54 protein-coding genes and 1 pseudogene (2 of these 55 cut by a window edge) are annotated in these 56,199 nt (G+C 65.7%); 31 read left to right on the forward strand and 24 right to left on the reverse strand.

Annotated elements, in window-relative coordinates; all coding sequences use genetic code 11:
• Positions 1-2,147: the 5' portion of a PQQ-binding-like beta-propeller repeat protein gene (locus ABT375_RS21775; protein ID WP_416465900.1), read on the reverse strand. The gene continues 34 nt to the left of window position 1, outside the view; 2,147 of the gene's 2,181 nt are visible here — the first part of the coding sequence; the start codon lies at positions 2,145-2,147; the stop codon falls past the left edge of the window.
• Between the two features lie 5 nt (positions 2,148-2,152).
• Positions 2,153-3,067: an NAD(P)H-binding protein gene (locus ABT375_RS21780; RefSeq protein WP_261936998.1), complete on the reverse strand. Its 915-nt coding sequence runs from the start codon at positions 3,065-3,067 to the stop codon at positions 2,153-2,155.
• A 97-nt stretch (positions 3,068-3,164) separates the two neighbouring features.
• Between ABT375_RS21780 and ABT375_RS21785 the strand changes: the two genes are divergently transcribed.
• Entirely contained in the window at positions 3,165-3,662 is a 498-nt protein-coding gene (locus ABT375_RS21785; RefSeq protein ID WP_261936999.1) for a nuclear transport factor 2 family protein, read from the forward strand.
• Positions 3,663-3,784: 122 nt separating this feature from the next.
• Here the strand turns inward: ABT375_RS21785 and ABT375_RS21790 are convergent, their stop codons facing one another.
• The 4 genes from ABT375_RS21790 to ABT375_RS21805 are packed head-to-tail and all read right to left on the reverse strand — an operon-like array spanning position 3,785 to position 6,999.
• Positions 3,785-4,291 (reverse strand): hypothetical protein, encoded by a 507-nt coding sequence (locus tag ABT375_RS21790; RefSeq protein WP_416465246.1) that lies wholly within the window; start codon positions 4,289-4,291, stop codon positions 3,785-3,787.
• Positions 4,288-4,683, reverse strand: coding sequence for a c-type cytochrome (locus tag ABT375_RS21795; RefSeq protein ID WP_416465248.1), 396 nt, complete (start codon positions 4,681-4,683; stop codon positions 4,288-4,290). Before ABT375_RS21795 ends, ABT375_RS21790 begins: the two co-directional genes overlap by 4 nt.
• Positions 4,683-6,215 (reverse strand): FAD-binding oxidoreductase, encoded by a 1,533-nt coding sequence (locus ABT375_RS21800; RefSeq protein ID WP_416465250.1) that lies wholly within the window; start codon positions 6,213-6,215, stop codon positions 4,683-4,685. The genes ABT375_RS21795 and ABT375_RS21800 overlap by 1 nt, the downstream gene beginning before the upstream one ends.
• Positions 6,216-6,243: 28 nt before the next feature.
• Complete coding sequence (locus tag ABT375_RS21805; RefSeq protein WP_224550608.1) at positions 6,244-6,999, reverse strand: SDR family NAD(P)-dependent oxidoreductase; 756 nt, start codon at positions 6,997-6,999, stop codon at positions 6,244-6,246.
• A gap of 166 nt (positions 7,000-7,165) precedes the next feature.
• On the opposite strand from ABT375_RS21805, the gene ABT375_RS21810 reads away from it, so the two are divergent.
• A complete protein-coding gene (locus ABT375_RS21810; RefSeq protein ID WP_416465252.1) occupies positions 7,166-8,002 on the forward strand; it encodes a p-hydroxycinnamoyl CoA hydratase/lyase in 837 nt (278 codons plus the stop codon).
• Positions 8,003-8,013: 11 nt separating this feature from the next.
• Here ABT375_RS21810 and ABT375_RS21815 read toward each other — a convergent pair whose 3' ends face one another.
• From ABT375_RS21815 to ABT375_RS21835, 5 genes are all read right to left on the reverse strand, one after another.
• Positions 8,014-9,426: an efflux transporter outer membrane subunit gene (locus ABT375_RS21815; protein ID WP_416465254.1), complete on the reverse strand. Its 1,413-nt coding sequence runs from the start codon at positions 9,424-9,426 to the stop codon at positions 8,014-8,016.
• A gap of 11 nt (positions 9,427-9,437) precedes the next feature.
• Positions 9,438-12,620, reverse strand: a complete 3,183-nt coding sequence (locus ABT375_RS21820) for an efflux RND transporter permease subunit (protein WP_416465256.1) — start codon at positions 12,618-12,620, stop codon at positions 9,438-9,440.
• Positions 12,621-12,710: 90 nt separating this feature from the next.
• The gene (locus ABT375_RS21825; RefSeq protein ID WP_416465258.1) at positions 12,711-13,982 is read right to left on the reverse strand and encodes an efflux RND transporter periplasmic adaptor subunit; all 1,272 of its coding nucleotides are present in this window, start codon (positions 13,980-13,982) and stop codon (positions 12,711-12,713) included.
• Entirely contained in the window at positions 13,979-14,380 is a 402-nt protein-coding gene (locus ABT375_RS21830) for a hypothetical protein (RefSeq protein ID WP_416465260.1), read from the reverse strand. The genes ABT375_RS21825 and ABT375_RS21830 overlap by 4 nt, the downstream gene beginning before the upstream one ends.
• A gap of 348 nt (positions 14,381-14,728) precedes the next feature.
• Positions 14,729-15,340, reverse strand: coding sequence for a TetR/AcrR family transcriptional regulator (locus ABT375_RS21835; RefSeq protein WP_224550602.1), 612 nt, complete (start codon positions 15,338-15,340; stop codon positions 14,729-14,731).
• Between the two features lie 135 nt (positions 15,341-15,475).
• Here ABT375_RS21835 and ABT375_RS21840 point away from each other — a divergent pair, with 135 nt between their 5' ends.
• The 4 genes from ABT375_RS21840 (at position 15,476) to ABT375_RS21855 (ending at position 18,449) form a co-directional block, all read left to right on the forward strand.
• Complete coding sequence (locus ABT375_RS21840) at positions 15,476-16,600, forward strand: cobalamin-independent methionine synthase II family protein (RefSeq protein WP_416465262.1); 1,125 nt, start codon at positions 15,476-15,478, stop codon at positions 16,598-16,600.
• 8 nt (positions 16,601-16,608) lie between these two features.
• The gene (locus tag ABT375_RS21845; protein WP_416465264.1) at positions 16,609-16,998 is read left to right on the forward strand and encodes a nuclear transport factor 2 family protein; all 390 of its coding nucleotides are present in this window, start codon (positions 16,609-16,611) and stop codon (positions 16,996-16,998) included.
• A gap of 18 nt (positions 16,999-17,016) precedes the next feature.
• Positions 17,017-17,778 (forward strand): IclR family transcriptional regulator, encoded by a 762-nt coding sequence (locus tag ABT375_RS21850; protein ID WP_261937008.1) that lies wholly within the window; start codon positions 17,017-17,019, stop codon positions 17,776-17,778.
• Between the two features lie 401 nt (positions 17,779-18,179).
• On the forward strand, positions 18,180-18,449 hold the full coding sequence (locus ABT375_RS21855; RefSeq protein WP_261937009.1) for a hypothetical protein: 270 nt from the start codon (positions 18,180-18,182) through the stop codon (positions 18,447-18,449).
• A gap of 118 nt (positions 18,450-18,567) precedes the next feature.
• On the opposite strand, the gene desA is transcribed toward ABT375_RS21855, so the two are convergent.
• The 3 genes from desA to ABT375_RS21870 all read right to left on the reverse strand — a co-directional run bounded on the left by desA (position 18,568) and on the right by ABT375_RS21870 (position 22,154).
• Positions 18,568-19,968: a syringate O-demethylase gene (gene desA / locus ABT375_RS21860; protein WP_416465266.1), complete on the reverse strand. Its 1,401-nt coding sequence runs from the start codon at positions 19,966-19,968 to the stop codon at positions 18,568-18,570.
• On the reverse strand, positions 19,969-20,739 hold the full coding sequence (locus ABT375_RS21865) for an alpha/beta fold hydrolase (protein ID WP_416465268.1): 771 nt from the start codon (positions 20,737-20,739) through the stop codon (positions 19,969-19,971).
• Positions 20,740-20,813: 74 nt separating this feature from the next.
• Entirely contained in the window at positions 20,814-22,154 is a 1,341-nt protein-coding gene (locus ABT375_RS21870; protein ID WP_416465270.1) for an MFS transporter, read from the reverse strand.
• A gap of 191 nt (positions 22,155-22,345) precedes the next feature.
• Here ABT375_RS21870 and ABT375_RS21875 point away from each other — a divergent pair, with 191 nt between their 5' ends.
• On the forward strand, positions 22,346-23,560 hold the full coding sequence (locus ABT375_RS21875; RefSeq protein WP_416465272.1) for a multidrug effflux MFS transporter: 1,215 nt from the start codon (positions 22,346-22,348) through the stop codon (positions 23,558-23,560).
• A 99-nt stretch (positions 23,561-23,659) separates the two neighbouring features.
• Here ABT375_RS21875 and ABT375_RS21880 read toward each other — a convergent pair.
• The 3 genes and pseudogenes from ABT375_RS21880 to ABT375_RS21890 form a co-directional block, all read right to left on the reverse strand.
• A pseudogene (locus ABT375_RS21880) lies at positions 23,660-23,746 on the reverse strand (cytosolic protein); the annotation flags it as partial.
• 65 nt (positions 23,747-23,811) lie between these two features.
• A complete protein-coding gene (gene fghA / locus ABT375_RS21885) occupies positions 23,812-24,663 on the reverse strand; it encodes an S-formylglutathione hydrolase (RefSeq protein ID WP_416465274.1) in 852 nt (283 codons plus the stop codon).
• Entirely contained in the window at positions 24,663-25,775 is a 1,113-nt protein-coding gene (locus tag ABT375_RS21890; RefSeq protein ID WP_224550862.1) for an S-(hydroxymethyl)glutathione dehydrogenase/class III alcohol dehydrogenase, read from the reverse strand. Before ABT375_RS21890 ends, fghA begins: the two co-directional genes overlap by 1 nt.
• 165 nt (positions 25,776-25,940) lie before the next feature.
• On the opposite strand from ABT375_RS21890, the gene ABT375_RS21895 reads away from it, so the two are divergent.
• On the forward strand, positions 25,941-26,828 hold the full coding sequence (locus ABT375_RS21895) for a LysR family transcriptional regulator (protein ID WP_416465277.1): 888 nt from the start codon (positions 25,941-25,943) through the stop codon (positions 26,826-26,828).
• Between the two features lie 4 nt (positions 26,829-26,832).
• Here ABT375_RS21895 and ABT375_RS21900 read toward each other — a convergent pair whose 3' ends face one another.
• Together ABT375_RS21900 and ABT375_RS21905 are read right to left on the reverse strand one after the other, a co-directional pair.
• A complete protein-coding gene (locus ABT375_RS21900; protein ID WP_416465279.1) occupies positions 26,833-27,393 on the reverse strand; it encodes a MarR family winged helix-turn-helix transcriptional regulator in 561 nt (186 codons plus the stop codon).
• A 61-nt stretch (positions 27,394-27,454) separates the two neighbouring features.
• The gene (locus ABT375_RS21905) at positions 27,455-27,850 is read right to left on the reverse strand and encodes a nuclear transport factor 2 family protein (RefSeq protein ID WP_261937015.1); all 396 of its coding nucleotides are present in this window, start codon (positions 27,848-27,850) and stop codon (positions 27,455-27,457) included.
• A 122-nt stretch (positions 27,851-27,972) separates the two neighbouring features.
• Between ABT375_RS21905 and ABT375_RS21910 the strand changes: the two genes are divergently transcribed.
• From ABT375_RS21910 to ABT375_RS21920, 3 genes are read left to right on the forward strand one after another with little or no spacing between them, the layout of a single operon-like run.
• Positions 27,973-28,362: an ester cyclase gene (locus ABT375_RS21910; protein WP_416465281.1), complete on the forward strand. Its 390-nt coding sequence runs from the start codon at positions 27,973-27,975 to the stop codon at positions 28,360-28,362.
• A 14-nt stretch (positions 28,363-28,376) separates the two neighbouring features.
• A complete protein-coding gene (locus ABT375_RS21915) occupies positions 28,377-29,126 on the forward strand; it encodes an SDR family oxidoreductase (RefSeq protein ID WP_416465283.1) in 750 nt (249 codons plus the stop codon).
• Between the two features lie 33 nt (positions 29,127-29,159).
• On the forward strand, positions 29,160-29,663 hold the full coding sequence (locus ABT375_RS21920) for a DUF3237 domain-containing protein (protein ID WP_416465285.1): 504 nt from the start codon (positions 29,160-29,162) through the stop codon (positions 29,661-29,663).
• Between the two features lie 85 nt (positions 29,664-29,748).
• On the opposite strand, the gene ABT375_RS21925 is transcribed toward ABT375_RS21920, so the two are convergent.
• Complete coding sequence (locus ABT375_RS21925; RefSeq protein ID WP_416465902.1) at positions 29,749-31,878, reverse strand: acetate--CoA ligase family protein; 2,130 nt, start codon at positions 31,876-31,878, stop codon at positions 29,749-29,751.
• Positions 31,879-31,999: 121 nt separating this feature from the next.
• The gene (locus ABT375_RS21930; protein WP_224550867.1) at positions 32,000-32,446 is read right to left on the reverse strand and encodes a MarR family winged helix-turn-helix transcriptional regulator; all 447 of its coding nucleotides are present in this window, start codon (positions 32,444-32,446) and stop codon (positions 32,000-32,002) included.
• A 132-nt stretch (positions 32,447-32,578) separates the two neighbouring features.
• On the opposite strand from ABT375_RS21930, the gene ABT375_RS21935 reads away from it, so the two are divergent.
• The 18 genes from ABT375_RS21935 (at position 32,579) to ABT375_RS22020 (ending at position 52,656) form a co-directional block, all read left to right on the forward strand.
• Entirely contained in the window at positions 32,579-33,997 is a 1,419-nt protein-coding gene (locus ABT375_RS21935) for an aldehyde dehydrogenase family protein (protein ID WP_416465287.1), read from the forward strand.
• A 242-nt stretch (positions 33,998-34,239) separates the two neighbouring features.
• Positions 34,240-34,929: a DUF4198 domain-containing protein gene (locus ABT375_RS21940; RefSeq protein ID WP_416465904.1), complete on the forward strand. Its 690-nt coding sequence runs from the start codon at positions 34,240-34,242 to the stop codon at positions 34,927-34,929.
• 24 nt (positions 34,930-34,953) lie between these two features.
• Positions 34,954-35,349: a hypothetical protein gene (locus ABT375_RS21945; RefSeq protein ID WP_224550870.1), complete on the forward strand. Its 396-nt coding sequence runs from the start codon at positions 34,954-34,956 to the stop codon at positions 35,347-35,349.
• 4 nt (positions 35,350-35,353) lie between these two features.
• Entirely contained in the window at positions 35,354-36,082 is a 729-nt protein-coding gene (locus ABT375_RS21950; protein ID WP_416465289.1) for a HupE/UreJ family protein, read from the forward strand.
• Between the two features lies 1 nt (position 36,083).
• Positions 36,084-36,695 carry a hypothetical protein gene (locus ABT375_RS21955; RefSeq protein ID WP_224550872.1) on the forward strand — a complete coding sequence of 204 codons (612 nt, stop codon included), beginning with the start codon at positions 36,084-36,086 and terminating at the stop codon, positions 36,693-36,695.
• Positions 36,696-36,718: 23 nt separating this feature from the next.
• Positions 36,719-37,933, forward strand: a complete 1,215-nt coding sequence (locus ABT375_RS21960; RefSeq protein WP_261937020.1) for a DUF1624 domain-containing protein — start codon at positions 36,719-36,721, stop codon at positions 37,931-37,933.
• Positions 37,934-38,262: 329 nt separating this feature from the next.
• Complete coding sequence (locus ABT375_RS21965) at positions 38,263-40,434, forward strand: TonB-dependent siderophore receptor (RefSeq protein WP_416465292.1); 2,172 nt, start codon at positions 38,263-38,265, stop codon at positions 40,432-40,434.
• A gap of 108 nt (positions 40,435-40,542) precedes the next feature.
• Positions 40,543-41,583 (forward strand): PepSY-associated TM helix domain-containing protein, encoded by a 1,041-nt coding sequence (locus ABT375_RS21970; RefSeq protein ID WP_416465294.1) that lies wholly within the window; start codon positions 40,543-40,545, stop codon positions 41,581-41,583.
• On the forward strand, positions 41,580-42,506 hold the full coding sequence (locus tag ABT375_RS21975) for a 2-hydroxyacid dehydrogenase (RefSeq protein ID WP_416465296.1): 927 nt from the start codon (positions 41,580-41,582) through the stop codon (positions 42,504-42,506). Before ABT375_RS21970 ends, ABT375_RS21975 begins: the two co-directional genes overlap by 4 nt.
• A gap of 238 nt (positions 42,507-42,744) precedes the next feature.
• Positions 42,745-43,413 (forward strand): haloacid dehalogenase type II, encoded by a 669-nt coding sequence (locus ABT375_RS21980; RefSeq protein WP_224550877.1) that lies wholly within the window; start codon positions 42,745-42,747, stop codon positions 43,411-43,413.
• 7 nt (positions 43,414-43,420) lie between these two features.
• On the forward strand, positions 43,421-44,704 hold the full coding sequence (locus ABT375_RS21985) for an NAD(P)/FAD-dependent oxidoreductase (protein WP_416465298.1): 1,284 nt from the start codon (positions 43,421-43,423) through the stop codon (positions 44,702-44,704).
• Positions 44,704-46,245: an ABC transporter substrate-binding protein gene (locus ABT375_RS21990; RefSeq protein ID WP_416465300.1), complete on the forward strand. Its 1,542-nt coding sequence runs from the start codon at positions 44,704-44,706 to the stop codon at positions 46,243-46,245. The genes ABT375_RS21985 and ABT375_RS21990 overlap by 1 nt, the downstream gene beginning before the upstream one ends.
• 26 nt (positions 46,246-46,271) lie before the next feature.
• Entirely contained in the window at positions 46,272-47,225 is a 954-nt protein-coding gene (locus tag ABT375_RS21995; protein WP_416465906.1) for an ABC transporter permease, read from the forward strand.
• The gene (locus ABT375_RS22000; RefSeq protein ID WP_224550881.1) at positions 47,222-48,049 is read left to right on the forward strand and encodes an ABC transporter permease; all 828 of its coding nucleotides are present in this window, start codon (positions 47,222-47,224) and stop codon (positions 48,047-48,049) included. Before ABT375_RS21995 ends, ABT375_RS22000 begins: the two co-directional genes overlap by 4 nt.
• Positions 48,046-49,869, forward strand: a complete 1,824-nt coding sequence (locus tag ABT375_RS22005; RefSeq protein WP_416465302.1) for an ABC transporter ATP-binding protein — start codon at positions 48,046-48,048, stop codon at positions 49,867-49,869. Before ABT375_RS22000 ends, ABT375_RS22005 begins: the two co-directional genes overlap by 4 nt.
• Positions 49,866-50,171 (forward strand): (2Fe-2S)-binding protein, encoded by a 306-nt coding sequence (locus tag ABT375_RS22010; protein WP_416465304.1) that lies wholly within the window; start codon positions 49,866-49,868, stop codon positions 50,169-50,171. The genes ABT375_RS22005 and ABT375_RS22010 overlap by 4 nt, the downstream gene beginning before the upstream one ends.
• Positions 50,153-51,526 carry an FAD-dependent oxidoreductase gene (locus ABT375_RS22015; protein WP_416465306.1) on the forward strand — a complete coding sequence of 458 codons (1,374 nt, stop codon included), beginning with the start codon at positions 50,153-50,155 and terminating at the stop codon, positions 51,524-51,526. Before ABT375_RS22010 ends, ABT375_RS22015 begins: the two co-directional genes overlap by 19 nt.
• Positions 51,523-52,656, forward strand: coding sequence for an NAD(P)/FAD-dependent oxidoreductase (locus tag ABT375_RS22020; protein WP_416465307.1), 1,134 nt, complete (start codon positions 51,523-51,525; stop codon positions 52,654-52,656). The genes ABT375_RS22015 and ABT375_RS22020 overlap by 4 nt, the downstream gene beginning before the upstream one ends.
• Positions 52,657-52,665: 9 nt before the next feature.
• Here ABT375_RS22020 and ABT375_RS22025 read toward each other — a convergent pair whose 3' ends face one another.
• The 3 genes from ABT375_RS22025 to ABT375_RS22035 all read right to left on the reverse strand — a co-directional run bounded on the left by ABT375_RS22025 (position 52,666) and on the right by ABT375_RS22035 (position 54,775).
• Positions 52,666-52,953: a type II toxin-antitoxin system RelE/ParE family toxin gene (locus ABT375_RS22025; RefSeq protein ID WP_224550886.1), complete on the reverse strand. Its 288-nt coding sequence runs from the start codon at positions 52,951-52,953 to the stop codon at positions 52,666-52,668.
• On the reverse strand, positions 52,950-53,237 hold the full coding sequence (locus tag ABT375_RS22030) for a CopG family ribbon-helix-helix protein (protein WP_261937031.1): 288 nt from the start codon (positions 53,235-53,237) through the stop codon (positions 52,950-52,952). The genes ABT375_RS22025 and ABT375_RS22030 overlap by 4 nt, the downstream gene beginning before the upstream one ends.
• A gap of 65 nt (positions 53,238-53,302) precedes the next feature.
• Complete coding sequence (locus ABT375_RS22035; protein WP_416465310.1) at positions 53,303-54,775, reverse strand: aldehyde dehydrogenase family protein; 1,473 nt, start codon at positions 54,773-54,775, stop codon at positions 53,303-53,305.
• Between the two features lie 204 nt (positions 54,776-54,979).
• Here ABT375_RS22035 and ABT375_RS22040 point away from each other — a divergent pair, with 204 nt between their 5' ends.
• Both ABT375_RS22040 and ABT375_RS22045 read left to right on the forward strand, forming a co-directional pair.
• A complete protein-coding gene (locus ABT375_RS22040; RefSeq protein WP_416465312.1) occupies positions 54,980-55,852 on the forward strand; it encodes a GNAT family N-acetyltransferase in 873 nt (290 codons plus the stop codon).
• Positions 55,849-56,199, forward strand: partial view of an NAD-dependent succinate-semialdehyde dehydrogenase gene (locus tag ABT375_RS22045; RefSeq protein ID WP_416465314.1) — the beginning only. Its footprint extends 1,113 nt past the window's final position; the window shows 351 of its 1,464 coding nt (coding positions 1-351); the start codon lies at positions 55,849-55,851; the stop codon falls past the right edge of the window. Before ABT375_RS22040 ends, ABT375_RS22045 begins: the two co-directional genes overlap by 4 nt.

A 56,199-nucleotide genomic window follows, 5' to 3' on the forward strand; every position in this document is an offset into this window, starting at 1 on the left:
TCGAGCGGCTTGCCGGCGGCTTTCAGCTTCAACTCGCGCTCCCGCAACGGCCCCTGTTCGGCGATCAGCCAGGCATGGATGGCATCGGCATCCTCGACGCCCAGCAGGTCGTCCCAGCGTGGCATCCCGCCCGGCAGCAACAGTCCTTCCCGCACGATCTGATTGAACATGTCATGCGTGCCTGGCTGCATCCGCCGCAGGTCGGGCGCAGTCGAGCGTAGCTGGTTGCTGTGGCAGATGGCGCAATTCTGGAAAAACAGCCCCTGCCCCTTGGCGATCATCGCTGGCGTCACGCCGGGCTTTTGCGCGGGGGGTGCGGAGGCCACCTCCACGGGTGTTAGCGGCGTTGGCTGCGCCACCGGTCCGCCGTCCAGCTTGAACACCAGGATGCGGTTGGCATTGCCGTTGCGATAGGCGGCGGAATAGCGCGGCACATAGCCCCAGCCGCCGCCGCCGAAGCCAGCCGCGACCGCGATATATTGCACGCCCTTCACGCGATAGGTCATGGGCGCGGCCATGATCGAAGTGCCGGTGTCGATTGCCTTGATGAGCTTGCCGTTGTCGGCGTCGCGGACCATCAACTTGCCGCCGATCGTGCCGTGGACGATGAGGCCGGACGCGGTGGAGAGCATACCCATCCGGTCCTGCCACCCTTCGGTCGGCACCGCCCAGCGGGCCTTGCCGGTCAGCGGGTCGATCGCGCGCAATTCCGACGAATAAGGCTTGTCCTTCACCCACTGCATTTCGGGCAGCTTTTCCACCTGTTCACGGATCGCGGGCGGCAGGGTCGGCAGCACGGCCTGCAATTGCGGGGTGAAGATGAGCGTCGTCTGGACATTGAGCGCCTTGGGCCGCCGCGCTTCCGCCGGGGTGCCGGGGGGCACGGTGAACATCAGGTTCCCCATGTCCAGCACAGAGGCATAATAGCTTTTGCGCTCCGCATCATAGGCGGCCGGATACCAGTTGCGCGCGCCCGCCGATGCCGGGAAGACGATACGCGGGCCGTTCCAGAAATCGGTGCGGTCCGGCGTCATCTGCGGCACGCCATCCTTGTCGAATCCCCTGGTCCAGTTGGTCCGCACGAGTGGATTGACGCGCAGCGGCTTGCCGGTTTCGCGATCCAGCACGAACAGATAGCCGTTCTTGGGCGAATGGAGGATGACCGGTCGAACCTGCCCGTCCACTTCCATCTCCGTCAGCACCATCGGCTGGGTGGCGGTGAAGTCCCAGCTATCGCCGGGCGTTTCCTGATAATGCCACTTCACCGCGCCGCTTTTGGCGTCCAGCGCGACGATCGAGGAGAGATAGAGGTTGGTCCCACCCTTGGGCGATCGGGTCGCGATCGAATAGGGGCCGCCATTGCCGACGCCGATATAGACGGTGCCGAACTTGGGATCATAGTTGATCGCATCCCAGACGGTGCCGCCGCCGCCGATATCCCAGCGGCTGTTGGGGTCCCAGGTCTTGAGCGCGGCGTCGAGCGCCTTGTCCTCTTGCGGTCCCTTGGCCGGATCATGGGGTACGGTGTAGAAACGCCAGGCCTGCGTGCCGTCGGCGATGCGATAGGCGGTGACATAGCCGCGCGTGTCATATTCCGCGCCGGCATTGCCGAGGATGACGAGGTCGCCGGCCACTTCGGGCGCGCCGGTGCTGGTATAGCCCCGGCTGTGATCGACCACCGTGTCGGTCTTCCAGAGGATCTTGCCGGTCTTCGCGTCGAGCGCGTAGAGCATCCCGTCAAGCGCGCCGACCATGACCTTGCCATTGGCCACAGCGACACCGCGATTGGCCTGATCGCAACAGGTCGACCGATTGGACTGCATGTCGACCTCCGGCTCGAAGGTCCAGAGCGGCTGGCCGCTCGCGGCGTCGAGCGCATAGACGCGGCCGAGATTGCCGCTGGTGTACATCACCCCATCGACCACCACAGGCGTCGCTTCCTGCACGCGGTTGGTGTTGAGGTCATAGGACCAGGCGAGGCCGAGCCGCCCCGCATTGCCCTTGTCGATATCGGTCAGGCGCGAATGATGGCTGCCCCAGACGTCGCCGCCGGTATAGGGCCAGTCGTCGCCCGCCCCGCTGTCACCCGTCGTTCCACCGCCCGCGCATCCTGCGAGCGCCAGCAACGCCGCCAGCGCGGCCATCATCTTCTTCACAGCGGCCAGCCTTCCTTGTGCGCCAGCATCACGTCGCGCAGGCTTTTCGGCTTGCGACCGGTGATCTTTTCCACCCAGTCGGTCTTTTCCGCGAAATAGCCTTCGCGGATCGACTGGCCGAATGTCACCATGTCGTCGCTCGACCAGGGGATCGGCCCGTCGGGCACGATGTCGGAGGCATGGCGCGGCGCACCCAGCCCATCGAAATAGGCGAACATCGCCTCGTCATCGACGGCTTCGACCACGATCGGCTTGCCGGCGAGTTCGCTCGCCAGCGCCATCGCCTGCGGGATGGTGATGAGGTCGGGACCGGTCAGCACATAGGCCTGATTCTCGTGGCCCGGCTGGGTCAGCACGCCCACGGCGGTCGCGACGCAATCGTCGCGGCTGACGAAAGCGACCGGGCCATCACCGCAATTGTCGGGCTTTCCGCCCATCATCAGTGCGGGGATGGTCATCGGCCCGGCGATCGCCTCGGCATATTGGCTGTCGCGCAAATGGGTCCAGGCGGCGCCGGAGCCTTCGATAATCTCCTCGGTCGCGCGATGGTCGTTCTTGACGATCGCGGGATTGCCGGGCTGATCGGCGGCGATGATCGAGGTGTAGACGATGTGCCGGACGCCAGCCGCGACCGCCGCTTCCACCGCATGGCGATGCTGGCCGACGCGGGTGCCGACGCGCGCGGTGCTGATCAGCAGCATCTTTTCGCCCCCCGCCATCGCGGCGGGAAGGGTGGCGGGATCGTCGAAATCGGCGAAGCGGACGTCGGCGCCTTTTGCTGCCAGATCGGCCAGCCTGGCCGGGGTGCGGGTCAGCAATATCGCATCCTGCGGCGCGACCTTTTCCAGCAGCAATTCCGCCGCCGCCCGCCCGAACGAACCCGAAGCGCCTGAAATGATGATCTTCCCCATGCGTCCTCTCGCTTGCATGATCTGTCGTCTTGTTGCAGATAATCGTAACGAATGTTATTATTGCGTCAAGCCATAGAAACTAAGGAGAGTGACTATCATGCCTTCCCTTCCGATCGAGGACCGGATTGCGCTGCAAGACCTGATCGCCGCCTATAGCTGGGCGCTCGACACGGGTGACGTCGATGGGCTGGTCGCCTGCTTCACCCCGGACGCGCGCATGGTGGAGGAGGTATTTGACGATCCCGACATCTGGGAGGGCCATGAAGGGATTCGCGGCATCGCCGAACATTATCGCAATGCGCCGGGCTTTCCGGGGCGCCAGCATCATGTGACGCAGGTTCAATATACCGCACAGGACGACGGCAGTTGCAAGATGCGCGGCTTCGCCTTCGTGACCGAGTGCGAGGGCGAGCCGCCCTATCTGTTGCGCTTTGCCGGCTGGTATGACGACCATGCGGTGAAGGGCGCCGACGGCCAGTGGCGCTTCCATCGCCGTACCGTGCGGCTTTGGGATGGCGAAGTGCTGAAGAATTTTCCCGGTCGCGGGGAATGGGTGCCGCGCAAGCGGCCGGACTCGCTGATTATCCGGCGGTAACACCAGCCGTTCGTTTCGAGCGTGTCGAGAAATGGGAGCGCAGTTCTGGCCGCTTCTCGACCTTGGCCTGTCCTGAGCGCCTGCCTTGTCAGACAGTCGAAGGGCTCGAAGCGAACGGATGTTTAAGGTCTAACCATCACCCAACTGAACGCGGGCATCATCTCGCTGGCGGGCGCGACGGCGCATTGGCCGATCTTGTCCAGCGCCAGTTCGGCAAAGGCTTCGGGCCAGTGGGCTTGGGAAAGGTGTGCCAGCTTGGCGACGGTGGCGCCGTCCGCCTCGCAGTTGGCTACCATAGAAGCATGGCCATGCCGCACCAGCGCCACGCGCCGATAGCCTGCCTCTGCCGCGATCTCGCCGACCAGGAGTTCGTCGCTGCGCCGGGTGACAGCGAAGATCGCCGTGGGCGAAGTCGCCAGCAAAGCCCGCATCTGCCGCACGCGATCGCCGTCGAGCGTCACGGCCTGGCCGCCCAATGACTGAGCGCGGGCAGCGAAGCGGCGGCCGGCCATCAGTTGCGCGTCGTGCAGGAGGAGCGGCAAGGTGGTCGCCTCCGTCCGTCCGCCGATCACCGCCGTCGAGGCCACCGCTGCGCTTGCCAGAAAGCTCCTTCGAGACAGGCCGCTCATGGCTTCGCCCCCTTGGCCAGATGCTCGGCGATCTGCTGCAACTCGGCGTCGCTCACTTCGCCCCGCGGGATGGCGGGCATGTTGCCGATGCCCGTCCGCGCCGCCTGTACCACATAGTCGATGGTCAGATCGGTGCGCTTTTCCAGCAAGGGCTGGTCGGTGCGGCGCGCCAGAAGCCCCGTCCCCATGCCACCGGGTCCATGGCACATGGCGCATTTCGCCAGATAGAGTTTCTCGCCCGATCCCGCGGCAGGCCGCGACGACAGGGTTTCGGGCGCGGGCAAGGGCGGCGGCCCCTTCGACGCCTGCGTCGGCGTTTCGCTCGCCCGGCCGCAGGCGGCGCCTGCCAATATCAGCGCGGCACCCGCCAGCGCGATCATGCCCCGGCGCATCAGCCCTCCCCTCCCGTGCGATTGCTGGGCCAGATGCCGCTCTTCCCCGGTGCGATCACACCCTTGGGATCGAGTGCATCCTTCACCCTGCGGTTGAGCTGCCCCAGCGCACCTCTGTTAAAATCATAGGTGCCCGCGACTGCGTCCATATAGTCGAGATGGGTGCGATATTCGCCATAGCCCTGGGCCTTGGCGTCGACGATCAGATGTTTGAGGAAGGGGTCGACCCGGCCCATCAGGTCTGGATCGTCCTTGTTGATGAGCACGGCGTTGACGTTGATGAGGTGGCGCTCGCCAAAGGCGAAGCTGGCCTGATAGTCCATGCCATATTCCTTGTAGCGGGCGTAGGTGCGCTGGAACTGGGCCTGCGCCGCTGCGCCCGATTGCGGCAGGATGGGCGAAAAGCCGATATGGCCACCGCGGCCGCCATGCCAGTTGGCATTCTGCATCGGCATGGTGAGGGGCGTGCCGGTCCAACCGGTCGCCTCCAGCGGTTCGCCGGTCTTCCATGTCGTGGGGCGCAGCGACATGGGCTTGAGCTTACCCAGTTCCTGCTCCAGGATCGCATAGGCCGCCTTGTTGACCGAATCCCGGCCGTAAAGCCGCAGGCTCACCCCCCACCAGCCGACATTGAACTTCTTGCGGATCGCCGCGATCACATCGTCGGGCAGCGCGCCGGGCTTGTCGGTCCACTGGTCGCGGGTCGTGACCACGGCAGCGGCGCGCAGCCAGTTGCCGATGGTCGGCGACTGCTGCAAAAGCCCTTCGCGACGGAGCGGCGCGATCGCGTCGATCAACGGTCCCAGATCCTCCGGCCGGTCGAATTCCAGATCCATGCCCATCAGCGATTCCGGCGCGGGCATCAGCCACAGGCCCATTTTGGTGACGATGCCGAAATTGGACTGGACGAACATCTGGTCCCAGCCGGGGCCGAAGCCGAAGCGGTAGAGCTGCCAGGTCGGCGCGCCGTCCAGAGCGCCCATGCCGGTCCGCACGACGAGGCCGTCGGCCATCACCGCCTCTATGCCGCAGATGCGCGTCGCATGTTCGCCATAGGGGGTATAGCCCATGCCGCGATCCAGCGCATTGCCGACCACCGATCCCCAGCTATTGCCCGGCACCGACAGCCAATGTTTCATGCCCCTCGATTTCAGAAAGTCGTAGAGGTCGTAGAAGCCGACGCCCGGCTCCAGCAGCACCGTGCCGTTCGCCTCGTCATAGTCGATCTTCTTCATCCGGCTGAGGTCCAGCACCACCGACCCCGCCAGCAGCGGGGCGGAACCGCCATAGCCCAGATTCTTGCCCCGACTGATCGGCCACAGCGCAATGCCACGGTCGGAGGCGATGCGGACGATCGCCTGAATCTCCTCCACTGTCGCGGGGGCGACTGCCCCGGCCGGGTGATGGCGGGCGTCGTCGATCGCGAACTTGTCCTGATAGCTTGCCTGGTCGGCCTCATCGAAAAAGACATGATCCTTGCCGACGATCGCCGCGAAGGCGGCGATGGTGGCGGATGGAAGCGTTTGGGCCATGCTGTGTTGTGCCTTGTCGTAAAAGGGGTCAGGCCGCAGCGGTCCAGCGGGTGCGCGCGGGCGGACGCGCCCCACCATCCAGCCGCAGGACTTCGGCGTTGATCATCGGATTGCGGATCAGGAACATGGCGGCATCGGCAAATTCCTCGGCCGTGCCGGCGCGGCGGGGAAATTCCATGCCACCAACCAGTTCCTCGACCAGCGCTTGCGGCATGTGCGCGGTCATCGGTGTCGCGAAGAAGCCTGGCGCGATGCCGACGCAGCGGATCGCGTGGCGGGACAGGTCGCGCGCCCAGATGAGCGTGAGCGCGGCAAGCGCCGCCTTGGACGCGCCATAGGCGCCCATCCCCTCCTGCCCTTCGAAGGACGCGATCGAACAGGCATTGAGGATCACGCCCCGCGTGCCATCCGGGCCGTCCGGCGCGTTGCCGATCATGCGATGCGCGATATGGGCCGTGACGTTTACGGCGCCGATCAGATTGACGTCGATCACCCGGCGGAACGCGGCGACGTCGCCCGGCCCCGCCGACGTGGCGATCGGTCCGATGCCGCCGATACCGGCCATGTTCGCCAGGATCGACACGGGGCCGAGCTGGGCGATGGCGCTGGCCACCGCCGCCTCATCTGTAATGTCGCAGAGGATGGAGCGCACGCCCGGCAGTTTGCTGGCGCATATGTCCATCACCACAATATGTGCGCCCGCGGACAGCAAGTTGGACACCAGTGCGGCGCCCAGCCCCGATGCGCCGCCGGTGACGAGCGCCGTCTTGCCTTGCACATCCATCTCGCCTCGCTTCGCCGGCCATGCCAGTCTATTAATAACGATCGTTATTATCTGGCGGTATGGCCTGCTTGTCAAGCGGACTGCCCGCGGCGACCTTGAAAAAGCGCTTGCCTATCATGGCTGCCGGATTGTATGCCTATGATACATATCGTGCAGGAGCAGGAAGATGGAAGAGCAGGACGTCGTTTCCGTACATGTCGAAAACCGGATCGCCTGGGTGAATTTCGCGCGGCCGGCCAAGCGCAACGCGATGAGCCCGACGCTCAACCGGCGCATGATGGAGGTGCTGGACGAACTGGAATATCGCGACGATGTCGGCGTGCTGGTGCTGGGCGGCGAAGGCACCGCCTGGTCGGCGGGCATGGACCTGAAGGAATATTTCCGCGAGACCGAATCGCAGGGCCTGCGTGGCGTGCGCAAGTCGCAGGCCGAAAGCTATGGCTGGTTCCGCCGCCTGCGCTGGTATCAGAAGCCGACCATCGCCATGGTCAATGGCTGGTGCTTCGGTGGCGGCTTTGGTCCGCTCTTCGCCTGCGACCTCGCCATCTGCGCGGACGAGGCGCAGTTCGGCCTGTCCGAGATCAACTGGGGCATATTGCCCGGCGGTGGCGTGACCAAGGTGGTGGTCGACCTGCTGCCCATGCGCGACGCCATGTGGCTGACGCTGACCGGCGACCTGATCGACGGCAAGGCCGCATCCGCCATGCGGCTTGTCAATGAGAGCGTCCCGCTGGAGCAGCTCAAGGCCCGCACGACCGCAGTGGCGGAGATGCTGTTGAAGAAGAATCCGGTGGCGCTCAAATTCGCCAAGGATGCCGTCCGCCGCGTCGGCACCATGACCTATGACGAGGCGGAAGACTATCTGGTGCGGATGCAGGAAGCCGCCAATTTCCACGACAAGAGCGAAGGCCGCAAGGAAGGCATCCGGCAGTTCATCGACGAGAAGAGCTACAAGCCGGGTCTGGGCGCCTATGATCTGAGCAAGGCGAAGACCGAGGCCTGAAGCCGGTGGGATCAGGCCGCGGCCTGACCCCATCCCCCGCCCAGCGCCCGGAACAGGTCGACCTGCGCGAAGGACAGGGCGCGGGTCGCGGTCGCCAGATCGGCCTCGGCGCTCGCCAGCGTGCGTTGCGCGTCCAGCACCGTCAGGAAATCGATCTGCCCCTCGCGCTGCCGGGCCAGACTGATCCGGGCCGCGCGGGCCGCTTCGTCCCGCGCCAGGCCCAGCGTCCGCGCCCGCTCGATCGCGTGGGCGTAGGCGGACAAGGCGCGTTCGCTTTCCTCCAGCGCCTGTAGCACCGTACCATCGAAGGTCGCCAGCGAGGCCGCGCCGTCGGCCTTCGCCGCGCCGATCCGCGCCCGGATCGCTTCCGTGTTAGGGAAGGCCCAGCTAATGAGCGGCCCCAACACCCAGTTCAACGGCCCGCCGCCCAGCACATTGCCACCGCCCAGCGCCGTGGTGCCGACCGATCCGCCCAGCGTGATGCGGGGGTAGAGGTCGGCCGTCGCCACGCCGATCCGCGCCGTGTCCGCCGCCAGCCGCCGTTCGGCCGCGCGCACATCCGGCCGCCGCGCCAGCAGCGCCTGGCCGTCGCCGACCGGGATCGGCTGGGCCAGTTGCGGCGTGCGGGTCGCCGCGCGTACGCTGTCGGGCAATTGCTGCGGCGTCCGCCCGGTCAGCGTGGCCAATCGGAACCGCGCCGCATCCCGATCCGCGGCCAGCGCCGGGATCGTCGCCTTTTGCTGTTCGCGCAGCGCGGTCACACGGATCACGTCCAGCCGATCAGACCGACCGACTTCGAATCGCGCGCCGGTGATGCGGATCGACTGATCGAGCAGCGCCACCGTTCGCTGCGCCACCGCCAGCCGTTCGGCCGTAGCGGTGACGTCGAGATAGGCGCGCACCGTGTTGGCGATCACCGCGACGCGGACGCCGTCGGCATCGGCCTGCACCGCCGCCAGATCGCCCCGTGCCGCTTCGACGCCGCGCTTCACCCGGCCGAACAGATCGACTTCGTAGGAGACGTCGAGCCCGCCATCGAGCACCCAATTTTCCCGGTCTATGCCCGGCAGCGACTGCGCCGCCGACGTCCGGTTATAGGTGCCGGACGCGCCGAGGCTGGTCTGCGGCAGACGATCCGACTTCGCGCCGCGCAGCGACGCCCGCGCCCGCTCGATCCGCGCCACCGCAACGCGGATGTCGGTGTTGGCGGCCAGCGCGTCCCCGACGAGCGTGTCGAGCAGCGGATCGCCATAGAGCGTCCACCAGCGATCCTGCACGTCGGCCGTGCTGACCGCCGCGCCGGTCGCGCCGATGAAGGGCGCGGCCGCCGTTGTCGGGGTAGCGGGCGGCCGATAGTCCGGCCCGGCGGCGCAGGCGGTGAGCGCACTTGCGCCCAGCAGGAGAGCGATGAAAGTCCGGGTCATATCTCTGTTCCTCATTCGGCCGGCTGCAAGGCAGCGTCGGCCTCTGGACGCCGGCGGCGGGCGAAACGATCGCCCAGCGCGCGACACACGACATAGAAGGTGGGGGTGAAGAGCAGGCCGAAGGCGGTCACACCGGCCATGCCGAAGAACACCGCCGTCCCCAGCGCCTGCCGCAGCTCGGCCCCCGCACCGGTCGCGATCACCAGCGGCACCGCGCCGAGGATGAAGGCGAAGCTGGTCATCAGGATCGGGCGCAGACGGGTCTGCGCGGCCTGAACGGCGGCCTCGATCGGCGACAACCCCTGTTCTTCCTCCGCCTGCTTGGCGAATTCGACCACGAGGATGGCGTTCTTCGCCGCGAGGGCGATCAGCACCACCAGGCCGATCTGCGTCAGGATATTATTGTCCATGCCCCGCAGGTTGATGCCCAGCATCGCGGCGAACAGGCACATCGGCACGATCAGGATGATCGCCAGCGGCAAGGTCAGGCTTTCATATTGCGCCGCCAGCACCAGGAAGACGAAGAAGACGGCCATGCCGAAGACGATGCCGGCGGTGTTGCCCGCGCTCTTCTGCTGATAGGCGATGCCGGTCAATTCGCTGACATAGCCTTCGGGCAGCGCCGCGCTCATCTTGTCGATGGTCGTGAGCGACTGGCCGGACGAATAGCCGGGCGCCGTGTCGCCATCGACCTCCACCGCGGGCATCAGATTGTAGCGGACGACGCGATAGGGGCCGGTCTTGTCGCGGAAGGTGGCGACGGACCCGATCGGCACCATGCCCCCGGCGTTCGACCGGGTCTTGAGGTTGGCGATATCCGCCACGGTGCCGCGATGTTCGGCATCGGCCTGCGCGGTGACGCGATAGGTGCGGCCGAGCAGGTTGAAGTCGTTGACGAAAGCGGACCCCAGATAGACCTGCATCGCTTCGAACACGCGCTCCGGCGGGACGCCGAGCAGGTCGGCCTTGGCGCGGTCGACATCGGCGTAGATGCGCGGGGTGCCGACGTCGAACAGCGTGTAGATCATCGACAGGCCGGGAGTCTGGTTGGCCTTGGCGATGAAGTCCTGCGCGACCTTGTTCAGTTCGGCATAGCCACGATCCTGCCGGTCCTCCAGCATGATGCGATAGCCGCCGGCCGACCCGATGCCCTGGATGACGGGTGGCGGCACCAGCAGGATGCGCGCCTTGTCATAGCCGGCCATCGCCTTGTTCGCCTGCTCCATGATCCCGGCATAGGTGACGCCCTCCGCCTTGCGTTCGGCAAAGCTCTTGAAGGGGAAGTAGATCGCCGCCGAATTGGGCGCCGCGGTCTGCGACGGGCCATGGAAGCCGGCGAACATCACCGCGCCGCGCAGCCCCTTGATCGGCAGGATCTTGTCCGCGACCTCGCGCGTCACCTTGTCGGTGCGTTCGAGCGACGCGCCCGAGGGCAGTTGCACCACGGCCAGGAAATAGCCCTGGTCCTGGGACGGGATGAAGCCTGCGGGCGTCACCCAGAACAGGCCCGCCGTCGCCACGATCAGCCCGGCATAGGTCGCCAGCATCTTTTTGGGGCGAGCAACCAGCCAGCGGGTGAGGCGCGCATAGCGCTCGCTCATCCGGTCGAAACCAGTGTTGAAGCCATCCACCACCACGCCCAGCTTCTGCCGCCAGAGCGGGTCGTTGCTGCGGTCGCGCGGGCCATGTTTGGCATACAGCAGCAAAGCGGCTGCGGCGGGCGACAGGGTGAGCGAGAGGATCAGCGAGATGATCGTCGCGGTCGAGATGGTGACCGCGAACTGCTGGTAGAAGGCCCCGGAAATGCCGGTGATGAAGAGCGTCGGCACGAACACGGCGCACAGCACCAGCACGATCGCCACCAGCGCGCCCGACACTTCGTCCATCGACGTGCGCGCGGCCTCCAGCGGCGTCATGCCCCGACCGATATTGCGCTCGACATTTTCGACCACGACGATCGCGTCGTCGACGACGATGCCGATCGCCAGCACCAGCCCGAACAGGGACAGGTTGTTGAGCGAATAGCCCAGGCCCGCCAGGATCGTCGCCGTGCCGATCAGCGATACCGGGATGGCGATGATCGGGATGATCGCCGCGCGCCAGTTCTGGAGGAAGACGAGGATGACGAGCACCACCAGCAGCACCGCTTCCAGCAGGGTGTGATAGACCGCGTCGATCGACTGGCTGATGAATTCGGTCGGGTTGTAGATGACGCTATATTCCAGCCCCTTGGGGAAGCGCTGGGACAGTTGGTCCATCTCCGCCTTCACATGCTCGGCCGCGTCGAGCGCGTTGGAGCCGGGGCGCTGCATCACCGCGATGACGACGGTTGGCTTGCCCGACAGATAGGTGTTGATCGCATAATCCTGCGCGCCCAGTTCGACACGCGCGACGTCGCGGACACGCACCTGACGGCCATCGGCGTCGCTGCGGATCACGATATTGGAAAACTGGTCGGGCGATGTCAGGCGGCCCTGCATCTCGACGCCGAGCTGGAAGGCTTCGCCCCGGTCGTAAGGGGGCTGGCCGATCGCACCAGCCGACACCTGGACGTTCTGCGCGCGCAGGGCCGACACGATCTCGCCCGCGGTCAGGTCCATCGCGGCGGCGCGGCCGGGATCGATCCAGACGCGCATCGCATAGTCGCGCGATCCGAACAGTTGCACATCGCCCACACCGTCGAGCCGGGCCAGCCGGTCGCGCACCTGCGTCAGCGCATAGTTGGACAGGTAATTGCGGTCGAACGTGCCGTCGGGCGATTGCAGGTTCACGACCATCAGGAATTCGGGCGTCGTCTTGCGCGTCACCACGCCCAGCCGCTGCACCTCTTCGGGCAGGCGGGGCACGGCGACGGCGACGCGGTTCTGGACCAGCACCTGCGCGGCGTCGAGGTCGGTGCCGATCTTGAAGGTGACGGTGATCGTCACCTTGCCATCGCCGGTCGACTGGCTGCTTTGATAAAGCATATCGTCGACGCCGTTGATTTCCTGCTCGATCGGCGCGGCCACGGTCGATGCGACCGTTTCGGCGGACGCGCCGGGATATTGGGCCGATACCGTGACCGTGGGGGGCACGATGTCGGGATATTGGCTGACCGGCAGGCCGATAAAGGCCAGCGCGCCGATGACGGTGATGACCACCGCGATGACCGCCGCGAAGATAGGCCGGTCGATGAAAAAGCGCGAGAAACGCATCGGGCAAGTCCTTTGCGAAAAGCAAAAGGGAGGCCGCACGATCCGACGGGTCGGATCGTGGGCGGGGAAATCAACGGGAACGCGGCTGTGTTACCGCTCGAACGTCGCCTGAGATGCCACCAGCGCGGCCCTGTCGGTCGGTGTGATCGGTGCCGGGGTCGCCTTGATCGGGGCGCTGCGGGTCGCAACCTTCGTGCCGGGCGTGGCAGCCTGGGCATTGGTCACGACGACCTTGTCCTGTGGCGACAGTCCCGAACGGATGATCCGCAGCCCATCGACCAGCGGCCCCAGTTGCACTGGCTTGGCGGCGACCACATCGTCGCGGCCGACCACCAGCACCGTCTTGAGCGCCTGGTCGGACTGAATCGCTTCGTCCGGGACCAGCAGAGCGTTGACCTTGCCGCCGCTGGACAGGCGCATATTGCCAAACAGGCCGGGCGTCAGGAACAGGTCGGGATTGTGCAGCACGGCGCGGCCGCGGATGGTGCCTGACCGGGGATCAAGGCCATTGTCGGTGAAGTCGAGTTGTCCCTTCCAGCGATAATCGGCTTCGTCCTGCAGGCGGATTTCGACTTCGCCGCCATTGCCTTCAGCATGATCCCGCTGCGATTTCAGGAACAGCGCTTCGGAGGCGTCAAAGCTGAAATAGATGGGGTCGAGCGCATTGATCGTGGTGAGCAGGCTGGCGCCCGCCCCTTCCGCCCCCGATACCAGATTGCCGATATCGACCTTGCGATCGGATACCCGGCCCGATATCGGGGCGCGGATCAGGGTGAATTCGACATCCAGCGCACGAGTGCGGGCGCGGGCGTCGGCCGCGGCGAGCGCCGCCTGCGCCGCTTGCAGGCGGGCGCGTAGCGTATCGATCTCGCTCGCCGACACAGCTTCGTCACCGGTCAGGCGCTGGACGCGGGCATAGTCCGCCTGTGCCAGTCGCAGGCCGCTGCGTGCGCTGGCGACATTGGCGCGGGCTTCGGCCAGCGCGGCGAGAAAGGGCCGCTGGTCGAGCGTGAAGAGCAACTGCCCCTTGCGCACGATGTCGCCGTCGCGGAAGTGGATCGCCGTCACCGGCCCCGACACGCGCGGCCGGACATCGACCGTCTGGCTGGGGGCGAAGCGGCCGACATAATCGTCCCATTGCACCACCTGCCGCATCAGCGGTGCGGCGACGCCCACCGTCACCACCGGCGCGGCGGACGCCTGCGCCTGCGGCTGGCCCGCATATTTCCAGCCGACGCCCCCGACGATCGCCAGCGCCAGCGCGGCCCAGGCGACATGCCGGCCGCTCCAGCGCTTGCGCACCGCTTCAGACCGGATTTCCGCGGCCGGTGCGTCCGCGTCGATCTTCGTGATCATGTTCATGCGACAGTCCCCTTGATGCTGTGGCGCGCAGCGGTGATCGCGGAAAGGAGCAATTCAAGCTGCCCCTCGCTGAAACCCGCTGCGCGGAAATCGGTGATGGCGGAAGGGCGGACAGCGAAACCATTGTGCCACCCCTCCACGGCGAGCCGGCGCAGCGCTTCCAGACGCGCGCTGGCGAGCCGGAAATGCGGTTGCGGACCGAAGATCATGGTCTTGATCCGCGTCCAGAGGCCCGGTTCGCGCAAAGATGCCAGACCATCGCCGCGGGCCAGTTGCACTACCTGCCATTCGGTCGGCGAAAAGCCGGTGGCGGCGGCTTTGATACGGTCGCGCACGACAGACAAGGCGATGCCGTCGCCAACCGCGAGCAGCGGCTGGGCAAAATCGATATAGGCCATTTGATCGGTCCCCTGATGATGCGCAAACCTGGCCGCGCCGCCCGATGGGGCATGCACGATCCTCTCCCGAACCGCGGCGGCGTCAGGATGCGCAGGTCATGGTCGGCAGGACGCAGGCCCCACCCGGCATGACCAGATGTTGATGCAGATGCGGCGCGCCGGAACGGCCGTTAAGTCGATGTCACTCGCTTATGGATAAACAGGCTTTTGCCATTGAGCCTCCTTCGAGGCTGAGCCTCAACCGGATTTCATACTTATCGGTATATAATGCGATGCGGCATGTCGTCAACCGCTTTCTGTACCGCTTGGTAAAAATTTATGAAGCGATGCTGAACGAGGCGGAAATGCTCAGGCGCTGGGCCACATGGCGAGCGTCGTTTCAACCAGCTGCTCGAGCTGCGCGGGAGTCGCCCCGCCGCTGGCCTGGACGCCCATGCCCTGGATGACGGCGGTCAGATAGGTGGCGATCGCGGCCGGTTCGATCGCGGCGGGCAGATCGCCTTCCGCCCTGGCGCGCTCCAGCCGTTCGACCAGCGCCTTGTCCGACGAGGCGCGGCGCGCGATCACATCGGTCTTGATCGATTCGGCCTGGGTGGTGCAGGCGACCATGCTGATGACGCCGAGGCAGGCGCGCGGATCATTGCCGCCGGTCTGGATTTGCAGGGTGCCGCGCAGCAGACGTTCGGCGACACCGCGCGCGGTGGGGGCATCGAGAGCGGAGCGCATATAGCAGAGCTTGTCGCGCTCATAGAGGTCGAGCGCCTTGTGAAACAGCGCTTCCTTGTTGCCGAAACAGGCGTATAGGCTGGGCTTGGTGATGCCCATCGCCTCGGTCAGTTCGGCCAGCGACGCGCCTTCATAGCCGCGGGTCCAGAAGACCTGGAGCGCAGCCGACAGGGCTTCCTCGGGATCGAATTCCCTGGGGCGTCCTCTCGTTACGGGTTCGGCTGCCATTTTCATACCGATCGGTATATAGGCATGGCAACGCGATTGTCCAGATGCCGCACCCTCCCTTTCGCAGGGTACTTCACATTTATGATATATCCATATTCGTGAATTTATGGCACCTATCTGCCATTCGAGGGAGAGAGATGCATGTCCATAGCCACCACCCATGTCGGCAGCCTGCCGCGCGGCGACGCGCTTACCCCGCTGCTGCTGGCCCGCGACAAGGGCGAGCCCTATGATGCCACCTTGTTCGATGCGGCGGTCCAGCAGGCGGTGACCGAAGCAGTAGCGGCGCAGGTCGGCGCGGGCGTGTCCATCGTCAGCGACGGCGAACTGGGCAAGGTCGGCTATTCCACCTATATGATCGAGCGATTGTCGGGCTTTGGCGGGCATATCGATCGCAAGGTCGCGGCCGACCTCGCTCCGCTGCCGGAACTGCGGCAGAAGCTGGCGGCGATCATGGGGAGCCAGGAATTTACCCGCGCCTCCTGCATCGGGCCGGTCCGGCTGGTGACGCTGGCGCCGCTGCACGACGACATCCGCCGGTTCAAGACGGCGCTGGCCGGTCATGCCGGCACCCGCGCCTTCATGAACGCCGCGTCCCCCGGCCTCATCACCGCTTTCCAGGTCAACCGCCATTATCCCAGCCACGAAGCCTATCTGGCCGATCTGGTCGATGCGATGCGCGAGGAATATGAGACGATCGTCGCGGCGGGATTCGACCTGCAGCTCGATTGCCCCGACCTCGCCATGTCGCGCCACACCGGCTATCAGGATGCGAGCGACGAGGAGTTCATCAGGATCGCCGCCGCCAATGTCGAAGCACTGAATGCCGCGACCGCCAATATCCCCGCGGACCGGATGCGAATGCATATCTGCTGGGGCAATTATGAAGGGCCGCACGATCACGACATTCCGCTGGAGAAGGTGATCGACATCATATTGGCCGCCCGTCCCGCGACCGTGCTGTTCGAGGGCGCCAATCCATGCCACGAGCATGAATGGACGGTGTGGCGCGACGCCAAAGTGCCGGGCGACAAGATCCTTGCCCCCGGCCTGATCGATACCTGCTCCAACTATGTCGAACATCCCGAACTGATCGCCCAGCGGATCGCGCGTTTCGCCGGGATCGTCGGCAAGGACCGGGTGATCGCCAGCACCGATTGCGGCTTCGGCACCTTCGCCGGATATGGCAAGATCGACCCGGCGGTGACCTGGAAGAAGCTGCGGTCGCTACGCGCCGGCGCGGACCTGGCGGACGCGCGCCTGTGAGGTCGGCAGTGACGGACGAGCAGCGCCGCGGAATCGAACAGGATTGCGCCCGTCTGGTTGCGCTCTACGCCAATCTGAATGACGCGGGGCGATGGGCGGATGTCGCGGCGCTCTATGCGCCCGATGGCCGCATGGCGCGCCCGACTGCGCCGGACGAGTGGACGGAGGGGCGCGACGCGATCCTCGCCGCTTTCCTCGCCCGGCCGGCGCGGACGACGCGGCATGTCTGCTCCAATGTCGTCATCGACGTCCTGAACGACAGCGAAGCGACGGGGGAAAGCGCAATGCTGTTGTTCACAGGCGAGGGCGCGCCGAAAGTCGGTTCCTTTCACGACCGTTTCGTGCGCATAGAGGCGGGCTGGCGCTTTGCCGAAAGGCGGGGCGGTCTTACGTTTTAAACAGGGGTTCGCTGGCTCATGAATGGCACCACGCCGTCCACCGTCAAATCGGCGATGCGCACCATTGACATCATCGAATATGTCGTGGCGCGCCCGGCCGGGGTGGTGGCGCAGGAGATCGCCGCCGGGCTGGCGATCCCGGTCAGCAGCCTGTCCTACCTGCTCGCGACGCTGGCGGAGCGCCACTATCTGACCCGCGAAGGGCGGCGCTATCTGCCTGGGCCAGCGCTCGACCGACTGGCCGCGCCCCGGATCGCCATGTCGCTGGCCGACAAGGTCCGGCCGCTGGTCAAGTCGCTGCGGTTGCAGATGAACGAGACGGCGTCCTTCTTCATCCGCGACGGCTGGCATCTGGAGGCGATCGTGACCGAGACGGCGGAACAGTCGCTGCGCTATTCGATCAGCGTGGGCACGCGCAGCCCGCTCCATTGCCTGGCCGCGGGCAAGGCGCTGCTCGCCACCATGGCCGATGCCGAACTGGACGGCTATTTCGCACAGGCGCGGCTGGAGAGCTTCACCCCCAGCAGCATTACCGATGAAGCGCAGTTGCGCGCCGAACTGGCGGAGATCCGCGCCACCGGCATCGGCCGCACTCGCGAGGAATATACGCCGGGCATCTGCGGCCTTGGCATGGCGGTGATGGTGGACGATGTGGCGGTCGGCGCCTTTGCCCTGGCGATCCCCGTGCCGCGTTTCACCGCCGAGGTGGAGGGACGGACCATCGCCAAGCTGGAGCAGGCCGTGAGCCTGTTCACCGCCGCCGAGATGCCGGCGGTGTGAAGCGTGGCGCGTCATGGACGCGGCGAGGCAAAGTATACAGTGTCGTCGGGTGAAAGAGGCCGGACGCGTTCGCGAAGCGCTTCCGACGCCCCTGCGAAGCGTCTGTGACGCGCCGCATGGGCGACAGCGGCGCGACAGGCGCACGACGGTTATGCGCCGCCGACACGACAGGGACGCATCAACGGTCCGGGCGGGTCTGAATGAGGCGAAACGCTGCTTCATCCATCAGGATAGATCAGACATTATCCTACATTGGAAGGGGTTGGGTGGTTGGAAGAAATGCCGAAAGCCTATCTGTCTTTGAATGGCGACAATGGGTGGTGAGGGGACGGTCGGGCTTCGAGAAAACATCCGGGATAGCGGACATTGACGCCAATCAGATTGGCCCTGATGATAGCGGTATGCAGACGGTATTCCGCTATTGCCTCTATTTGGCTTTTGCCGGGATGGCACTGGTCTTCTGGATGCTCTATTTTTTGCTCGTTCTCGGCATTTTTCCGGCACCGGTCGAGCCAGCATGTTCTTTGGAACCAGCGGGGTGCCCGCCTCCCGGCATTTTTATGCAAATTCTCGCGCCGCTATCCATCTTCGGGGCGATTCCGTTAACTACCCTCGTTTTCGTGTTTTACAGGCAATGGGTTCGGCGGCTTTGCGGCAACAAGGCTGATTAAATGATCGTCTCTGATTGGTCGTCACCGGACCAATAGCTTTGCGAAGCTCCGTCCCCCAACGAAAACGGGGGACGCCTTTCGGCATCCCCCGTCCCCTCCCGCTCGGGATATCAGCCGATCAGGCGGCCTTGGTGCGCCAGCCGTCGGCGTAGTTGTCGCGGGCGGCTTCCGAATAGGGGACCGAGGAGACGATCGCCTTGATTTCGGTCTGGACATGCGGTTCGACGGTCGGCTTGCGCGTGCCGCCATTGGGTTCGCCCCACAGCAAAGTCACTTCGGTGCCGGGTGCGGCGAATTCGGCGTCGACCATCGCCAGCGCCAGGAAGCGACCGGCATTGATGGTGTAGCCGATCCAGGTGGACAGGCCGACGGTCTTCCCATCCTTCAGCACCGCATCATAGGGATGCATACAGTAAACGGCGCTGGGGAATTCGAGGAACTTGGCCTTGTCGCCGGTCTGAAGCATGGAGCTCATGACGCGGACGATATCTTCATTGTCGAGGGCCAGCGTCACCTTTTGACGGTGCGGCTGATCCTTGATCTTTTCCAGCGCTTCGCGGCCGACGAACTCATGGTCGAACTTGACCATGATGCCATAGCCCAGTTCCCACGGATTGAGGTAGTAATCCTCGATCTTGTCGGAGACGAAGCTGCCGCCGAGCGAGCATTTGCCTTCATAGCTGTTTTCGCCGATCCATTCGCGAAAACCCTTCGAGCCTTCGCCGGTATAGGTGGCGGGCAGCGGCGAGGGGATCCAGCCGGATTCCAGCGTGTTCGACGAATAGGTACGGCCGCCGCACAGGGTGAGGCCATAATCCTTGCCCGCTTCGATCAGCGCGTTGCGGACGGTGTCATAATCTTCCCACGGACCAAACAGTTCGTAGCCCGGCTGGCCGGCCATGCCGTGGCGCAGCGCGCGCACTTCGACGCCGGCGATCATGATCGGCGCCATGTGGAAGAATTTCAGGTCCGGCGGGGTCTGGCCCATCGCCTTTTCCAGCACCGGCATGGCGTTCGGCCCCTGCAACTGGAAGCGATAGTTGCGGCGATAACCCTGCTGGTCGAGCGGGCGGGCGATGGTGCGCTCGTCGCGTTCCACCTTCACGTCCCACTTGCCGGTCGAGGCCCAATATTCGACCCATTCGATCGAGGGGGCGCGGCCGACCAGTTCGAACTTTTCTTCTTCCAGATAGAAGAGGATGACGTCGCCGATCACATAGCCTTCGGGCGTGACGGGCGCGAACTGCTTGGCGCGGTTCGGCACGAAGCCCTTGAAACTATTGGGGGCGAGATAGGCGAGCATGTCGAACGCGCCGGGGCCGGTGACGAGCAGGTCGACCATGTGGAAGCTCTGGTTGAACAGGACCGAGCTTTCCGCCCAGCTGCGCTGTTCGTCGCGCCAGTTGCTATATTCGCCCGGCACGCCCGGATAGGCATTGGGGCCGACCTGCTGGTTGCGCAGGAATTCGACGATGTCGCCCTTTTCATCGAGCAGCTGTTGCAGGGTCTTGTCAGTCATTCAAACCTCTCCTTCGACTTGATCCGGAAGTTCACAAATGTCTTGCACGGACGGCATTGAAAGCCATTGCCGCACGAGATGGTTGAAGGCCTGCGGCGCTTCCGCAGGCATCATATGGCCGGCGCCTTCGACGACGCGCAGTTGCGCGCCGGGAATCGCGGCGGCGATGGATATATGCTGGGCGACCGGGGACCATTGGTCCTGCCGGCCGACCATGGCGATGGTCGGACAGGCGATCGCCGGCAGCAGCGCATCGACCGAGGGACGGTGCAACAACGCCTCGATCTGGGCTTCGAACGTCGACAGGCCGGCGGCGACCGCCATGGCGTAGAGCGCGTCCATCAGCGCTTCGTTGCGCAAGGCCGCGAATCCCATCATCGGCGGCAGCCATTGCGCCACCAGCGCGCCGATGCCCTGGGCGCGGCCGATATCGCGCAGGCGGTAGCGACCCTCGCGCTCGCCGGGCTTTACAGGGTGAACGCCGGTATCGACCAGCGCGAGCCGCTCCACGCGATCGGGCGTCTTGCGCATGACTTCAAGCGCGACCCGCGCGCCCATCGAATGGCCCAGCAGGGCGCAGCGATCGGGCATGTGGGCGATGACATGATCGGCCATCGCCTCGATTCGGTCGCAACCGGGGTAGAAACCATCGATCACAGCGCTGCCGGGGAAAGCGGCCAGCGTTTCGCCGAACATGCGGGAATCGCACAGCAATCCCGGCAGGATCAGGAGGGGGGCGCCGACATCGCAATCTGATGATTTCGCATCCATGAATATTTCATCTACACGAATATTTCGGGTCGGGCCAGAGAGAAAATGCGGGCGGGCGACCCGAATGATCCGCGCTAAGGCAGGTGCCTTTCCTCATCCGCCGGGCGAAGACGCGACAGCAGCAGGACCAGCGCGGCGACCGCAGAACCCAGCGCGAGCAGCAGCGAGGTGACGCCCCTGCCCGCCCCCACCGCCAGCAACTGCCCGGCGAGGAACGGGCCGAGCGCCGCGCCCATGCGGCCGAAGCCGATCACCGTGCCGGTGCCGGTCGCGCGCAGCGTGGTGGGATAGATATTGGCGATCAGGGCATAGAGGCCGACCACCGATCCATTGGCGAGAAAGCCCAGGATGAACGCCGCCACCTGAAGCCAGACCATGGCGGCGGGGACGGCGCCGAAGGCGGCGACCGCGACCGCCGCGCCGGCCAGCCCGCCGATCACCAGCGGGCGCAGGCCGAGGCGCGGCGAGAGGAAGCCGAGCGTCAGCCCGCCGATCGCGCCGCCCATGTTCATGAACACCGACACGATCGTCGCGCGCGACGGATCGAACCCCAGCGCCACGACCAGCGAGGGCGCCCAGCCCAGCGCATAATAGAAGGTCATCATGTGCAGGCCGTACATGAGGATCAGCGCGATCGTGGTGACGCGGTAGCGATCGGCGAAGAGCTGGCCCATCGACGCCCTGGGTTCGTCCACGATGGCCACCTGCCCCGCTTCCGGCTGGCCGAGCCGGCGCAATATGGCGTTGATGCGCGGCAGCGCAGCCGGGCCGTGGCGAGTGGCGAGCCAACTGACCGATTCGGGCAGCAGGAGCAGCACGAGCGGCACCATCAGCGCGGTGGCGCCGGCGCCGGCGAGGAAGATCGATTCCCAGCCATGGTTCCTGAGCAATTGCGCCGCGCCCCAGCCGCCGACGATGCCGCCGACCGGATAGCCCGCCGCCATGATGCTGACCGCCAGGTCGCGGCGGCGCCGGTTGGCGAATTCCGCCGACGCGGCGTTGACCGCCGCCAGCACCGCGCCGAGGCCAAGGCCGGTAAAGGCGCGCAGCAGGCAGAGTAGCACGACGTTGGGGGCGAAGGCGGAGGCCAACATTCCGCCCACCATGATGGCGAGGCACAGGAGGATTTGCGGCCGACGCCCGATGCGGTCGGCAAGCTGGCCCAGCGTCAGCGAGCCGACGACCATGCCCGCCAGCCCGGCCGACACGACCAGCCCGATCGCGCCGGGGCCGATGCTCCATGCGCGGGCGATGCCCGGCGCGGCGAAGGTGACGGCGAGAATGTCGAACCCGTCGAGCGCATTGAGCAGAAAGCAGATGGCGATCGCCATGACCTGCGGCAGGCGCATCGGCCGGCTGGCCAGAATGCTGCGCGGATCGTCGGCGGGCAAGGCTGCGGTCGGCATGACGGCCATGGGCGGCGTTCCTCTCATTTATCGGGGCAAGGCGCGGCGGCGAGCGCTGCGCTCCATGCGGCGCACATTGTATGTGGATGACACAATATGCAAATCGAAACATCGCCGGTCGCAAGGCCGCGCAAACGCTTGTGAAAGGCGCAAAACAAATATAACGTTCGTTACTAATTAGGGAGAGGACTGACCAGACGATGCCGCACGCCACCGACCCGGCCGGCCGGAAAGACACCGAGCCGAGCCTGCTGCTGGGCATCGCCTTCGGCTTTCTCTCCTCGCTCGGCCCCTTCGCCATCGACCTGTACCTGCCGGCCATGCCGGGCATGGCGCGAGCGATGGCGGCGGACAGCGGCGCGGTGCAGCGCACGCTGTCCGCCTTCTTCCTGGGGCTGGCGCTGGCGCAGATTCCGTTGGGGAGTTTGGGCGACCGGTTCGGGCGGCGGCGGCCGCTGATCGGCGGGCTGGCGCTATTCACGATCGCCTCGATCGCCTGCGCGATGGCGACCAGCCTGACCATGCTGGTCGCATGCCGATTTCTACAGGGCATGGGGGCATGTGCGGGGACATCGAGCGTGCGCGCGATGATCCGCGACCGGCATAGCGGTCATCGCGCCGCGCAACTCATGGCCTTCACCTTCCTGATCATCGGCATATCGCCGGTGCTGGCGCCGCTGGCCGGAAGTTACCTGTTGCAGATCATGCCGTGGCGCGGACTGTTCCTGCTGCTGGCGGGCGGCGGCATCGTGGCGCTGGTGGCGGTCGCGCTGAGGCTGCCGGAATCGCTGCCGCCCGAAAAGCGGCTACGCCCTCAGCCGATGATGCAGGCCTATCGCGGGTTGCTGGCGACGCCCGCGTTCCTGGGCTGGACGCTGGTGGCGGGGCTGGCGACGACGGTGCCCTTCGCCTTCGTGACCGCCGCGCCGTTCGTCTATACGCAGGGGTTCGGGCTGACGCCGCATCATTACAGCCTGCTGCTGGCGCTGAATGCCGTGACGTCGATCATCGCGACCCAGTTCGCGCCGGCGCTGATGCGGCGGCTGGGCGCGCGGCCGCTGGTGACCGGGGTGGCGCTGGTCGCAATCGGCGCGACCGGGCTGATCGCTTTGGCGGGCGCGGGGGCGCCGATCGCGCTGTTCCAAGCCTATTCGATGCTTTTGTTCGCCCTGTCCGGCTTCATCCTGACGCCTGCGGCGATTTCCGCGCTGGATGCGGCGGCCGGCGGCGCGGGGGCGGCGGCGGGATTGCTCGGCACGTTGCAACTGGCGATCACGGCCGCGGCAAGCGCGGCGGTGTCGCTGCTGCCATCGGTGTCCATCCTGCCGCTGACCGGCGTTCTGGGGGTCAGTTTCCTGACGATGCTGCTGGTGATGGCGGCGCTCGGCCTGGAGCAGGCGCGCGTGCGCGCCTAGAGCATGCTGCGTTAAATCCGACGCACATCGCGCGCTCTTAGTTTTTGTTGTCGCATCGTTTTAAGCAGAAAAGCGGTTCCCATTTTTCCGCACGATGCTCTAGCCGACCTGCGCCAGCCAGTCGGCGAGATTATAGTGGTTGCTGACCCGCGCGATCCGGCCGTCGCGGATGACGAAGAAGGCGCCCTTCCCTTCGCGCACCGCGCCCTGCTAGGGTTCGTTCACGACATCGTCGGTCAGCAGGTCGATGCTCATGCCGCGCCTTGCTGCGTCAGCCGCGCGGCGTGCCAGCGCAGATGATCGCCCATGAAGGTTGCGATGAAATAATAGCTATGGTCATAGCCATCGCGCAGCGTCAGCGTCAGCGGGATGCCGGCCCCGTCGCAGGCGGCGCGCAGCAGACCAGGCCGCAATTGCGGCTCCAGGAAAGCGTCGGCCGCGCCCTGGTCCACCAGCAAGGCGGGCAGGCGCGCGCCATCCTCGATCAGGGCGACGGCGTCATGCTTGCGCCAGGCGGCGCGATCGTCGCCCAGATAGCCGCCCAGCGCCTTGTGTCCCCAGGGCACTTGCGAGGGCGCGACGATCGGCGCGAAAGCGGAGACGGCCTTGTACCGGTCGGGGTAGGTCAGGCCGATGGTGAGCGCGCCATGGCCGCCCATCGAATGGCCCATGATCGACTGGCGATCCGGGTCGGCGGGGAAATGTGCGGCGACGAGCGCGGGCAGTTCCTGCGTCACATAGGACCACATGCGGTAATGATCGGCGAAGGGCGCCTGCGTCGCATCGACATAGAAGCCCGCGCCCAGCCCGAAATCATAGGCGCCGTCGGGGTCGTCGGGCACGCCCTCACCGCGGGGCGAGGTGTCGGGTGCGACGAAGATCAGCCCCAGTTCGGCGCACAGGCGGCGATATTCGCCCTTGTCCGTGACATTGGCGTGGGTGCAGGTCAGCCCCGACAGATACCAGACGACCGGCAGCGTCGCGCCCGCCTCATGCGGGGGGACATAGACCGAGAAGGTCATGTCCGTGCCGGTGACGGCAGAGGCGTGCCGGTACACGCCCTGCACGCCGCCAAAGGCGCGATTGGTGCTGACCGTTTCCATCAGTAGACGACGACCGAACGGATGCTCTTGCCCGCGTGCATCAGGTCGAAGGCGGTGTTGATCTCCTCCAGACCCATGACATGGGTGATCATCGGGTCGATCTCGATCTTGCCGGTCATGTACATGTCGACGATCTTGGGCACGTCGGTCCGGCCCTTGGCGCCGCCGAAGGCCGTGCCGCGCCAGTTGCGGCCGGTGACGAGCTGGAAGGGACGGGTCGCGATCTCCTTGCCCGCTTCGGCCACGCCGATGATGATCGACGTGCCCCAGCCGCGATGGCAGGCTTCCAGCGCGGTGCGCATCACATCGGTATTTCCGGTCGCGTCGAACGTATAGTCGGCGCCGCCGTCGGTCATCTCGACGATCTTCGCCACGGTGTCCTCGCGCGACAGGCCCCTGGAGTTGAGGAAGTCGGTCATGCCGAACTTGCGACCCCATTCCTCCCGGTCGGGGTTGATATCGACGCCGATGATCCTGTTCGCGCCGGCCAGGCGTGCGCCCTGGATCACGTTAAGGCCGATGCCGCCCAGGCCGAAGATGACGACATTGTCGCCCACCTGCACCTTGGCCGTATTGATGACCGCGCCCACGCCCGTGGTCACGCCGCAGCCGATGTAGCAGCTCGACTGGAAGGGCGCGTCCTCGCGAATCTTCGCCACCGCGATTTCAGGCAGGACGGTGAAATTGGAGAAGGTCGAGCAGCCCATATAGTGGAAGACGGGCTGGCCCTTGTAGGAAAAGCGGGTCGTGCCGTCGGGCATAAGCCCCTTGCCCTGGGTCGCGCGGATCGCGGTGCACAGGTTGGTCTTGCCCGACAGGCAGCTTTTGCACTGGCGGCATTCGGGGGTGTAGAGCGGGATGACATGGTCGCCCGGCTTGACCGAGGTGACGCCGGGGCCGACTTCGCGCACGATGCCCGCGCCCTCATGGCCCAGGACCGAGGGAAAGATGCCCTCGCTGTCCAGCCCGTCGAGCGTGTACGCGTCGGTATGGCAGATGCCCGTCGCCATGATCTCCACCAGAACCTCGCCCGCCTTGGGGCCTTCCAGGTCGAGTTCGACGATCTCCAGCGGTTTCTTGGCTTCGAAGGCGACGGCGGCGCGGGTCTTCATGGGTCTACTCCCGAATTGGTCCGATAATCGGAAAATCCTGTGCCCGATCGGCAGGGGCCCGTGCAAGCCCGCGCCGTGCGGCGGTGGTGTCGCCCGCTCTAGCAATATCCCGCCTGCGCGATAAGAAAGCATTTGCGGGATTCATTATTTCTGGAGTGGGACAATATGCACCGCTGGGAAGGCATAGACGAGTTCGTCGCGATCGCAGCCGCGGGCAGTTTCAAGGCGGGCGCCGAGGCGCTGGGCCTGTCGACCACCCATATGAGCCGCGCCATCGCTGCGCTGGAGGCGCGGGTGCAGGCGCCTTTGTTCCACCGCACAACCCGGACGGTGCGGCTGACCGATACGGGCCGGGTCTTTTTCGACCATTGCAGCCGGATCGTCGCCGAGCGAGACGAGGCGATCGCGATGATCAGCGAGGGCGGCGAGCCGCAGGGGGACATTCGCATCACCTGCTCCACCGCTATGGGCGAGCGCTTCATCGCGCCGATCGTGCGGCGCTATGCCTCCAGCCATGCCAAGCTGCGGATCAGCATCGACCTGACCAACCGGCTGGTCGACCTGGTGGGCGAGGGCTATGACCTGGCCATCCGCACCGGGGAGCTGGCGGAATCGCGGCTGATCGGCACCCGGATCGCCTCGCGGCGGCTCCATACCTGCGCCGCGCCCGCCTATCTCGACCGGCAGGGCCGGCCCGGCAAACCCGGCGACCTGTCGCGGCACGAATGCCTGGTCGGCACGTCGCCGCTGTGGCGGTTCCGGCGGGGCGGGCGGGCGGAGAGCATCCGGCCCAAGGGGCGGTGGCGCTGCAACAGCGGCGGCGCGGTGGCGGAGGCCGCGATTGCGGGCATGGGGGTATGCCAGTTACCCGAATTCTACCTGCTGCCCCACATCGCATCGGGCGCGCTGGAGGAAGTGCTGGACGATTTCCGACCCGATGACGAACCGATCTGGGCGGTCTATCCGCAGCGTCGCCATCTGCTGCCCAAGATCAGCGGGCTGCTGGACCTGTTGCGGGCCGAACTGCCCGCCGCGCTGGCGCGGCAGGCCTGAACGATCAGGCCGTCGGCTCGTCGTCGCCGTCGGGCCGGGTGAATTCGAGGAACCGGCTGTTGCCGCTGTCGTCGGTGGCTTCGAGCGTGTCGACCAGCGTGTCGAGATACTGGTTGAGCATGTCGACCTCCTGCCCTGCCAGCGCCGAGACGAGATAGGTCGCCACCTTGTCCGTCTGCGGGCGCATCAGGCCGTAGAGGCGCTGCCCCTCGTCGGTCAGGATCAGCGTCTTGCGCCGCTTGTTGCCGGGGTCGCGCTCGACCGCGATGCGGCCATGCTTTTGCAGCGCGGCGACCGCGCGGGAGACGCTCATCGGATTGACTCCGGTCATTTCGGCCAGCTCATGGCTCGCCGAATTGGGGTGGCGCCCGATCAGCATCAGCAGGCGAAATTCATTGAGGCTGATCTTGTAGCGATGTTCCAGATAGGTGGAGAAAGGCGCCATCAGCTTGTTCGCCAGCCGCAGCACGCGGTGGAGCGTGTCCGCCGGGCTGGCTTCGGCAGCGCGCGGCCGCGGCGACTTGGAGGACGCGGACGGTTTCCGGGGCGGGCTGCTGTTCGACATGGTCTTCCGATAGGGCATCTGGCGGTGGTGAAGTCAAGCCATGCGTGGTGCGGCAGGTCACTCAGCCGACAATCGCGCAGCCGACGCTGGTGAATTTGCCGTCGGCGACATGATAATGGATATATTGGCGCATTTCCTGGACTTGGCCCTTCGCGATCGGGGCGAACTGGTCCAGCCCCTGCGCCGCCAGCGCAGCGGCGTCGAGATCCTTGACGCCTTCGACCCGGATGATCCCTTCGAGCGCGACCAGATCGGCGCTGGACGCGAAACGCTCGATCGTGAGCGTTTCGATGACATGGGCGTGGAGAAAGCCGTAGAAGCGCTTGAACGCTTCGCGGCTGCCGAGGTCCACGCCGAAGAAGCGGATGCTGGCGCCCGGCGCGTAGAAATCGAACACCGTGTCATAGTCCCGGTCGTTGAACGCCTGCGCATAGCGATCGTAATCGGCGCGTTCCATCGCCCTCTCCTCTTGTCCGAAGGGGCGGGATTTTTCCCCTGCCCGCTTGCCCTTTTAATAACGATCGTTATCGTAAGGGCAAAGGGCGGATCGACGCCAGCGAAAAATGCAGGGAGAGGGTGATGAGCTATAGTGCGCAGGAACAGCGCAACCTGGATCTGGTGCAGGCGATGTTCGACCATGTGCTGATCCCGATGGACGGCGACGCCGCCGGCCGCTTCATCGCGGCGGACTATATCCAGCATAACCAGTGGGTCGATACCGGGCTGGAACCGCTGAAAGCCTTTCTGCGCAAGGTGCGCGCGGAGAATCCCGATGCGGTGCATGATATCAAACGGCGCTTTGCCGATGGCGACCATGTGGTCGTCCATTATCATGTGCGGCGGTGGGCAGGCGATACCGGCTTTGCGGTGATGGACATCTTCCGCATCGAAGGCGACAGGATCGTCGAGCATTGGGACGTGGTGCAGGATGTGCCGGCCGACAGCCCCAATCCCCATTCCCCCTTTTGAACCGGGAGGCAGCGATGCGATTCAAGGATAAGATCGTGCTGGTCGTGGGCGGCAATAGCGGCATCGGCCTGGCGAGCGCGCAGGCCTTCGCGACGGAGGGCGCGACGGTGCGGATCAGCGGGCGCGACCAGGCGACGATCGATGCGGCGGTGGCCGGGATCGCGGGCGCAAGGGGCTATCGCGCGGACATCGCCGATCTGGACGCGATGGAGGCGGTGATCGGCGACATCGCGGCGCAGGACGGGCGGATCGATACGCTGTTCGTCAATGCAGGCGTGGGTGGCTTCGCGCCTTTCCGCGACCTGACGCCCGACGACTGGGACCATGTCCATGGCGTCAACCTGCGCGGCTGCGTGTTCGCCATCCAGAAGGCGTTGCGGCTGATGGGCCGGGGCGGGTCGGTCGTAGCGACGGGATCCATCGGCGGCCATGCCTTCGTGCCGGGCAATACCGCCTATGCAGCGGCCAAGGGCGGGCTGTATGCGGCGCTCAAGGTCATTGCGGGCGAACTGGTGGGTGAAGGCATTCGCGTCAACCTGGTCAGCCCCGGTCCGATCGAAACGCCGCTGCTGCACCGCAATCCGGGCATGAGCGAGGCCGATGTGGAGGCCATGCGCGAGGCGATGATCGCGGCGGTGCCGATGCAGCGCATAGGCCGGGCGGAGGAAGTCGCGCGTGCCGTTCTGTTCCTGGCTTCGGAGGAAGCCAGTTTTATCACCGCCGCCAATCTGTTCGTGGATGGCGGGACGCTGGAATTAGGGTGATTGGGGAATTAGGGTGATTGGGGAGTTGGGTTGATGGAAAATCTGTTTTCGACGCTGGACAATCCGCGTCTGGAATTCGCAATGGAGGTGCGGCTGCAATTTCCGCGGGTTCAGACCATCGTGAATACGCCGATGGGCGGCAATCGCAGCGCCGTCTATGTCGATGGCGGGACGTTCGAGGGACCGCGGATCAGGGGCAAGGCGGTGCCGGGGTCGGGCGGCGACTATGCCTATTTCCGGCCCGACGACGTCGCTGTGTTCAACGCCCGCTACATGCTGGAGGAAGAGGATGGCACGCTGATCCTGCTCAATAATCGGGGTTTCCTGTGGGGGCGCAAGCCCGACACGATGGCGCGCCTGCGCGACTGGGCGTTCGGCGACGGCGAGCCGGTGGAGCAGCAGGATTATTATCTGCGCGGCAATCCCAGTTTCGAATGCCCGGTCGGCAAGCATGACTGGCTGACCAAGCATGTGTTCATTGGCGTGGGCGAGCGGCGCGCGGACGGGAATGTGCTGCGCTATTATGCGCTGACGTAAAAAACCCGTTCGCTTCGCGCGTGTCGAGAAGCGGCTGACGTGGCGCGTCACATTTCTCGACTTCGCTCGAAACGAACGGAGGGGGTTATAGGGAAATCAGCGCGTCCAGGGCGATGGCGCCCTGCCCCGCCGGATAGACGATCACCGGGTTGAGATCGACTTCGCGGATGGCCGGCGTGGCGGCGACCATCTGGCCCAGGCGCTGGACCATGTCGGCGACCGCGCCGATGTCCATCGCCGGGGCGCCGCGGAAGCCGTCGAGCAAAGGCGCCATGCGCAGCGTGCGGATCTGCGCGATGATCGCGTCGCGGGTCAGGTCGGGCGGGAGCAGGCAGACATCGTGCAGCAATTCGGCCGCGACGCCGCCGAAGCCGACGAGGATGGTCGGTCCCCAATGCGGATCGTTGCGCGCGCCCACGATGAGTTCGACGCCCTTCGCCGCCATCCCCTCCACCAGTACGCCGTCGAGTTCGAGGCCAGGGCGCGAGGCGGCGAGATTGGCCATCAGCCGGTCCCAGCCGGCCGCCACGGCTTGCGGGTCGGCCAGGTTGATGATGACGCCGCCCGCATCGCTCTTGTGCGGTAGTTCGGGGGACTGGGCCTTCAAGACCACCGGATAGCCGAGGCGATCGGCGGCGGCGACGGCTTCGGCCGCGCTCTGGGCCAATTCGAAGGCGGGGAAGGCGATGCCCTGCGCGCCCATGATGGCCTTCGACCGATGTTCGGGGATGCTGCTGCCGACCTGCGCCAGATCGGCGATCGGATCGGCGGCGAGCGGGGCCACCTGCTCGTCGCGCTGACGATGGGCGGCGATGCGGGCAAGCGCGCGCAGCGTGCGTTCGGCGGTGGGCAGATAGGTGACGCCGGCCGCCCGCAGCGCGGCGAGATCGTCGGCGAAGACGCCGCCGCCTTCATCGACGCCGCCGACGATGACCGGCTTCGTCTCGCCGATCGCCTGAAGCGCGTCGAGAACCGCCTTGAACTTGATGTGCGACGTGCCGGTATCGGTCTGGATCAGGGTGAGGAGGATCGTGCCGATCCGGTCGTCCTGCGCCAGCGCGGCCAGCGTGCGGCCATAAAGGCCGGGATCGACCAGCCCCTGGGCGGTGATGTCCATCGGATTGGTCACGGGGACGAAATCGGGCAGAGCCGCGCGCAGCGCCGGGCTGTCGGCATCGGTCAGTTTCGGCAGGTCGAGCGCGACCGCTTCGGCCAGGTCGAGCATCATCGCCTTGAACGCGCCGGATTCGGCGATGACGCCGGTCCCGCCGATCCCGGCATCAGGCGAGCGGGCGAGGATTTCGACGATGTCGCCCAGTTCCTCCAGCGAGTCCGCCAGGATAACGCCGGCGCGCTGGACATGAACGGCCATGACCGCATGGTCGCCCGCCATCGCGCCGGTATGGGTTGCGGCGCTTTCCGCGCCCGCGGCGCTGCGGCCGGGGTGGAGCAGCACGACGGCCTTGCCCGCGTCGCGGGCGGCCCGGGCGGCGGCGAGGAAACGGGCGGGATCGCGCACATGTTCGGCGATGAGGGCGATGACGGCGGTGTCGGGCTGATCGACCAGATAGGCCAGATAATCCTCGATCCCGCTGGCCGCTTCATTGCCGGTGGAGATGTAGCAGTTCAAGGGCACGTCGCGATGGATCATGGTCGTCGCCAGCACGGCGGCCATCGCGCCCGACTGCGAGACGATGCCGACACGGCGATCGCCCTGCGCCTTCGCCTCCGGCATTTCGATAAAGGTCAGCGAGACATTGTCGCGGAAATTGACGAGGCCGAGGCAATTCGGCCCCTCCACCACCATGCCGCTTTCGCGGGCGATGCGGGCGATGGCCTGCTGGTCGGCCAGGCCCTGCGGCCCGTCCTCGGCAAAGCCGGCGGAGAAGATGACGGCGGCGCGCACGCCGCGGCGGGCGAGGCCGCGCATCGTGTCCAGCACGCCGGCACGCGGGATGGCGAGAACAGCGACATGGACACCTTCCGGCAGGTCATCGACCGACGCGACGCAGGGCCGCCCGCCAATCTCCGTGCGCTTGGGATTGACCAGATGGATGTCTCCGTCGAAACCCTGCCGCACGAGGTTGGCCAATACCGATGCGCCCAGCGCGCCGGGCTTGTCCGAGGCGCCGACGATCGCGACCGAGCGGGGACGCAGCAGGCAATCCAGCGAAGCGGAGGGCAGGCCGTGACCCAGGATTTCCGTTTCATCCATGCAAACAGCTTCGGTCACGCGCATCCATCTCCCCGTTTCGCGCGGCGCTATCGGGTCGAATCGGCCGCCTGGTTCGCGCAGATTGTGCGCCTATGATACATTTTGCGCAAGCCCATGTTGTTCAGCCCTCGTCATCCGATAGGCCCGTCGCAGGCCCGAGCCGGGCCAGCAGGTCGTGCAGGGTCGCCAGTTCGTCGGCGCTCAGCCGCTGCGTCATGCGCGCGTCGGACCGGCGGACCGCAGCGACCATCTTTTCGAGCTGGCGCGCGCCTTCGGGCAGCAAGGCCAGGGCGTTGGTCCGCAAGTCGCGGCCAGGCCGCCGTTCCACGAAGCCCTTGTCGGCCAGGATGTTGACCAGTTTCATCGCGCTCGACCGATTGATGCTGAGCGCGCGACCCAGCGCAGTCTGGTCGCAGCCGGGATTGTCGCGGATCAGGATGAGCGCAGTCATCTTCGCCGGCGACAGGTCGAAATCCGACAGCGCGGCGCGCGCGTCGGTTTCCATCAGCAGATTGGCCCGCTGCACGCGATAGCCGACGAGCGTCTGGAGATCGGCCCCTTGTTTCATCTGTTTCGATACCCTCTTGTCAAAATTGTATCCCAGGCGCACATATACAGGATATAGCCAGCCGCTGCGGAAAGCGATAGCCAAGTGTCCGTCCGGATCGGCCTGCGATAGCCTATATAAGGAGAGCGACTCATGGATCATGAATTTCGGATGCTGATCGACGGCGAACTGACGCCGGGCGCCAGCACGTTCGACGTGGTGAACCCGGCGACGGCAGAATCGTTCGCCGCCTGTCCCAAGGCCGACGAGGCGCTGCTGGAACGCGCGATCGCGGCGGCCAAGCGCGCGCAGCCCGGCTGGGCGGCAACGCCGGTGGAGGAGCGCGCCGCGCTGGTCCTGAAACTGGCCGATGCGCTGGAGGCGCGGATCGGCGAATTCGCCAGCCTGCTGACCGCCGAACAGGGCAAGCCGCTGGACCAGGCCGGTTACGAGATCATGGGCAGCGTCTTCACCCTGCGCGCCTTCGCCGCGATGCGGGTGGAACCCAAGACATTGAAGGACGAGGGCGGCAACAAGGTGATCGAGCATCGCACGCCGCTGGGCGTAGTCGCGTCGATCACGCCCTGGAATTTTCCGCTGATCCTGCTGATGAACAAGCTGGGACCGGCATTGGTGACGGGCAATACGATGGTCGCCAAGCCCGCGCCGACGACGCCGCTGACCACCCTGTTGTTCGGCGAGCTGGCGCAGGCGATCCTGCCGGCGGGCGTGCTGAACATCGTCTGCGACCAGAATGAACTGGGGCCGCTGATGACCGGGCACAAGGATATCGCCAAGGTCGCCTTCACCGGATCGACCGCGACCGGCAAGAAGGTGATGGCCTCCTCCGCCGGAACCGTGAAGCGGGTGACGCTGGAACTGGGCGGCAACGACGCGGCGATCGTGCTGGACGATGTCGACGCGCGTCAGGTGGCCAAGAAGGTCTATCAGGGCGCGATGACCAATGCCGGGCAGATTTGCGTCGCAGTGAAGCGCGCCTATGTCCCCAGCGCGCTGTATGACGATTTCTGCGACGAGTTGGCGAAGCTGGCGAACGAGGCGATCGTCGACGATGGCGCCAAGCAGGGCACGACCATTGGCCCGGTGCAGAACAAGATGCAGTTCGACAAGGTCAGCGCCCTGATCGCCGACGCCAAGACGCGCGGCACGGTGCTGGCGGGCGGCGAGCCGATGGACCGGCCGGGCTACTTCATCGCGCCGACCATCGTGCGCGACCTGCCCGAAGACGCGCCGCTGGTGCAGGAGGAGCAGTTCGGTCCGGTGCTGCCGGTGCAGAAATATGACGATATCGCCGATGTCATCGCCCGCGCCAATGACAGCGACTATGGCCTGGCCGGCACGGTATGGGGCAAGGATGTCGCGCGCGCGACCGCCGTGGCCATGCAGATCGACACCGGCACGGTATGGGTCAACCAGCATCTGGCGATCGACGCCAACATCCCGTTCCGCGGGGTGAAACAATCCGGACTGGGCAGCGAACTGGGCGAGGCGGGCCTGCTGGAATATACCCAGGCGCATATCGTCAACATCGTGGAACTGGCAGACGCCTGACCGTCATCCCGTTGTAACCTGCGAGCATCCTTTTGCAACCTGATAGGGGGCCGGCGACGCATAATGCGTCTTCGGCCCTCTCTTTTTGACATTTTCCACCTAGTCATTCGACATATTCGGAACATTCCATCGTGTGGTCATCATAGCCTCGATCCCAAGGGACCACCCCCTGATCGAGGAGTTCGCACTTGGCTTTTTCTCGCCTCGCCGTTGCCGCCGTCGGCACCGTCACTCTCGCCGCCATGGCCATTCCCGCCAGCGCCCATGGCATCTGGTTCGCGCAGCGCGCGCGCCAACTAGCGCTGATCTACGGCGTGGGCGCGGACGATCTGGACGCGGTCAAGCGGCTGCCGCTGGTCAAGACCGTCACCGGCTATGACAGCGACTGGGCGCCGGTCGCCACTCGCCTGCGCGAAGCCGGCGCCATCCCGGTCGTCGACAGCGACGAACCGGTCGCGGCCGTCGCCGCAGTCATGGACTATGGCTATTGGAGCAAGACGCCCGACGGCGAGTGGCACAACAAGGGCCGCGACGAAGTGCCGACGGCGACGCTGGCCGAGCATAATTTCAAATATGCCGTCCATCTGACCCAGGTGCCGACCAAGCCGGTGCCGCTGTTCGAGGGGCACATGCTCCAGATCGTTCCCGCCGACCTCGCCATCCCCCAGAAGATGGGAGAACCGATGAAGGTGCGCGTCTACTATAAGGGCAAGCCGATCGCGGGTGCGACCGTGATGCAGGATTATGTCAACGATCCCGACGAGGCCGCGCCCGCCAAGACCGGCGCGGACGGCACCGCGACGATCAGGCTGCGCAACCAGGGCATCAATGTGCTGATGGCAATCTATGTCGGCCAGACGAGCGACAAGAAGGTGGACCATGAGGAATATCGCGCCTCCCTGTCCTTCGTCCTGCCGCATCTGCCCGAATAAGCCGCATTTTTCAGGAGATTATCCATGAAGACCGATATGTTCCGCACCGGGTTCCTTGGCGTCAGTCTGGCCGCCTTCGCCCTGATCGCCGCCCCGGCGATGCTGCACGCCCATGGCAGCATGAAACCGCAGCATGGCGGCATGGTCCAGATGACCGGCGAGACGATGATCGAGCTGGTCGCCGGCCCCAAGGGCGTCGATGTCTATCTGAGCGAAGAGGATGAACCGCTGGCGGCCGCCAGCTTCACCGCCAAGCTCACCCAGACGGCCGCAGGCACCAAGACCGAGGCGGCGCTCAAGCCCGCCGGCGGCAACAAGCTGAGCGCAGGGGGCTTCAAGGCCGCCAAGGGCGCCAAGCTGGTGGTCGCGCTGGTCGACAAGAGCGGGGCCAAGAGCTTCGCCACCTTCCAGGCGAAATAAGGCCATGCATAGCGCAACCCGCCCCCCGCTTTTCTCTCCAGGCGTGCGGCGGGTTGCGCTGCTGCTCCTGGGACTGGCCCTCGCCTGCATGAGCGCATCGCTCTGGGCGCATGGCGTCAACGAGAATGACAAGGCCTTCATCGAAGGCGCGTCGGGGATCAACATTATCCCCTATATGTATCTGGGCGCCAAGCATATGGTCACCGGATACGACCATCTGCTGTTCCTGGCGGGCGTCATCTTCTTCCTCTACCGGATGAAGGATGTCGGCGCCTATGTGACGCTGTTCGCGATCGGGCATAGCACGACGCTGCTGCTGGGCGTGCTGCTCGACATCCGCGCCAACCCCTTCCTGATCGACGCGATCATCGGCCTGTCCGTGGTCTACAAGGCGATCGACAATCTGGACGGGTTCAAGACCTGGTTCGGCGTGTCGCCCAATCCCAAGGCGGCGGTGCTGATCTTCGGCTTCTTCCACGGTTTCGGCCTGGCGACCAAGTTGCAGGAGTTGACACTGGCGAAAGATGGAATGATATATAATCTCATAAGCTTCAATGTCGGGGTCGAGCTGGGGCAGTTCATGGCGCTGACGATCATCCTGCTGCTGATGAACCTGTGGCGCCTGTCGCCCAGCTTCAACCGCAGCGCCATCCTCGCCAACGCCGCGCTGATGACCGCCGGCTTCGTCCTCATCGGCTATCAACTGGCCGGCTATTTCACCCAAGGTGCCTGACATGACCATGCAAAGCGCATCCGCCCTCCCACCCCGCATCAGCCCCTCGCCCGCCACCCTCGCCAAGGCGACCGGCGGGGCCGCGCTGGCAGCGATCGCCATCGTCACCCTGTTCGTGCTGCCCGCCGAATATGGCATCGATCCGACGGGCGTCGGCAGCGCCATCGGCCTCAATGGCATGGTGGCCGGCGAAGCGGCCGACTCCGCCCCCGTCCCGGACGCCGCCGCGCCGACCGACGTCGCGATCCCGACCAAGGCGACCATCGCCAAGCCGGCGGCCTGGCGGCAGGATGAAATGACGATCACCCTGGCGCCGCATAGCGGCCAGGAAGTGAAGGCGCATATGACCAAGGGCGACAGTTTCATCTTCACATGGGCATCGACCGGCGGCCCGGTGAAGGCGGAAATGCATGGCGAGAAGGCCGGCGCCACCGACGGGGCGTTCACCGATTACTGGAAGGAACTGGACATGACCGGCGGCCAGGGCGACTTCACCGCGCCGTTCGACGGCACCCATGGCTGGTATTTCCGCAACAAGGGCGAAACGCCCGTCACCGTGACCGTCAAGACGGTCGGTTTCTACAAGGATCTCTTCCTGCCCAAGGGCGAGTGAAGAGGCAGGGAAGGGATAGACAGATGAACAGCATTGCGGCGCAGCCGCCCCTGACAGGCCTGAGCCCCGGCGCGACGTCGCCGGTGGCCGCCGCAAAGGCGCGCACGCGCCTGATCGCCATCGACGCGCTGCGCGGGCTCGTCATGCTGTTCATGCTGGTCGACCATGTCCGCGAGACATGGTTCCTGCATTTGCAGGTCACCGATCCGGTGGACGCCAACACGACCGATCCGGGCCTGTTCTTCACCCGATTCCTGTCGACCTTCTGCGCGCCGACCTTCGTTGCGCTGACGGGCCTGTCCGCCTGGCTCTATGGCCAGTCGCACAGCAAGGCCGAAGTGTCGGCATTCCTGCTGAAACGCGGGCTGTTCCTGATCGTGCTGGAGTTTACCGTGGTCGGCTATGCCTGGCCGACGCAGGCGCCCGCCTTTCCGCCGACGGCGATCTGGCTGCAGGTGATCTGGGCGATCGGGATCAGCATGGTCGCGTTGGCCGCGCTGCTGCACCTGCCCCGCCCGGCGCAGTTCGCGGTCGGCCTGGCGATCGTGTGCCTGCACAATCTGCTCGATCCGATCCGGCTGACGGCGCAGTCGCCCTTCTTCATTCCCTGGGCTATCCTGCACCAGCGGGAAAAGTTCGAGATCGCTGGCACTGTCTTCAAGACCACCTACCCGATCCTGCCCTGGATCGGCGTGATCCTGCTGGGTTACGCCTGCGGTCCCTGGTTCGCGCGCGGCACCGACCCGCAGCCGCGCATCCGACGGCTGGCGATGCTGGGCTTTGGCCTGATCGTCGGTTTCGTCCTGATCCGCTATCTCAACATCTATGGCGACAAGCCCTGGTTCGTCGCGCAAACGCCGCTGCGCACGATGATGAGCTTCCTGGCGCTCACCAAATATCCGCCGTCGCTGCTGTTCCTCATGCCGACGATCGGCACGGGATGTTTGCTGCTCGCGCTGTTCGAACGATATGAGGGCAGTGCGCTGATGCCGAAGCTGGCCCTGCTGGGCGGCGCGCCGATGTTCTATTATGTGCTGCACCTCTATGTGCTCAAGATCATCTACAATGTGGCGCTGGTCCTTTACGGCCCGACCAAGGGCACGGTTTTCGGGGTCGACCATCTGCGCTGGGTGTGGATCTGGGTCTTCATCCTGATCCCGGTCCTCTACTTCCCCACCCGCTGGTTCGCGCAATTGAAGCAGCGCCGCAAGGACATCTGGTGGCTCAAATATCTCTGAAGGCCACAGCCTTCAGACCATATGGCCGCTTTCTCCGGGAAGCGGCCTTTTCCGGGGGTTTTTGCATGATCGAACGCAGCAATCGAACGCAGCATTTTCATGCCGTAGCGCCCCGCGATTCACAATTTTGCGCCGTCCCATGCGCCAAGTTTGACGTAATATATCCGTAACTCAACCTAGCCTTGTCCCAAGAAGAGGTGGTCGAAAACACCCCGTGGGCCGGCCCCGACGACAGGATGCAAACATCCGCGCGGGAAACAAGAAGAAGACCAGCCGGTCCCCGTTTCGCAGGACATTCGGGAACAGCGACTTCATAAGGGGATAGCATCATGCGCACATCATCGGCCCTTCGTCTGGCCTTCGTCGCCAGCACCGCCGCCATCGCACTTTCATCCGCCGCACAGGCCCAGGAACCCGCCGCCCCATCCGCGGACGGCGAAATCGTCGTCACCGGCCTGAAACGCCAATATTTCGGCGACACGCCGGTCAAGGAAATCCCGCAGGCCGTCCAGTTCCTGGAAGGCAAGCTGCTGGACGACCTCAACATCACCCGGCTCGACACCGCGCTGGAACTGGCGAGCGGCGTGTCGAAGCAGAATAATTTCGGCGGCCTTTGGGACAGTTTCGCGATCCGCGGCTTTGCCGGCGACGAGAATTTCCCCAGCGGCTTCCTGGTCAACGGCTTCAACGGCGGCCGCGGCTATGGCGGCCCGCGCGATGCGTCGAACGTCGAGCGGATCGAGGTGCTCAAAGGGCCGAATTCGGCGCTGTTCGGGCGCGGCGAGCCGGGCGGCACGATCAACATCGTGACCAAGAAGCCGACCTTCGAGGAAGGCGGCCACTTCGCCATTGCGGGCGGCAGCTTTGAAACCTACCGGGTCGAGGCCGACTATAATCTGCCGCTGAGCGACAGCGTCGCGGTGCGCATCAATGGATCGTCCGAACAGGCGGAGAGCTTCCGCGACACGGTCGAGACGCAGAAATATACGCTGACCCCGTCCTTCCTGGCGAAGCTGTCCGAGAAGGACATCTTCACCTACGAACTGGAATATGTGAACCAGGAAGTGCCGTTCGAACGCGGCGTGGTCGCGATCCCGACGATCAATGCCGACAAAACGATCAGCTACAAGCTGGGCGCGATTCCCAACAGCCGCTTCCTGGGCAACCCCAATGACGGCCCGACCAAGGTCGAGGTGCTGGGCCATCAGGCGCAATATCAGCATGATTTCAGCGACGACTGGACGCTGATGCTGGGCGCGGGTTACAAGGACACGACATTCAAGGGTTTTTCCAGCGATCCAGAACTCGTCTATAATCTGAATAATCCGATTGCAGGCCGCCAGCGCCTCTATGCTGATGGCCGCACCCTGTCACGCCAGCGTCGATACCGCGATTACAGCACCACCCATATGGTGTTCCGCGGCGAAATCAGCGGCAAGCTGGAGACCGGATCGATCGTCCACAATATCCGCATCGGCGCGGACTGGGACAAGTTCAAGATCAAGACCTTCCAGACCCGCTATCGCCCGAGCGCGGCGGACCAGTCCTATGCGATCGATATCTTCGAACCCAATTACGATATCGTGGCACCCACGCCCACGACCGTCATCCAGAACGCCACCGAGATTCAAAAGGCCTGGGGCATCTATGCCCAGGACCAGATCGAGATCACCGAGCAGTTCAAAATCCGGTTTGGCGGCCGTTATGACGATTTCAGCCAGGACATCGACCTGCGCCTGAACGGCACCAACCCGCGCGCCTCCTACACCAAGTTCAGCCCGATGGCTGGCCTGGTGTTCGAACCGACCCCGAGCGTCTCGCTCTATGCCAGCTACGGCAAGGGCTTCCGCCCCAATAGCGGCGTAGGCTTCGACGGTCAGCCGTTCGCGCCGGAAACCAGCAAATCCTATGAGATCGGCGCCAAGTTCGTGACGCCCGACGGCCGGATCACCAGCACCCTGTCGCTCTACAAGATGAAGAAGGACAATGTGCTGACCACAGACCCGGTCAATGCAGGCTTTTCCAAGCCGGTCGGCGCGGCCGAGAGCAAGGGCGTGGAGTTCGACATGAACGCCAAGCTGCCGGCCGGTTTCGAACTCTTCCTAACCTATGCCTATACCGATGCGGGCTGGGCGACCAACGCGCTCGACCCCAATTTCGCTGCGCCGATCCGCAAGGGCGACCCACTGATCAACATTCCCAAGCATCAGGGCAATGCCTTGTTGTTCAAGAATTTCTCGATCGGCGATCATGAGGCGATGCTGGGTGCGGGCGTGACCCATGTCGGCCGTCGCCTGGGCGAAACCGCGACCACATTCTTCCTGCCGAGCTATACCATCGCCAAGGTGCTGGGGTCGTTCAACATCACCGACCAGATCAAGCTGTCCGCCGATGTGAACAATGTCTTCAACAAGAAATATTATGCCAGCTCCTATGCGGCCTTGTGGATACAGCCGGGCACGCCGCGTCAGTTCACGGTGCGGGCGAGCTTTGACTTCTGACTTTTGACATTCGGGACGCCGCCCTGTCCCGATCGGCCGCCGGCGTTCCTCCCTCCAAGCTCCGGGACGTCGGCGGCCTTTTCTTTTCCTGCCGCATGAGGCGCTCGCATGACCCGGCCGACATGGCTTCGCATCCATCGCATTCTGGGCCTGACCATCGCCGCATTCCTGCTGGTGCAGGCGCTGACCGGCGCGCTGCTGCTCTATCGCGGACCGGCGGCGCGGGCGATCGATCCGACAGGCATGACCAGCCGGGCGATCGGTCCCGCCATCTCCGCCGGCGAAGCGGTGGCGCAGGCGAACCGGACCATGCCGGGCCGGCATGTCGTCCGCCTGTTCGCACCCGACAGAGACGGTGCGACCTGGTTCGCGCAACTGGCGGATGACCAGGGGCGCACCGGCTATGCCTCGATCGATCCGGCCGGTGGCGCAGTGCTGCACGCGGGCGGTATGTCAGCCTTTCCGGTTGAGGCCGCGCTGCAGATCCATTATCGGCTGATGGCGGGCAAGGCCGGCATGGCGATGGTCGCGCTCAACGCGCTGGCGCTGCTGACCATGGCGGCGAGCGGCCTCGCTTTCTGGTGGCCCAAGCGCAACATCGCCAAGGCGCTGACGATCCGCTGGTCGCTGGCCCCGCGGCTGGTGCTGCGGCAGGCGCATCGCACGGTCGGCGTGGTCGCCGCCGCTTTCCTGGTCATGCTCGCCGGAACCGGCCTGCTGCTGATCCTGCCCGAACTGGCCGATGGGAGCGCCGCGCCAGTATCGGTCGTCGCCCCCGCGGCCGCGGTCGACCGCAGCCTGTCGCTGGCGCAGAGCGCCTTTCCCGACAGCGCGCTGCGCGACCTGCGGATCGAGCGCGACCGGCTGATCGTCAATTTCCACGCGCCCGAACGCAATGCGCGCGCGGTGCATCGCGCCATCGTCACCCTGTCCCGGCCGCATATCGTCGGCGCGACGCGCGCCGAGCAAAATGGGGCGCTGTGGATGACGGTGCTGCCGATCCATAGCGGCGATGTGATCGGCCCGGCCGGTCCCGCCATCTTGCTGATTGTCGCGCTGACGCTGGCGGCGCTCGCCCTTTCCGGCCCGATCCTCTGGTGGCAGGCTGCCGCCCAGCGCCGCCGTCCCGTCCGAAAGGCCATGCCATGACCCTGCTCTACACCTCCGATCCCGCGCGCGGCCGCATCTGGCGCGCGATTTTCGCGGAGGACGCGCCGGACATCGGCTTCGTCGATCCGACCCAGCCGCATGATCCCGCCACGATCCGCTACCTCGCCGCCTGGGCGCCCTCGGCCGAACTGATCGCCAGCCTGCCTAAACTGGACGTCCTCTTTTCGATCGGCGCCGGGATCGACCAGTTCGACATGCGCGCGCTGCCGCCTCATGTCCGCGTGGTGCGCATGATCGAGCCGGGGATCGCGGCCGGCATGGTCGAATATGCGACGATGGCGGTGCTGGCGCTGCACCGGAACCTGATCGATTATCGCGAGGCGCAGAAGGACGCGCGCTGGGCGCCGATCAAGCTGGTGCCCGCGGGCGAGCGGCGGATCGGCGTGATGGGGCTGGGCAATCTGGGCCAGGCGGTGTTGCAGGCGTTGCAGCCGTTCGGTTTTGCCCTGTCGGGATGGAGCCGGTCGGCCCATGCGATCGCGGGTGTGCGTTGCCATGCGGGCGAAGAGGCTTTGCCGCGCTTTCTGGCGGGCTGCGACATCCTCCTCTGCCTGTTGCCACTGACCGACGAGACGCGCGGCATTTTGTGCCGGGATCATCTGTCGAAACTGCCCCGCGGTGCGGCGCTCATCAATGTCGGACGCGGCGGACATCTGGTGGAGCATGATCTGCTGTCGTTGCTGGATGACGGGCATCTTTCGGGCGCGGTGCTGGATGTGACCGAGCCGGAGCCACTGCCGGCCGACCATGCTTTCTGGACGCATCCGCGCATCCTGCTGACGCCCCATGTCGCGAGCATGACCCGCCCGGATGGGGCGGCGCGCGCGCTGATCGCCAATATCCGACGCTTTGCTGCCGGCCAGCCGATGGACGGCGAAGTCACGCGCGACCGAGGCTATTGAAGGTGCGACATTCCATGCCGCGCAACTGTCTGCCGCAGGGCTTTTCAGCTATCATCCGGCCATATTCGCACGCACGAAAGCGGCACGGCAAATGATGCCGAATGCCATGCCATAAAAGGCCGGAATCTGCCCCCCGACCCGAGCCAATCGGGTGCATGTTCCGGCCCTGCCATGTCGTAATGCTGTTGTCACACGGCCCCGAGGGCCAATCGTAGAACCCGCAAAGGACGCTCCGCCGATGCCCAATTTCCGGCCCAAATATATCAGCTTCGACTGCTATGGCACGCTGACCCGTTTCCGCATGACCGAGATGGCGACCGCCTTCATGGCCGATCGCATCGATGCGGAAAAACTGCCCGCCTTCTGCAAGGACTGGAGCGCCTATCGCTTCGACCAGGTGATGGGCGATTGGCAACCCTATCAGGAGATCATCCGCAATTCGCTGCGCCGCACCTGCCAGAAATGGGGCGTGGCCTATAATGAGGCCGATGCCGACGCGGTCTATGCCGCCGTTCCGACCTGGGGTCCGCATGACGATGTCGCCGGCGGCCTGTCCAAGATCGGCGACAAGATTCCGCTCGTCATCCTGTCCAACGCAATGAACGAGCAGATCCATCATAATGTCGCCATGCTCGGCGCGCCTTTCCATGCGGTCTATACCGCGCAGATGGCGCAGGCGTACAAGCCTCGGATGCAGGCGTTCGAATATATGTTCGATCAGCTCGGCGCGAACCCGGAGGATATGATGCACGTCTCCTCCAGTTTCCGGTATGACCAGAACACGGCCACCGACCTGCATTTCGGATGCCGCGTGTTCGTGGGTCGCGGCCATGAGCCGTCCAACCCCTTCTATCGCGACGTCGAAATCCCCCATATCGGCTGCCTACCCGCGGTCGTCGGCCTGTAAACCCCGGATGGGCGCCTCTCCCCTCTCCTACTGGCTCGCCAGCGCCCCCGCCTTCACCGGCGGGGCGGAGGGCGCGGTCGAAGGCATGGCGGACGTCGCCATCATCGGCGGTGGCTTTACCGGCCTGTCGGCGGCGCTGGCGCTGACGAAGGGGGGGGGCAGCGTCGTGCTGTTGGAAAAGGGGCGCGTCGTCGGGGAGGCTTCGGGTCGCAACGGAGGCCAGTGCAATAATGGCACGGCTCACGACTATGGCGCGCTCTCCGCCCGTTTCGGCAAGGATGTCGCCAAAGCCTATTATCGCGCCCATTGCGACGCCGTCGATACGGTCGAGCGGCTGGCGCGCGAAGAGGGCATCGATTGCAACTTCAACCGCTGCGGCCGGGTGAAGCTGGCGGCCAAGCCGGCTCATTATGACAAGCTGGTCCGTGCGCATGACCTGCTGACCGCCGAAGTGGACGAGAATGTCCGGCTGGTGCCGCCCGACCGCATCCGTGACGAAGTGGGATCGGATTCTTTCCACGGCGCGCTGATCCAGACGACCAGCGCGCAGGTCCATCCCGGCCGGTTCGGGGTCGGGCTGGCCGAGGCGGCGGCGCGGGCCGGGGCGCGGATTTACGAGCAAGCCGACGTTACCGATTTTCAGCGCGTGCCGCAGGGATGGCGCGTGACGTCGTCGCGCGGGACGGTAACGGCGAAACAATTGCTGGTCGCTACCGGTGGCGCGCCGGCTGTTGGCCCCTTTGGTTTTTTCCGTCGGCGGATCGTGTCGGTCGGCAGCTTCATCATCGCGACGCAGCCGCTGGACGACGCGCTGATCGGCCGGCTGCTGCCGGGACGACGCAACTATGTGACCAGCAAGAATATCGGCAATTATTTTCGGCTGGCGCCCGACAACCGCCTGATCTTCGGCGGGCGTGCGCGCTTTGCGATCAGCGACCCGCGATCGGACGCGAAGAGCGGACTGATCCTGGAGCAGGCGATGGGGGAGATGTTCCCGGCGCTCAAGGGCGTGGGCATCGACCATATATGGGGCGGAATGGTCGACCTGACCGCCGACCGCCTGCCCCGCGCGGGCGAGACGGACGGGCTTTATTATGCGATGGGCTATAGCGGCCATGGCGTGCAGATGGCGACCTATATGGGGCAGCAGATGGCGCGGGTGATGGGCGGCGAGCCGGCCGCCAATCCCTGGGCCGGCCTCGACTGGCCGAGCGTGCCCGGCCATTTCGGCAAGCCCTGGTTCCTGCCGCTGGTGGGCCTGTGGTACAAATGGCAGGATATGATCCATTGATGGACGCGATGTCGCCCTTTTCCCGGCGAGACTTGATCGGCGCGGGCCTTGGCATCGGCGCCGGGCTGCTGCTGCCCGACGGCGCGCTGGCGGCGAGCAGGCCGCGAGTGGGCGGGCGCATCCGTGTCGCCAGCCTGTCCAGCTCGACCGCCGACACGCTGGACCCGGCCAAGGGCGCGCTGTCGACCGACTATGTGCGCCATTATATGTTCTATAGCGGGCTGACCGTGCTGGACCGGCAATTGATCGCACGTCCGGCGCTGGCCGAACGGATGGAAAGCACGGATCAGACCGACTGGCATGTGCGGTTGCGCAAGGGCGTGACCTTCCATGATGGCGCGGACCTGACCGCCGCCGATGTCGTCTGGTCGCTGCTGCGGCACAAGGATGCGGCGGTGGGCTCCAAGATGGCGCAGATCGCCGAGCAATTCGCGCAGGTCAAGGCGACCGGGCGGCATGAGCTGACCATCCGGCTGACCGGGCCCAATGCGGATTTGCCGACCATATTGGCGCAGTCCCATTTCCTGATCCTGCGGGCCGGAACACGCGATTTCCGCACCGCCAACGGCACCGGACCCTATCTGTGCGCGCAGTTCCGGCCCGGCGTGCGGACGCTGGCGCGGCGCAATCCTAACTATTGGAAGCCAGGCAAACCCTATCTGGAGGAGATCGAACTGATCGGCATTCCCGACGAGGTCAGCCGGGTCAATGCGTTGCTGTCGGGTGACGTCCATCTGGTGATCGCGGTCAACCCGCGGTCGACCAAGCGGATCATGGCGTCGCGTGGCCATGCGCTGCTGGAAACGCAGTCGGGCCTCTACACCAACCTCATCATGCAGCAGCGGCAGTTGCCGACCGGCAATCCGCATTTCGTCGCGGCGATGAAATATCTGATCGACCGGCCGCTGATCAAACGGGCGCTCTATCGCGGCTATGCGACGATCGCCAACGATCAGCCGATCCCGCCCTTCCACCCCTATTATCGCGCCGACCTGCCGCAGCGGTCGCTCGACCTGGACAAGGCGAAATGGCATTTGCAGCGCGCGGGCCTGACCGGCGTGCGCCTGCCCGTCTATGCCTCGCCCGCCGCGGACGGATCGGTCGATATGGCGTCGATATTGCAGGAATATGGGTCGCGGGTGGGGTTGAAGCTGGCGGTCAACCGGGTGCCGGCGGACGGCTATTGGTCTACCCACTGGATGAAGCATCCGCTGGGGTTCGGCAACACCAACCCACGTCCGACCGCCGACCTGCTGTTCAGCCTCTTCTATAAATCCGATGCCGCCTGGAACGAGAGCGGATGGCAGAATCCGCGCTTCGACCGGCTGTTGCTGGAGGCGCGGGGCGAAGCCGACCAAGCGCGGCGCAAGCAGCTTTATGGCGAGATGCAGGGGCTGGTCCACGATCATTGCGGCGTCGGCATCCCGGTCTTCATCAGCCTGATCGATGGTTACGACCGGCGGTTGAAGGGGATGTATCCCGTCTCGCTAGGGGGCCTGATGGGCTATCAATTCGCAGAACATATATGGTGGGAAGGCTGATGGCGGGCGCATCCTCCCAGAGCGGCATGAAGGCCGCGCTGACATTGATCGCCAAGCGGTTCGCCTCTTCACTGCTGACGCTGCTTCTGGTGTCGGTGACGATCTTCGTCATCGCGCAACTGCTGCCCGGAGACGCCGCGCAGGAAGCATTGGGGCAGAGCGCCACGGCGGAGCAGGTCGCGGCGCTGCGCCATGAAATGGGTCTCGATCGCCCGGCCTATGTCCGCTACGCCGACTGGCTGGGCGGGATGGTGAGCGGCGATCCGGGCCAGTCGATGGTCGCCAACATGCCTGTGTCCGAAGTCATCAGCGACCGCCTGCCCAACAGCCTGTTGCTGGCCGCGCTGACGGCGCTGGTGGCCGTGCCGGTGGCGCTGACGATCGGCATCGGATCGGCGATGAACCGGGGGGGGAGGATCGACCGGGCGCTCAATATCGCCACCTTGTCCATGGTGGCGGTGCCGGAATTTCTGGTGGCGACGATCGCGGTGCTGATCTTCTCCGTGAAGCTGCGCTGGCTGCCCTCCATCGCGCTGGCTTCCGAAGAGATGGGATGGGGCGACTATCTGCGCGGGGTCGCCATGCCGATCCTGACATTGAGCGTCGTCGTCATCGCGCAAATGGCGCGGATGACACGGGCGGCGGTGATCGACCAGATGGACCGACCCTATGTCGAGATGGCGGTGCTGAAGGGCGTCGCGCCGGTGCAGGTGGTGCTGAAGCATATCATGCCCAATGCGATCGCGCCGATCGTCAACGCCATGGCATTGAGCCTGTCCTACCTGCTGGGCGGGGCGGTGATCGTGGAGACGATCTTCAACTATCCCGGCCTCGCCAGCCTGATGGTCAATGCCGTCACCAGCCGCGACATGCCGCTGCTCCAGGCCTGCGCCATGATCTTTTGCGCGGCCTATCTCCTCCTGATGCTGATCGCGGACGTGACCGCGATCCTCGCCAACCCCAGGCTGCGCGCACAATGATCGCTTCCGCTTTCAAACGGGCGAAAGCCCTGCCGCTGTCGGGCAAGGTCGGCCTGACGCTGGTCCTCTTCTGGTTGGCTGTAGCGCTGTTCGGGCCGATGCTGGCGCCCTATCCGGTCGGCGCGTTCGTGGCCTATGACGTGTTCGACGGGCAATCCGCCGCGCATTGGCTGGGCAGCGACTATCTGGGCCGCGATGTGCTGAGCCGGTTGTTGTCAGGTGCACGCTATACGGTCGGTCTGGCGGCGGCCGCGGCCATGCTGGCGAGCGCGACCGGTACGGCGCTGGCGCTGACCGCGGCCGTCGGCGGCGCGAAGGTGGACGAGCCGCTGTCGCGCTTCATGGACATGTTGATCTCCATTCCGTCCAAAATCTTCTCGCTGGTGCTGGTCGCAGCCTTCGGGTCGTCGCTGCCGCTGCTGCTGCTGATCGCCGCGATCACCTACGTGCCGGGCAATTATCGCATCGCCCGCGCGCTGGCGGTCAATCTGGCGCAGATGGACTATGTGCAGGTCGCGCGGGCGCGTGGCGAGGGGCGGTTCCATATCGCCATCGCCGAAATCCTGCCCAACATGATCCATCCGCTGCTCGCCGATTTCGGACTGCGCTTCGTGTTCATCGTGCTGCTGTTGTCGGGCCTGTCCTTCCTGGGGCTGGGCGTCCAGCCGCCCGACGCGGATCTGGGCTCGCTGGTGCGGGAGAATATTTCCGGGCTGGGCGAAGGGGCGCTGGCGATTTTGGCGCCGGCGGTGGCAATTGCGACGCTGACGGTAGGGGTGAACCTGCTGATCGATGCGCTGCCGGGACGGGGGAAAGGCCGATGATGGAAAAGCCCCATGTCGAGGTCAAAGGCCTGACCGTGACCGCGCGCAATGCGGCGGGCGAGAGCTTTCCGATCGTCAGCGGCATCGATTTCGCGTTGCAACCCGGCGAGGTGCTGGCGCTGATCGGCGAGAGCGGGTCGGGCAAGACGACGATCGCGCTGACGCTGCTGGGCCATGCCCGGCCGGGCGCGACCATCGCGGGCGGCAGCATCCGCGTAGGTGACGCGGAGATCACGACGCTGGACCGCAGCGCGCTGGCAGAGCTGCGCGGCAATCGCATCGCCTATATCGCGCAGAGCGCCGCGTCGGCGTTCAACCCGTCGCGCACGATCATGGATCAGGTGATCGAACCGGCGATGATCCATGGACTGATGCCGCGCGCCACGGCGGAGGCGAAGGCGGTCGATCTGTTCCGCGCGCTCGCCCTGCCCTTCCCCGACGCGATCGGCACGCGCTATCCGCACCAGTTGTCGGGCGGGCAGTTGCAGCGGCTGATGGCGGCGATGGCGCTGATCACCGATCCCGAACTGGTGATATTGGACGAGCCGACCACGGCGCTGGACGTGACGACGCAGATCGAGGTGCTGCGCGCGTTCAAGGCGGTGGTGCTGGAGCGTGGGGCAACCGCCATCTATGTGTCGCACGACCTGGCCGTGGTGGCGCAGATGGCCGACCAGATCGTGGTGTTGAGCCAGGGTCGCATCCGCGAGGCGGGCGCGGCGGCGCAGATCCTGCACGCGCCAGCCGACGACTACACCCGCACGCTGATGGCCGCAGCGCGCCCGGCAATCCGGCCGACGCCGGTCAAGGTCGCCCTGCCCGCCACTGCGCCTTTGCTGGAAATCCGCAATGTGACGGCCGGCTATGGCAGGATCGGCAAGGATGGATTGCCGCGCGTGCCCGTGCTGCGCGACATCAACCTGACGATCGAGCGCGGCGGCACATTGGGCGTGATCGGCGAAAGCGGATCGGGCAAGTCGACCATAGCCCGCGTCATCGCCGGGCTGCTGCCCCCGGCGAGCGGGCAGGTGCTGCTGGATGGCGAGCCGTTGCCGCCGGGGCTGGACGGGCGCAGCCGCGAGCAGTTTCGCCGTGTCCAACTGGTGTTCCAGAATGCCGACACCGCGCTCAATCCCGCGCATAGCGTGGGACAGATATTGGCGCGGCCGCTGGCCTTCTATGCCGGGTTGAAGGGCAATGCCGCGCATCTGCGGGTGCTGGAACTGCTGGACCTCATCCGCCTGCCGGCCAGCCTGATCGACCGCAATATCGGCGGCCTGTCGGGCGGGCAGAAACAGCGCGTCAATCTGGCGCGGGCCTTGGCCGCCGACCCGCAGATCATCCTGTGCGACGAGGTGACGTCGGCGCTGGATACCGTCGTTGGCGCGGCGATCCTGGAGCTGATGGCGGAGCTGCGCCGCGAACTGGGGATCGCGACGATGTTCATCAGCCACGATATTTCGACGGTGCGGGCGATTTGCGACGACATACTGGTCCTCTATTCGGGGACGATGGTCGAGACGGGACCGCGTGCGGCCTTCGCCACCGCCCCCTTCCATCCCTATACCGACCTGCTGATCGGATCGGTGCCGGAAATGCGCGCGGGCTGGCTGGAGGAAAGCCATGCCGGGGCTGCGCCCCCGCCGATCGGCGCGGCGGGCGACCATCCCGACCTCTGCCGTTTCCTGCCGCGCTGCGCCGCGCGCGTGGACGGCCTGTGCAACATCACCCCGCCACCGCGCCATCCGCTGGACAAGGGATCGGCCGGGGTCAGCCGCATATTATGCCATCATGGAGATGAAAGCTTGATCGCGTCATGAGCCGGTTCGTTCGACTGGGTGAAACCGACCGCCCACCCGTGACCCTGTATGTCGACGGCCGCGCCGTAGAGGCGATGGAGGGTGACACGCTGATGGTCGCGCTGCTGAACGCCGGCGGCACGCTGCGCCAGAGCGAGTTCGGACCGGAGAAGCGGGCGGGATTCTGCCTGATGGGGGCATGCCAGGATTGTTGGGTATGGACGACAAGCGGCGATCGCCTGCGCGCCTGCTCCACCCTGGCCGCATCGGGCCAGAGCATCGTCACCAGCCAGCCGGGGGCGTCATGGCCGAACAACGCATAATCATCGTCGGCGCAGGCCCGTCTGGCACGCGCGCGGCGCAGGCCTGCGTGCAGGCCGGCATCCGTCCCATCGTGATCGACGAAGGGCGGCGCGACGGCGGGCAGATCTATCGCCGCCAGCCGGACAATTTTACCCGGCCCTATGCCAAACTCTACGGCACGGAAGCCGGGCGGGCGCGGGCCTTGCATGAGACGTTCGACGGACTAAAAGCGGCGATCGACTATCGGCCCGAAACGCTGGTTTGGAATATCGCCAAGGATCATGTCTGGACGGCGAGTGCGACGGTTCAGGAGGCTATTCCGTTCGACGCGCTGCTGCTGTGCACCGGCGCGACCGATCGGCTGATGCCGGTCAAGGGCTGGCATTATGCGGGGGCCTATAGTCTCGGCGGGTCGCAGGTGGCGCTCAAGAGCCAGGCGGTGTCGATCGGGCATAAGGTCGTGTTCATGGGATCGGGGCCTTTGCTTTATCTGGTCGCGAGCCAATATGTGGAGGCCGGTGCGGATGTCGCGGCGGTGCTGGATACGTCGCCGTTCAGCGCGCGGTTGAAGGCGCTGCCGGATTTGCTGTCGATGCCCTCCGTCCTGTGGAACGGGGTGGCGCTGACGCGGACGCTGAAGCGCGCGGGCGTAATGGTGCAGCATGGCGTGACGCCGGTCGAGATCATGGGCGATGCCGAAAGCGGCGTCGGCGGTGTGCGCTTTTTTGCCGGATCAGGCCGTGAAGAAACGATCGCCTGCGATGCGGTGGCGATGGGCCATCATCTGCGGCCTGAGACGCAACTGGCCGATCTGGCGCGCTGCGCCTTCGCCTTCGACCCCGGCACGCGCCAATGGTTGCCGGAGCGCGACGGCGACGGGCGTTCGAGCGTGGCGGGCGTCTATCTGGCCGGCGACGGCGCGAAGATATTGGGCGCGCGATCGGCCGAGGCGAGCGGGCGGCTGGCGGCGCTCGCGGCGCTGGGCAATCTTGGCTTGCCGATCGACAAGGGCGAGATGACCTCGCTGCGCAGCGAGGTTGGCCAATATGCCAGGTTCGCGCGCGGGCTGGCGAAGGCCTTTCCATGGCCCGCCCGACAGGCCCCAGCCCTGCCCGACGACGCCATATTGTGCCGCTGCGAGGGCGTGACGGCGGGCGACCTGCGGGCGGTGATGCGCGAAACGGGCGCGCAGGAAGCCAATCGCGCCAAGGCGTTCAGCCGGGTCGGCATGGGGCGGTGCCAGGGACGCTATTGCGGGCTGGCTGCCGCCGAACTGATCGCAGCCGAAGCCGGCGTGCCGGTGGAACAGGTCGGCCGCCTGCGCGGGCAGGCGCCGGTCAAGCCGCTGCCTATCGCGATCGGAGACGGACAATGAGCGCCGCCAGCGACGTCATCATCGTGGGCGGCGGGTTGATGGGATCGTCCGCCGCGCTATTCCTGCGGGGGCATGGCATCTCGGTCACCTTGCTGGAAACCGACCTGATCGGGCGACAGGCGAGCGGCACCAATTTCGGCAATGTCCGGCGGCAGGGACGCGGGATTCACCAGTTGCCGCTGGCCAATCGCGCCATCGCCATCTGGCGCCAGTCGCGCGAATTGCTAGGCGCGGACGTCGAATATCTCCAGTCCGGGCATATTCGCGTCTGCTATCGCGAACGGCCCGAACTGGTGGGGGCGATGGAGGACTATGCGGCGCAGGCGCGCGAGGAAGGGCTGGACCTGGAATTGCTGAGCGGCAACGCGCTGCGCGACAAATTCCCCTTTTTCGGGCCGGATGTTCTGGCCGGCTCCTATTCGCCGACCGACGGCCATGCCAATCCCCGGCTCGCCGCCCCTGCCTTCGCCCGCGCTGCGCGGAAGCTGGGCGCGGTGATCCACGAGAATACGAAGATCGTGGATGCGCAGAAAATAGGCGAGGATTTCATCGTCACGGCTGCGGACGGACGGACATTCCGGGCGCCGATCCTGCTGGTGACGGCGGGCGCGTGGGGCAATGCGCTGTCGTCGCAGTTCGGAGAGCCGGTGCCGATCGTGCCGCGCGGGCCGAATATGAGCGTGACCGAGCCTGTGCCTTATGCGATCCTGCCCGCGGTCGGGGTGATGACGCCGATCGAGGAAGAAACGGTCTATTTCCGTCAGGTCGCACGCGGCAATATCGTGCTGGGGGGCAGCACCCGCGGCCCGTCCTTCCCCGTCCAGTATCGCGCCTATGTCGAACCGCAGAATACGCTGAGCCAGTTGCAGCAGATCCGTCGGCTCGCGCCGTCGCTGGGTAAACTCAACATCATCCGCGTCTGGTCCGGCATCGAAGGCTATCTGCCCGACAGCCAGCCGGTGATGGGGCCGAGCGCGACGACCAGCGGCCTCTATTACGCCTTCGGCTTTTCCGGGTCGGGGTTCCAGATCGGGCCGGGCGTGGGCGAAACGATGGCGGAGATCATCGCGAAAGGCGGCACGGACATTCCGATGGAACCCTATCGGATCGGGCGGTTTGCGGCGAGCTGATTCCTCGAGTCAGCGCCGCTCTTGTGGCGGCCACAGGCGCGCGGCATGAAGCAGGCGCAGGATGCGCACGTCCGTATCGGTCAGGTCATAGACCAGAATATAGTTGCGATGCGCGATTAGTTCGCGCGTTCCCGGCACCCGGCCAGGCCGGCCCATGGCAGGGAGCCGGGACAGGTCGGCTGCTTTTTGCGAAAAGATCGTGTCGAGCCTGATCGCCGCGCGCGGGCTGCGCGCTTCGACATAGTCGTAAATGGCGTCACGATCCCTGACGGCATCGGCCGTCCAGCGCAGCCTCATCGCTCGCCGTCTGATGTCCGCAGCGTGGCGGCACGTCGTGCGGCGAAATGCGTCTCGACTTCATCGCCGGCGATCAGGTAGCCTGCCTGCGCGGATGCGCGTCCGGCGTCGACCTGACGACGGAACCAGGCGTCATGGCTTTCGGCCTGTTCCTCGCGCAGTACGACATCGCGCATGAAATCGCGCAACAATTGCGCGCCGGTGCGATCCTGCGCCTTGGCCGCGCGGGCGAAGCGGCCCTTGAGTTCCTGATCCACGCGAAAGGTGAAGGTCGCCTCATTCATGGCGGGCCGGCTCCATGTGTTGCATATGCAGTGCATTGTAACACATGGAGCCGGCCCGCCCAATATCAGAATTCGATCAGCGCGACCTTGGTCTTGAGGTTCACCATATAGGCTTCGCGGCCGAGATCCTTGCCGATGCCCGATTGCTTGTAGCCGCCGGTGGGCAGGATGAAGTCGTTGCTGCGACCGTAGCGGTTGACCCAGATGGTGCCGGCTTCCAGCGAACGGGTGGCGCGCAGGGCGCGGCCAATGTCGCCGGTATGGACGCCGGCGGCCAGGCCATAGTCGCTGTCGTTTGCCAGCGCATAGGCTTCCTCTTCGTCCGCGAAGGTCTGGACGGTGAGGACCGGGCCGAAGATTTCGCCCTGCACGACCTCGCTCTTCTGGTCGACATTGGCGAGCAGGGTCGGCGCGAAATAGCTGCCCTCCTCCGGCGCGGCTGCACGGCCGCCGCCGGTGAGCGCTTCCGCCCCTGCCGCGACAGCGCGGCCGACGATAGCGGCCATGCGGTCGAGCTGGCCTTCGGATATGATCGGCCCCAGCGTGCTGTCGGCGGCCCAGGTCGGGCCGGCCCGGTGCGCGGCGAAGGCGGCGACGAGGCGATCGATCACCTGGTCCGCGACCTTGTCCTGCACCAGCAGGCGCGATCCGGCGACGCAGACCTGACCCGCATTGAGGGTGATGGCGCGGGCGACGATGGCTGACGCCTTGTCCAATTCTGCGTCGGCGAAGATGATCTGCGGGCTTTTGCCGCCCAGTTCCAGCGTCACCGGCTTCGGCCCGGTTTCCGCGCAGGCGGCCATGATGGCGGCGCCGGTGCGGGTGGAGCCGGTGAAGGTGACCTTCGCCACTTCGGGGCGGCGCACCAATGGATCGCCAACCGAGCGGCCGTCGCCCTGCACGATGTTGAAGATGCCCGCGGGCAGCCCCGCCTCGATCGCCAGTTCGGCGAGGCGCACGATGCTGAAGGGCGTCATTTCCGACGGCTTGAGGACGATGCTGTTGCCCGCAGCGATGGCAGGCGCGATCTTCCACGCCGCCATCACCAGCGGAAGGTTCCACGGCGCGATCGCGGCGACGACGCCATAGGGTTCGGTGATGGTGAGGCCCAGCTTGTCGGGCGTGGTGGACGCGACTTCGCCGCCGACCTTGTCCGCCCATTCGGCGAAGAAGCGGATGGTTTCGGCGGTGTAGCTCAAATCCCAGGCGGTGATTTCCTTGAGCATCCGGGTGGACCCCAAGGCTTCGAGCGGGGCGAGCGTCGCGGCATCGGCCTCGATCAGGTCGGCCCAGCGACGCATCACCTTCATCCGGCCGCGCGGATCGGTCTGCGCCCAGCCGCTGGTCTTGTAGGCGCGCTGCGCGCTGTCGACCGCTTCGACCAGTTGGTCCGCATCGACGCTGTCCAATTCGGCCTGTATCCGGCCGTCGGACGGTCGCCGCACGATGAGGGCCGGCCCGTGACCTGCAACCCGACGCCCGCCGATGAAATTATGCGCATGGGGCAGGCTGATCTGATCGGGGTTGAAACCGGCCACGGCATAATCTCCTTCATACGGACATTCTGGTAAAATAGGCGGGCGTGACGGCATTTGTTGCAGTTGCGCGGGAAAATGTGCGCGATAATCTTCCAAAATCAGCGCGAAGGCGGCAGCCAATGCTTGAAGCGCGCGCTTAATGTCCGGCCATTGATTCCGAACAGAGGCAGGCGGGCGTTCCTTTCCCGCCAAGGAGCAAGACGCATGGCGACAGGCATAGAGGCGATGGTGGACCTGCGGCGGATGACCGTCGAGGATCTGGCCGCCGCCCATACCCTATCGAGCGAACAGAAATGGCCCCACCGCATCGAGGATTGGGAGATGCTGTTCGGCCTGGGTTTCGGTTATGTCGTCGAGCGCGATGGCGCAGAGGGTCAACGGGAAGTGATCGGCACCGCCATGGCCTGGCTCTATGGCGAGGATGCCGCGACGCTGGGCATGGTGATCGTGTCCCCGCAGGCGCAGGGCATGGGGCTGGGCCGCCGGTTGATGGAAGCGGTGCTGGGCGATCTGGGCACGCGCACGGTGCTGCTCAACGCCACCGACGAAGGCGCGCCGCTTTATCGCAAGCTGGGGTTCGCAACCATCGGCCCGGTGTTCCAGCATCAGGGCGCCGCCTTTGCCGTGCCGATGGCCGAACTGATCCCCGACGAGCGGGTGCGCCCGCTGGGCGCCAAGGATATGGCGACGCTGCACGACCTGGCGCGCCGCGCGACCGGCATGGACCGCGACGCGTTGCTCGATGCGCTGGTGCCCGGCGCGCAGGGCGTGGTGCTCACCCGCTGCAACGAGCCGGTGGGCTTCGCCCTGTTCCGGCGCTTCGGCCGGGGCTATGTCGTCGGGCCGACCGTCGCGCCCGATAGCGGCGGGGCGAAGGCGCTGATCTCGCACTGGCTGGGATCGAATGCGGGCATGTTCTGCCGGCTGGACGTGCCGGAAGAAAGCGGGCTTGGCGGCTGGCTCGACGAGCTGGGCCTGCCCTGCGTCGGCCGGGTGGTGCGCATGGTGCGCGGCCCGCAACCGGCGATCGATCCTTCGGTCACGACCTTCTCTCTCACCACGCAGGCGCTCGGATGACCCTTACCCTCGACAATCCCGCCCTTTTCATCGAACGCGCCTTCATCGGCGGGGCATGGGTCGGCGCGACGTCCGGCGCGACCCTGCCGGTCGACAATCCCGCGACCGGCGCGATCATCGGCGCCGTGCCTGATTGTAGCGAGGCCGATACGCTGGCCGCCATCGCCGCGGCCGAGGCGGCTTTCCCGGCATGGAAGGCGCGGACGGCAGGCGATCGCGCCGCTATGCTGGAGCGGTGGCACGCGCTGGTGCTGGCCAATGTCACCGACCTCGGCCGGATCATGACGGCCGAACAGGGCAAGCCGATCGCGGAGGCCGAGGGCGAGATTCGCTATGCCGCCAGCTTC

This window comes from Sphingomonas sp. VDB2 (assembly GCF_047946695.1).
Classification (GTDB): Bacteria; Pseudomonadota; Alphaproteobacteria; order Sphingomonadales; family Sphingomonadaceae; genus Sphingobium; species Sphingobium bisphenolicum.

Bases quoted from the DNA above. Each gene is read 5' to 3' on its own strand.
- ABT375_RS21825 (WP_416465258.1), bottom strand. From the start codon at position 13,982: ATGAACATGATCACGAAGATCGACGCGGACGCACCGGCCGCGGAAATC.
- ABT375_RS21890 (WP_224550862.1), bottom strand. From the start codon at position 25,775: ATGAAGACCCGCGCCGCCGTCGCCTTCGAAGCCAAGAAACCGCTGGAG.
- fghA (WP_416465274.1), bottom strand. From the start codon at position 24,663: ATGGAAACGGTCAGCACCAATCGCGCCTTTGGCGGCGTGCAGGGCGTG.
- ABT375_RS21990 (WP_416465300.1), top strand. From the start codon at position 44,704: ATGGACGCGATGTCGCCCTTTTCCCGGCGAGACTTGATCGGCGCGGGC.
- ABT375_RS21945 (WP_224550870.1), top strand. From the start codon at position 34,954: ATGAAGACCGATATGTTCCGCACCGGGTTCCTTGGCGTCAGTCTGGCC.
- ABT375_RS21840 (WP_416465262.1), top strand. From the start codon at position 15,476: ATGTCCATAGCCACCACCCATGTCGGCAGCCTGCCGCGCGGCGACGCG.
- ABT375_RS22030 (WP_261937031.1), bottom strand. From the start codon at position 53,237: ATGAATGAGGCGACCTTCACCTTTCGCGTGGATCAGGAACTCAAGGGC.
- ABT375_RS21905 (WP_261937015.1), bottom strand. From the start codon at position 27,850: ATGGAACGCGCCGATTACGATCGCTATGCGCAGGCGTTCAACGACCGG.
- ABT375_RS21980 (WP_224550877.1), top strand. From the start codon at position 42,745: ATGCCCAATTTCCGGCCCAAATATATCAGCTTCGACTGCTATGGCACG.
- ABT375_RS22040 (WP_416465312.1), top strand. From the start codon at position 54,980: ATGGCGACAGGCATAGAGGCGATGGTGGACCTGCGGCGGATGACCGTC.
- ABT375_RS21965 (WP_416465292.1), top strand. From the start codon at position 38,263: ATGCGCACATCATCGGCCCTTCGTCTGGCCTTCGTCGCCAGCACCGCC.
- ABT375_RS22025 (WP_224550886.1), bottom strand. From the start codon at position 52,953: ATGAGGCTGCGCTGGACGGCCGATGCCGTCAGGGATCGTGACGCCATT.
- ABT375_RS21930 (WP_224550867.1), bottom strand. From the start codon at position 32,446: ATGAAACAAGGGGCCGATCTCCAGACGCTCGTCGGCTATCGCGTGCAG.
- ABT375_RS21780 (WP_261936998.1), bottom strand. From the start codon at position 3,067: ATGGGGAAGATCATCATTTCAGGCGCTTCGGGTTCGTTCGGGCGGGCG.
- ABT375_RS22005 (WP_416465302.1), top strand. From the start codon at position 48,046: ATGATGGAAAAGCCCCATGTCGAGGTCAAAGGCCTGACCGTGACCGCG.
- ABT375_RS21995 (WP_416465906.1), top strand. From the start codon at position 46,272: ATGAAGGCCGCGCTGACATTGATCGCCAAGCGGTTCGCCTCTTCACTG.
- ABT375_RS21970 (WP_416465294.1), top strand. From the start codon at position 40,543: ATGACCCGGCCGACATGGCTTCGCATCCATCGCATTCTGGGCCTGACC.
- desA (WP_416465266.1), bottom strand. From the start codon at position 19,968: ATGACTGACAAGACCCTGCAACAGCTGCTCGATGAAAAGGGCGACATC.
- ABT375_RS21805 (WP_224550608.1), bottom strand. From the start codon at position 6,999: ATGGATGTGCAAGGCAAGACGGCGCTCGTCACCGGCGGCGCATCGGGG.
- ABT375_RS21920 (WP_416465285.1), top strand. From the start codon at position 29,160: ATGGAAAATCTGTTTTCGACGCTGGACAATCCGCGTCTGGAATTCGCA.
- ABT375_RS21935 (WP_416465287.1), top strand. From the start codon at position 32,579: ATGGATCATGAATTTCGGATGCTGATCGACGGCGAACTGACGCCGGGC.
- ABT375_RS21975 (WP_416465296.1), top strand. From the start codon at position 41,580: ATGACCCTGCTCTACACCTCCGATCCCGCGCGCGGCCGCATCTGGCGC.
- ABT375_RS22015 (WP_416465306.1), top strand. From the start codon at position 50,153: ATGGCCGAACAACGCATAATCATCGTCGGCGCAGGCCCGTCTGGCACG.
- ABT375_RS21955 (WP_224550872.1), top strand. From the start codon at position 36,084: ATGACCATGCAAAGCGCATCCGCCCTCCCACCCCGCATCAGCCCCTCG.
- ABT375_RS21795 (WP_416465248.1), bottom strand. From the start codon at position 4,683: ATGCGCCGGGGCATGATCGCGCTGGCGGGTGCCGCGCTGATATTGGCA.
- ABT375_RS21875 (WP_416465272.1), top strand. From the start codon at position 22,346: ATGCCGCACGCCACCGACCCGGCCGGCCGGAAAGACACCGAGCCGAGC.
- ABT375_RS21960 (WP_261937020.1), top strand. From the start codon at position 36,719: ATGAACAGCATTGCGGCGCAGCCGCCCCTGACAGGCCTGAGCCCCGGC.
- ABT375_RS21790 (WP_416465246.1), bottom strand. From the start codon at position 4,291: ATGAGCGGCCTGTCTCGAAGGAGCTTTCTGGCAAGCGCAGCGGTGGCC.
- ABT375_RS21925 (WP_416465902.1), bottom strand. From the start codon at position 31,878: ATGGATGAAACGGAAATCCTGGGTCACGGCCTGCCCTCCGCTTCGCTG.
- ABT375_RS21895 (WP_416465277.1), top strand. From the start codon at position 25,941: ATGCACCGCTGGGAAGGCATAGACGAGTTCGTCGCGATCGCAGCCGCG.
- ABT375_RS21940 (WP_416465904.1), top strand. From the start codon at position 34,240: ATGGCCATTCCCGCCAGCGCCCATGGCATCTGGTTCGCGCAGCGCGCG.
- ABT375_RS21830 (WP_416465260.1), bottom strand. From the start codon at position 14,380: ATGGCCTATATCGATTTTGCCCAGCCGCTGCTCGCGGTTGGCGACGGC.
- ABT375_RS21820 (WP_416465256.1), bottom strand. From the start codon at position 12,620: ATGCGTTTCTCGCGCTTTTTCATCGACCGGCCTATCTTCGCGGCGGTC.
- ABT375_RS21870 (WP_416465270.1), bottom strand. From the start codon at position 22,154: ATGGCCGTCATGCCGACCGCAGCCTTGCCCGCCGACGATCCGCGCAGC.
- ABT375_RS22010 (WP_416465304.1), top strand. From the start codon at position 49,866: ATGAGCCGGTTCGTTCGACTGGGTGAAACCGACCGCCCACCCGTGACC.
- ABT375_RS21915 (WP_416465283.1), top strand. From the start codon at position 28,377: ATGCGATTCAAGGATAAGATCGTGCTGGTCGTGGGCGGCAATAGCGGC.
- ABT375_RS22020 (WP_416465307.1), top strand. From the start codon at position 51,523: ATGAGCGCCGCCAGCGACGTCATCATCGTGGGCGGCGGGTTGATGGGA.
- ABT375_RS21815 (WP_416465254.1), bottom strand. From the start codon at position 9,426: ATGACCCGGACTTTCATCGCTCTCCTGCTGGGCGCAAGTGCGCTCACC.
- ABT375_RS21810 (WP_416465252.1), top strand. From the start codon at position 7,166: ATGGAAGAGCAGGACGTCGTTTCCGTACATGTCGAAAACCGGATCGCC.
- ABT375_RS21865 (WP_416465268.1), bottom strand. From the start codon at position 20,739: ATGGATGCGAAATCATCAGATTGCGATGTCGGCGCCCCCCTCCTGATC.
- ABT375_RS21855 (WP_261937009.1), top strand. From the start codon at position 18,180: ATGCAGACGGTATTCCGCTATTGCCTCTATTTGGCTTTTGCCGGGATG.
- ABT375_RS21985 (WP_416465298.1), top strand. From the start codon at position 43,421: ATGGGCGCCTCTCCCCTCTCCTACTGGCTCGCCAGCGCCCCCGCCTTC.
- ABT375_RS21950 (WP_416465289.1), top strand. From the start codon at position 35,354: ATGCATAGCGCAACCCGCCCCCCGCTTTTCTCTCCAGGCGTGCGGCGG.
- ABT375_RS21910 (WP_416465281.1), top strand. From the start codon at position 27,973: ATGAGCTATAGTGCGCAGGAACAGCGCAACCTGGATCTGGTGCAGGCG.
- ABT375_RS22000 (WP_224550881.1), top strand. From the start codon at position 47,222: ATGATCGCTTCCGCTTTCAAACGGGCGAAAGCCCTGCCGCTGTCGGGC.
- ABT375_RS21835 (WP_224550602.1), bottom strand. From the start codon at position 15,340: ATGAAAATGGCAGCCGAACCCGTAACGAGAGGACGCCCCAGGGAATTC.
- ABT375_RS21850 (WP_261937008.1), top strand. From the start codon at position 17,017: ATGAATGGCACCACGCCGTCCACCGTCAAATCGGCGATGCGCACCATT.
- ABT375_RS21785 (WP_261936999.1), top strand. From the start codon at position 3,165: ATGCCTTCCCTTCCGATCGAGGACCGGATTGCGCTGCAAGACCTGATC.
- ABT375_RS21900 (WP_416465279.1), bottom strand. From the start codon at position 27,393: ATGTCGAACAGCAGCCCGCCCCGGAAACCGTCCGCGTCCTCCAAGTCG.
- ABT375_RS21800 (WP_416465250.1), bottom strand. From the start codon at position 6,215: ATGGCCCAAACGCTTCCATCCGCCACCATCGCCGCCTTCGCGGCGATC.